Below are 57,671 nucleotides of genomic sequence, written 5' to 3'. Positions count from 1 at the left end.
ACCTCGACTCCCTCCCCGACGACGTCCGTACGACGGCCCGGCCGCCCGCGCTGCCGCCCATGGACCAGTGCTTCGGTCCCGAGGACGGCCCCGCCCCCGTCGACGGAAGCTCCGCCATCACCGGCCGGCTGATGCTGAAGCTGGACCCGTCGACCCTCGGCTGGGCGCTCGGCAAGCCCTCCGGCAAGGGGGAGATGCGGGCCTGGTTCGGTCTGGCCGACGGCCGCGACCCCGACCCGCTGGCGCTGCTGCTCGCGGTGGACGCGCTGCCGCCGACCGCCTTCGAGATGGGGCTGACCGGCTGGGTGCCCACGGTGGAGCTGACCGTCCACGTGCGCTGCCGCCCGGCCCCGGGTCCGCTCCGCGTCTCGATCACCACCCGCAACCTCGCGGGCGGCTTCCTGGAGGAGGACGCCGAGGTCTGGGACAGCGCCGACCGCCTCGTCGCGCAGTCCCGCCAGCTGGCACGGGTCCGGCTGAGCTGATCCGACGACGAAGGGCGGCGGAGGTGGTCCCCCACCCCGCCGCCCTTCGTCGTGCCGTCGTGCCGTCGTGCCGTCGTGCCGTCGTGCCGTTGGGTGTCGTGCGGGTCGGTCACCGGCCCCCGGCCGCGTCCGGCTCGTCGAGCCAGTGCCGCCGTCCGACGTGGATGAGCCGCAGCTGCCGCGCAGCGACCTGCGACACCCGCTCCCGTGCCGCCGGCGCCCTCACCGGTGCCTCCAGGAAGAGTGACGCGGTGATCAGCATCTGGTCCACGTAGAGCTGCGCCAGCATCAGCAGGTCCTCCTCGCCCCAGCCCGCCGACTCGGCGTCCCCGGCCAGCGCCTCCCCGACCTCCGCCGTGAACCGGGCGAGCTGCTGCTGTATCGCCTCGCGGACCGGGCGCACCCCGCCGTGCCGTTCCCGCGCGATGAACCGGACGTGGGCGGGGTACGCGTCCACATGACCGGCGATCAACTCGATGGCGCGTGCGATGCGTTCCGGTCCGTCGCCGGTCGGGGTCACCGTCGTCCGGATCATCGGGTGCAAGCTGCCCAGTGCCTGCTCGACCAGGGCCACGCCCAGATCCTCGATCGAGCGGAAGTGCCGGTAGAAGGCGGTCGGGGCGATGCCGACGGCACGCGTGACCTCACGCAGGCCCAGGCTGCTCAGGCTCTGTCCCTCCAGCAGCTCGAGCGCCGCGTCGAGGAGTGCCTGCCGGGTCTTCTGCTTCTGGGCCTGCCGGATGCCGGACGTGTGACTCATGCCATGCAGTTAACAACTGTTCTCCCAAATTGAAAAGTGATGAGGCGCGCTAGACTGGGAAGTCAGTGAACAAGTGTTTCTACAACCGTTCACCCAACTTGGGGGATCCGACTCATGCTGTTCCTCGTCGCCGCACTGCTGCTGCTCGGCCTCGTCCTGGGCGCCGTCGCGCACGCACCGCTGACCTTCTCCGTCGCCGTCGGCGCGGTCATCGCCGTCTGGCTCGGTGTCTTCGCCCTGCGCGAGCACCAGGGCCGCCACCGCGGCACCTCGGCGCGCTGACCCGCGCCCGCACCCCGGGCGTCCCGCCACGCCCCGCCACCCGCCCCTTTCGACCGAAGGAGCCGAACACCATGCAGCTCACCGCAGAGGCCGGCCGCCGCACCGGGATCCGGGACACCGACGGCATGGCCGTCGCGTCCTTCGTCCTCGGTCTGCTCGGCCTGCTCGTCCTCAACGTCTTCCTCGGCCCGAGCGCCATCGTGCTGGCCTCGGTGGCCCTGTGGCGCGGCACCGCCCGCCGAGGCCGTGCCCTGCTCGGCCTCGGACTCGGCGTCGCCGACCTCGTCGTCCTCGTCGCGTTCATGCAGGCCGACGGCACGATCTCCTGGAGCTTCTGACCAGGCATCCCGCCACGGCCGCCGCCGGCGCCGCACCCCGGCCCACCGTGATACGTGTGCGGTGCACCGGGCCCCGTAGAATCGGCCGCACCATGGCTTACCTCGACCACGCCGCGACCACCCCGATGCTTCCCGAGGCAGTCGAGGCGCTCACCGCGCACCTGGGCGTCACCGGCAACGCCTCCTCCCTGCACGCGGCCGGCCGCCGCGCCCGACGCACCGTCGAGGAGGCCCGCGAGACCCTCGCCGAAGCCCTCGGCGCCCGCCCCAGCGAGATCGTGTTCACCTCCGGCGGCACGGAGGCCGACAACCTCGCCGTGAAGGGTCTGTACTGGTCCCGCCGCGACGCGGACCCGGCCCGCACCCGGGTCCTCGCCAGCCCCGTCGAGCACCACGCCGTCCTGGACGCCGTCCACTGGCTCGGCGAGCACGAGGGCGCCACCGTCGAGTACCTCCCCGTCGACCCGCACGGCCGGGTCCACCCCGACGCCCTGCGCGAGGCCATCGCCCGCAACCCCGACGACGTCGCCCTCGCCACCGTCATGTGGGCCAACAACGAGATCGGGACCCTGCTGCCGGTCACCGAACTCGCCGCGGTCGCCGCCGAGTTCGGCGTCCCGCTGCACTCCGACGCGGTCCAGGCCTTCGGGCAGGTGCCGGTCGACTTCGGTGCGTCCGGGCTCGCCGCGATGACCGTCTCCGGCCACAAGATCGGAGGGCCGTACGGCATCGGTGCCCTGGTCCTCGGCCGCGAGCACACCCCCGTGCCCGTGCTGCACGGCGGCGGACAGGAACGCCACGTCCGCTCCGGCACCCTCGACGTGCCCGCCGTCGCCTCCTTCGCCGTCGCCGGGCGGCTCGCCGCCGAGCAGCGCGAGTGGTTCGCCCGCGAGATCGGACGGCTGCGCGACGACCTGGTCGCCGCGGTGCTGGAGGCCGTCCCCGACGCGATCCTGGGCGGTGACCCCGCCCCCGGCGGCCGACTCCCGGCCAACGCGCACTTCACCTTCCCCGGCTGCGAGGGCGACTCCCTGCTGCTGCTCCTGGACGCGCAGGGCATCGAGTGCTCCACCGGCTCGGCCTGCACCGCGGGCGTGGCCCAGCCCAGCCACGTCCTCCTCGCCACCGGCACCGACCCCGACCTGGCCCGCGGCACCCTGCGCTTCTCCCTCGGCCACACCTCGACGGACGCCGACGTGTCAGCCCTGGCCAAGGCCATCGGCCCCGCGGTGGCCCGCGCCCGGGCGGCGGGGCTCAGCTGAGGCGGCCGCCGGCGCGCCCGGTGACCTGGGGCCTGTCGTTCGGATCAGGCCGGGCTCGCGGGCCCTGGCACCGCGCCTCGCCGCGTTGTCGTCGGTTGTCAGGGCTCCGCCCTGCCGCCCTCCTCCGCCTTGCGATGCACGGCACCAGACCCCGCTCCCTGATCCGGCCTGGTCCGAACGAAAGACCCTAGCCGCCCGTGCCGTCGGCCGTGGTGGCCGTGCGGCCCTGGCCCGCCTGGGCGGTGCCGGCGCGGCGGACCAGTTTCAGGTAGCGGTCCCAGTCCCAGTGCGGGCCCGGGTCGGTGTGGTCGGTGCCGGGCACCTCGACGTGCCCGATGATGTGCTCGCGGTCGACCGGGATGTCGTACCGCGCGCATATCCGGGCCGTCAGGCGGGCCGAGGCCGCGTACATCGCGTCGGTGAAGTCCTCCGGGCGGTCCACGAAGCCCTCGTGCTCGATGCCGACGCTGCGTTCGTTGTAGTCGCGGTTGCCCGCGTGGTACGCCACGTCCAGCTCGCGGATCATCTGCGTGATCCGGCCGTCCTTGCCGACGATGTAGTGGGCCGCCGCCTTGTGCCCCGGGTTCTGGAACGCCTTCACCGCGCTGTCCAGGCTCCCCTGGGTGACATGCACGACCACCATGTCGACGCCGAAGTCGTCCGGCCGGTCCGCGCCGCGCCAGTTGGCGTCCGAGGCCGCGACCCAGCGGGCGCCCGCGAAGTCGACCGCGCCGGGGGTGCGCGGCTTGTCGACGCCGGGCAGCCGCCACCACAGCCGCCCCAGCTCGTCCCGCGCCAGCGCCGCCGTGCCCGCCGCGGCCGCCAGCCCGCCCACGATCAGTGCGCGCCGGCCTATGCGCCGGTCGCCGTCCTCGCCCGCTCCTTTGGCCCCCATGTGATCGTGAACGGATATCCGGCGACCGTGGTTCCCGCGCCCCCTTACCCTGGAGGGGCTATGACTGACACCCCGCAGCGCACCCGCCCCCTCCGCGTCCTGGCCGCCATGTCCGGAGGCGTCGACTCCGCCGTCGCCGCCGCCCGCGCCGCCGAAGCGGGCCACGACGTGACCGGCGTCCACCTCGCCCTCTCCGCGAACCCGCAGTCGTTCCGCACCGGCGCCCGGGGCTGCTGCACCATCGAGGACTCCCGTGACGCCCGCCGGGCCGCCGACGTCATCGGCATCCCGTTCTACGTGTGGGACCTCGCCGACCGCTTCCGCGAGGACGTCGTCGAGGACTTCGTCGCCGAGTACGAGGCCGGCCGCACCCCCAACCCGTGCCTGCGCTGCAACGAGAAGATCAAGTTCGCCGCGCTGCTCGACAAGGCGCTCGCGCTCGGTTTCGACGCCGTCTGCACCGGCCACTACGCCAAGGTGATCCTGCGTGAGGACGGCACCCGCGAACTGCACCGCGCGTCCGACATGGCCAAGGACCAGAGCTACGTCCTCGGCGTGCTCGACGACCGCCAGCTCGCCCACGCCCTGTTCCCGCTCGGCGACACGGTCACCACCAAGGAGGAGATCCGCGCCGAGGCCGAGCGCCGGGGCCTGGCCGTGGCCAAGAAGCCCGACTCGCACGACATCTGCTTCATCGCCGACGGCGACACCCAGGGCTTCCTCGCCAAGCGGCTCGGCAAGGCCGAGGGCGACATCGTCGACGAGTCCGGCAGCAGGATCGGCAGCCACGACGGCGCGTACGGCTTCACCATCGGCCAGCGCAAGGGCCTGCGGATCGGTACCCCCGCCCCCGACGGCAAGCCCCGCTACGTCCTGGACATCTCCCCGGTGGACAACACCGTCACCGTCGGCCCGGCGGCCTCCCTGGACGTCACCGCGCTCACCGCGATCCGCCCCCGCTGGTGCGGCAGCGCCCCGGCCGGCCCCGGCACCTACACCGCCCAGCTGCGCGCCCACGGCGGCGAGACCGGGGTGACGGCCGAACTCGTCGGCGAGGAGCTGCGCGTGCGCTTCACCGAGCCCGTGCGCGGCGTCGCCCCCGGCCAGGCGGTCGTGCTGTACGACGGCACGCGCGTGGTGGGTTCGGCGACCATCGCCTCGACGGAGCGGGCGACGGCGGACGTGGCCTGACACGGCCCGCCCACGCGGCGGTCACCGTGCGAGGGCCACGCGGCGGTCACCGTCCGCGAGACCGCGCCGCGCTTCACCGCGCGAAGAACTCCGCCAGCACCGGCGCCAGCACGTCCGGTTCGGCCATGTGGGTCTGGCCCCCCAGCGTGCGGTACGCGCCCCGGGGGACCGACTCGGCGATCGCCCGCGCCGCCTGACGCATCCACGCCGGGCTCGCGTCGCCCGCGATCGACAGCACCGGTACCGGGATCGACGCCAGCAGCTCCCGCGGCACGCCCCCGCCGCCCATCACGGCGTCGTCGTACGCGAGGCTCGGCGCCATCGACTCCATGCTCCTCCACATCGGCGACTGCCGCGCGCTCCCGATCACCCCGTCGCCCAGCCCGGTCAGCCGCAGGAAGAGCTCGACCGCGTCGCCCCGCCGCCCCTCCTCCAGCGCCGCCCTCAGCCGCTCGGTGTACCGGGCGCGCTCGGCGAGGTCGTCCTCCGACATGGCGTACGGCGTCTCGTACACCGCGACCTGGCGCACCGGCAGCCCGCTCGCCGCCGCCCGCAGCGCCAGCGCGCCCCCCGAGGAGACGCCGTACAGCGCCGCCTCGCCGCCCACCGCCTCGATCAGCGCCGCCAGGTCCTCCACCTCGCGCTCCACCGCGTAGGGAGGCGTGTCGCCGCTCGCGCCCCGGCCGCGGCGGTCGTAGACGACCACCCGGAACCGCTCGGAGAGCGGGGCGGCCAGCGGCGCCACCGTGGCGCCCGTCGACATGGCGCCGCTGACGAGGACGATCGTGGCGCCGCGTCCGGCGCTCTCGTACGCCAGGGAGGTGCCGTCGCGCGAGGAGATGTTCTTGTCCATGTCTCACCAGACTGCCGCACCGCGCGGTGTTCGTCGGTGAGGCGGGCGGCGCGTCAGCCGATCGCAACCCTCGCAGCGACCGGCCGGCTGCCGGCCGGTCAGTCCAGCTCCACCTCGTAGAAGCACAGGTGGTCCTTGATCGCGGCCACGCCCGGCTTCGGCTCGGGGTACGCCCACACCAGGTCCGCCGCGTCCGGCAGCGACCAGTACGACGCGGCCCCCTTGAACGGGCAGTGCGTGTGCGTCGCGGACGGCGTCAGCAGGTCCAGCCGCACGTCCTGCGGCGGGATGTAGTAGCGCGCGGGGCAGCCCGTCTCGTGCAGCACCAGCGCGCGGTCGCTCTCCGCCAGCACCTGCCCGTCGCGCACCACGCGCACGTGCCGGTCGCTGGGCTCGACGGTGATGCGATGGCCTGTGGTCACGGCGTCCTCCTCGATGGTCGGTCCGACGGGTACAGCGCGCCCCGGGGCAGCCTTCTTCCCGAGCGTAGGCTGCCTCCGTGAACATCTGCGTCTTCCTCTCCGCCGCCGACCTCGCCGACCGCTACACCACTCCCGCGCGCGAGTTCGCGCGCCTGATCGGCAAGGGCGGGCACACCCTGGTCTGGGGCGGCTCCGACGTCGGTCTGATGAAGGTCGTCGCCGACGGGGTGGAGGAGGCCGGCGGCCGGCTCCTCGGCGTCTCGGTGGAGTTCCTCTCCGCGACGGCCCGCCAGGGCGTCGACGAGATGGTCGTCGCCAAGGACCTCGCCGAGCGCAAGCGGCTGCTGCTGGAGAAGGCCGACGCGGTCGTGATCATGGTGGGCGGCACCGGCACCCTCGACGAGGCGACGGAGATCCTGGAGCTGAAGAAGCACGGGCACACCGACATGCCGGTGGTGCTGCTCAACACCGCCGGGTTCTACGACGGGCTCAAGGAGCAGTTCCACCGCATGGAGGCGGAGGGCTTCCTGCCCCGCCCGCTGAGCGAGCTGGTCTTCTTCGCCGAGGAGCCGGTGGGCGCGCTGGCCTACCTGGAGGAGAGCCGGGGCGTCGCCTGACCGGCGCGGGTGCGAGCATGGCGGTCATGGCTACACATGTGATCACCGGAGCCGGTTCCGGCATCGGCGGGGCCGTCGCCCGCCGTCTGCACGCGCGCGGGGACGACCTCGTGCTGCACGCGCGCGACGCGGGCCGCGCGAAGGAGCTGGCCGCCGAGTTCCCCGGTGCCCGCACCCTGGTCGGCGACCTCGCCGACCCCGACCGGCTCAGCTGGGCCTTCTCGCACCAGTCGCTGCCCGACCGGGTGGACTCGCTGCTGCACATCGCGGGTGTCGTCGATCTCGGCCCGGTCGGCGAGCTCACCCCCAAGAGCTGGCGCCACCAGCTGAACGTCAACCTGGTCGCCCCCGCCGAGCTGACCCGTCACTTCCTGCCCCAGCTCCGCGCGAGCCGGGGCCACGTGCTCTTCGTCAACTCCGGCGCCGGCCTGAACGCGCACGCGGACTGGTCCGCCTACGCCGCCTCCAAGCACGGCCTGAGGGCCCTCGCCGACTCCCTGCGCCACGAGGAGCACGCGAACGGCGTCCGCGTCACCTCGGTCTACCCCGGCCGCACCGCCAGCCCCATGCAGGCCAAGGTCCACCAGCAGGAGGGCAAGGAGTACGACCCCGAGAAGTGGATCGACCCCGAGTCGGTCGCCACGACGATCGTCATGGCCCTCGACCTCCCGAGGGACGCCGAGGTCAACGACCTGACGGTCCGCCCGGGACGCTGAACACTCCAGCCTGACCGGTACCCTCCAGCCCGTCCGGCGTTTGAAGACGAGGCCCGAAGGGCCGACGGGGGGTCCGGGGGCGAAGCCCTTGGGGACGACGGGGGTCCCCCCGCTCGAGCGGAGCCGGGAGTGGGCGAGGGAAGGGGCGGCGGGGGCGAAAACCCCCTGCCGCCCACTGCGTACGCTTCCCCTTGTGAACGACACCCTTCGCTTCGCCCCCGCCCTCGCCACCGGCGTCGGCTCCCTCCCCGGCGGCGACGCCGGAGAGGCTGCCAAGACCGCCACCGGCAGCTTCGAGGACTTCCCCCACCTCCCCGAGCTCCCCGCCCGCGGCCCCGGCGCCGACATGATCGGCCGCACCGCCGGCATGCTCGTCGAGCTCTACGCCCGCGTGGAGCCAAGCGGCTGGCGGATCGGCGACCGCCCCGGCCGGGACACCCGCCGCGCACGCTCCTGGCTCGGCCAGGACCTCGACGCGCTCGAGGAGTACACCCAGGGCTACGAAGGGCTGATGAAGGTCCAGGCCGTCGGCCCCTGGACCCTCGCCGCGTCCCTGGAGCTGAAGAACGGCGAGGCCGCCCTCTCCGACCCCGGCGCCGCCCGCGACCTCGCGGCCTCCCTCGCCGAGGGACTGCGGCTCCACCTCGACGAGGTGCGCCGCCGCGTCCCCGGCGCCACCCTCGTCCTCCAGCTCGACGAACCGTCCCTCACCGCCGTCCTGCGCGGCCAGGTCAGGACCGCCAGCGGCTACCGCACGCACCGCGCGGTGGACCGCCAGATCGTGGAGGGCACGCTGCGCGACGTCGTCGGCGTGCACGAGGGAGGGCCGGTCGTGGTCCACTCCTGCGCCCCGGACGTCCCGTTCGCCCTGCTGCGCCGGGCGGGCGTGGCGGGCATCTCGTTCGATTTCTCCCTCCTCACCGAGCGTGACGACGAGGCGATCGGCGAGGCGGTCGAGGGCGGCACCCGCCTGTTCGCCGGTGTCGTCCCCGGCACGGACGCTCCATTGTCAGACCCTGCCGGTAGCGTCATGGGTGTCAGGACGCTCTGGCGCAGGCTGGGGCTGCGGCCGGGACTTCTCCCGGAGGCGGTCACGCTCACTCCGGCGTGCGGACTCGCGGGGGCCTCTCCCGCGTACGCGCGCGCGGCCTACGCACACTGCGTCCGGGCGGCGAGATCCCTCGCGGACAACCCTGAGTAACGGGAGGACACACGGTGGCCGGCGACAAGCAAGCGGAGACGACGAGCGTGCCCGCACAAGCGCGGGAGCAGCACGCCACGCTCGCCGAGCAGATCGAGGAGCACCGTTTCCGTTACTACGTGAACGACGCACCCGTCGTGAGCGACGCGGAGTTCGACCGCCTCCTGCGTGAGCTGGAGACACTGGAGGAGCGGTATCCGGAGCTGCGCACGCCGGAGTCGCCGACCCAGAAGGTCGCCGGGGCCTACGAGACGGAGTTCACCTCCGTCCAGCACCGCTCCCGCATGCTGTCCCTGGACAACACGTTCAACGACGAGGACCTCGCCGCCTGGGCCGAGCGCATCCACAAGGAACTGGGTACGCAGACGTTCCACTTCCTGTGCGAGCTGAAGGTCGACGGCCTCGCGGTCAACCTCACCTACGAGCGCGGCCGGCTGGTCCGCGCGGCGACCCGCGGCGACGGCCGCACCGGTGAGGACATCACCCCCAACGTCCGCACCATCGCCGAGATCCCGGACCGCCTCAAGGGCGACCAGGTGCCCGACGTCGTGGAGATCCGCGGCGAGGTCTACTTCCCGATGGAGAAGTTCCAGGAGCTCAACGCCCGTCTGGTGGAGGCCGGTGACAAGCCCTTCGCCAACCCGCGCAACGCGGCGGCCGGTTCGCTGCGCCAGAAGGACCCGCGGGTCACCGCCACCCGGCCGCTGCACATGGTGGTGCACGGCATCGGCGTGCTCGAGGGCTACAAGGGCATGACCCGGCTCTCCCAGGGCTACGGCCTGCTGAAGGAGTGGGGCCTGCCGACCTCCCCGCACAACCGGGTCGTCGACGGCATGGAGGGTGTGCGGGAGTTCATCGCCTACTACGGCGAGAACCGCCACTCCGTGGCCCACGAGATCGACGGCGTCGTGGTCAAGCTCGACGAGATCCCGCTCCAGGGGCGCCTCGGCACCACCTCCCGCGCCCCGCGCTGGGCCATCGCCTACAAGTACGCGCCGGAGGAGGTCAACACCAAGCTGGTCAACATCCGGGTGGGCGTCGGCCGCACCGGCCGGGTCACGCCGTACGCGCAGGTCGAGCCGGTGACGGTGGCCGGCTCGGAGGTCGAGTTCGCCACCCTGCACAACCAGGACGTGGTCAAGGCCAAGGGCGTGCTCATCGGCGACACGGTGGTGCTGCGCAAGGCCGGTGACGTCATCCCCGAGATCCTCGGGCCGGTGGCCGACCTGCGGGACGGCAGCGAGCGCGAGTTCGTCATGCCTTCCGAATGCCCCGAGTGCGGTACGCCGCTGCGGCCGATGAAGGAGGGCGACGTCGACCTGCGCTGCCCCAACGCCCGTGCCTGCCCGGCCCAGTTGCGCGAGCGGCTGTTCTATCTCGCCGGACGCAAGGCGCTGGACATCGAGCACTTCGGCTATGTCGCCGCCGCGGCCCTCACCAGCCCGCTGGAGCCGCAGGAGCCGCCCCTGAAGGACGAGGGCGACCTGTTCGACCTCACGGTCGAGCAGCTGCTGCCCATCAAGGCGTACGTCCTCGACCAGGACAGCGGGCTGCCCAAGCGGGACCCGAAGACCGGCGAGGAGAAGATCGCCACGGTCTTCGCCAACCAGGAGGGCGAGCCGAAGAAGAACGCGATCGCGATGCTCGCCAACATCGCGGCGGCCAAGGAGCGCCCGCTGGCCCGTGTGCTCACCAGCCTGTCGATCCGTCACGTCGGCCCGGTGGCCGCGGAGGCGCTGGCCCGCGAGTTCCGGTCGATCGAGCGCATCGAACAGGCCACCGAGGAGGAGCTGGCCGGCACCGAGGGCGTGGGCCCGACCATCGCCGCCTCGCTCAAGGAATGGTTCGCCACCGACTGGCACCGCGAGATCATCCGCAAGTGGAAGGCGGCCGGCGTCCGCATGGAGGACGAGCGGTCCGGCGAGGACGAGGGCCCGCGCCCTCTCGAAGGACTCACCGTCGTCGTGACCGGAACGCTGGAGAATTTCACCCGCGATGGCGCGAAAGAGGCCCTGCAGAACCAGGGCGCCAAGGTGACCGGATCCGTGTCCAAGAAGACGTCGTTCGTCGTCGTGGGTGACAATCCCGGGTCGAAATATGACAAAGCGATGCAGCTGAAGGTGCCGGTTCTGAACGAGGACGGTTTCAACGTCCTTCTGGAGCAGGGCCCCGAGGCCGCGGCCGGCGCCGCCCTTTCGGCCGAGGAGTAGCGGTTGAAGGCCACCCGATCGGCGCATACCAGATGCATACGGGTGGCTGGGGCGCATTCGGGCAACCGTCGGCGACCGGTGCCCGTGGAAGCCTTCTGCGGCCTACTGTTGAGATGTGCGCCTGCCGTGCTCAGTCGCGGTCGGGGCAACCCCCGTACCCGTGAGGGGTCCGGGGAAGGGCTTTCCACCGCGGAGCCGCTGAGGGTTGTCGGGCATCGGGCCGCGTGGCGTGGGCACCGCCGGCTGTGAGAGGGACGGGAATGGAACCGACCGAGAGCGCCGCCCCGGGCTCACGGCTGCGCCTGCGCCGCATGGCGGTCGTCTGGCGGCGCGGCCGCGAGGACGCTCGGCCCGCGGGGCGTCCGGACGCGCGGGGGCGCACCGGTGCGGGCACCGCGGACGCGCGCGACGCCGGGCGCCCGGCCGGCGGGACCGGCGTCGGGCCGGACGGGACGGAGACCGAACGCCACCCGTCCTGGCCCGCGTTGCCCACGGCCGTCGTCGCCGCGGCCGCCTTCGTCCTCGGCGCCGGCTTCCTGCGCGCCTTCACCGGAGGGCACGCCCTCTTCCCGTCCGGCACCGTCGGCTGGTCGCTCGCGGTGCTCACCGGGATCGTCGTCGGCCACCTGGTGATGCTGGGCCGCTCCCGCTGGTGGGGCGGCACCGGCTCCGGCGCCGCCCTCACCCTCGCCGTGCTGCTGCTCTACGGCTGGGTCCCGGCCGGCATGGTCAGCCTCACCGTCGTCGTGCTGGTCGGCATAGCCCGGCGGGGCCGCTGGCGGCAGGGCGTGCTGCACGGCGCGGCCGACCTGCTCGGCATCGGCGCCGGAGCGTTGGTCCTGGCCGCGTTCGGCACCGTCCCGTCCGTCGAGTCGCCGTCCACCCCCGACACCTGGACCCTCTACACCGGCCCCGGGGTGGTGCTGGTCGCCGCCGCCTATCTCGCGGTCACCCGCAGCCTGGTGTGGTATCTGCACACCCCCCGCTCGGGCCTGCCCACGGTCGCCCGCACCGCCCTGGTCCGCCAGGGGCTCGTCGCGGTCGCCCTGCTCGGCATAGCGCCGCTGATCTGCGTGGTCGCCGACGCCAAGCCCGTCCTGCTGCCGCTGTTCTCCATCCCGCTGATCGCCCTCGACTCCACCCTGTGGATAGCCAGGGCGCGGGCCGAGGAGCAACTGCGCGACCCGCTCACCGGGCTGCCCAACCGGCAGTGGCTGCAGGAGCGCATCTGGACCGCGCTGGACGACGCGGAGCGGGTCGGCTCCCGGGCCGCGCTCATGCTCATCGACCTCGACCGCTTCCGGTCGGTCAACGACACCCTGGGCCATCTCGCCGGCGACCGGCTGCTGCTGCAGATCGCCGACCGGCTGAGACTGGCCCTGCCGCGCGGGGCGGAGGCCGCGCGGCTCGGCGGTGACGAGTTCGCCGTGTTACTGCCCGTGGCCGACTCCACGACGTCCGCGACCCGCGCCGCCCGCGGCCTGGTCGCCGCCCTCAGCTCCCCGCTCGACCTCGACGGGCTCACCCTCGTCCTGGAGGCGAGTGCGGGAGTCGCCGTGTTCCCGGACCACGCGGCCGACGCCGAGGGGCTGCTGCGGCGGGCGGACGTGGCGATGTACCAGGCCAAGCGGGACCGTACGGGCGTTGAGGCGTACGAGTCCAAGCGGGACTCCAACACCCCTGACCGGCTGGGCCTGCTGGGCGATCTGCGCCGCGCCCTCGACGCGCACGAGGTGGAGTTGCACTACCAGCCGAAGGTCCGCTTCGACGGCCAGGTCTCCGGCCTCGAGGCGCTGGTGCGGTGGGTGCACCCGGAGCGCGGGCGGGTCCCCCCGGACGAGTTCATAGCGATAGCCGAGTCGTCCGGGCTGATGCCGCAGCTCACCGAGTACGTGCTGGAGACCGCGCTCGGGCAGGTCGCCCGGTGGCGCGCGCAGGGCCTGTTCGTGCCGGTGGCCGTCAACGTCTCGCCGCGCGACGTCCACAGCCCCGGCTTCGCGGGCTCCGTCGCGGCCCGGCTGGCCCGGCACGGGGTGCCCGCGGGAGCGCTCCAGCTGGAGATCACCGAGCATGTGCTGCTGGAGGACCCGACGCGTGCCGCCGACACCCTCAACGCGCTGACCGGGCACGGCGTGAAGATGTCGCTCGACGACTTCGGCACCGGCTACTCCTCGCTGGTGCACCTGCGGCGGCTGCCGGTGAGCGAGCTGAAGATCGACCGGTCGTTCGTGGCCCGGCTGGCGATCGACACGGAGGACGCGGAGATCGTCCGTTGCACGATCGACCTGGCCCACTCGCTGGGCCTGCTGGTGGTCGCGGAGGGCGTCGAGGACGACGAGACCTGGGAGCGGCTGCGGGATCTGCGGTGCGACGCGGTGCAGGGGTGGCTGGTCGCGGCGGCGATGCCGCCGGACGAGACGACGGCCTGGCTGCTCGCCCGGGGGTCGCGGGGGTGGCAGCGGCCGGCGGCGGCGCTGCCGGCGGCGACGGGGCCGGTGGAGGACTAGCCCTCCGCCGGAGCCGCGTCCCGGAGCCCGCGCTGCGCCGCCCCGCGAGGACCTGGCCGCCCCCGCGGAGAGGCCGTGGTGCGACCGTGGGTCTGATGTGGCTGGTCGCGCAGTTCCCCGCGCCCCTTTCGGTGCCCTTCGGGGGGCGCCCCGCGACGACGTGGCCGCTCCGTGGGGTGGCCGTGCTGCGGCCGCGGGTCTGATGTGGCTGGTCGCGCAGTTCCCCGCGCCCCTTTCGGTGCCCTTCGGGGGGCGCCGGGTGGAGGGTTTCACGGGCATGGGTGCCCGCCCCATAGGATTGGTCCCAAACCACACACACTCACCCCAGAGGATCGCTGCATGCCTGGCATCACGCGCGAGGAGGTCGCCCACCTCGCCCGGCTGGCGCGTCTGGAGCTGAAGCCCGAAGAGCTCGACCACTTCGCAGGCCAGCTCGACGACATCATCGGCGCGGTCGCCCGCGTCAGCGAGGTCGCCGACCAAGACGTCCCGCCGACCTCGCACCCGCTCCCGCTGACGAACGTCATGCGGGCCGACGAGGTCCGTCCCTCGCTCACCCCCGAGCAGGCGCTCTCCGGCGCCCCGGCCCAGGAGCAGCAGCGTTTCAAGGTGCCGCAGATCCTGGGGGAGGAGTAAACCGCCATGAGCGATCACATCATCAAGCTCACCGCGGCCGAGACCGCCGCGAAGATCGCCTCCGGCGAGCTCACCGCGGTCGAGGTCACCGAGGCCCACCTGGCCCGGATCGAAGCCGTGGACGAGAAGGTGCACGCCTTCCTGCACGTCGACCGGGAGGGCGCCCTCGCCCAGGCCCGCGCCGTCGACGCCAAGCGCGAGCGCGGCGAGAAGCTCGGCCCGCTGGCCGGCGTGCCTCTCGCGCTGAAGGACATCTTCACCACCGAGGGCATCCCGACCACGGTCGGCTCCAAGATCCTCGAGGGCTGGATCCCGCCGTACGACGCGACGCTCACCAGGCGCCTCAGGGACGCCGACGTCGTCATCCTCGGCAAGACCAACATGGACGAGTTCGCCATGGGGTCCTCCACCGAGAACAGCGCCTACGGCCCCACCGGCAACCCCTGGGACCTCACCCGGATCCCCGGCGGATCCGGCGGCGGTTCCTCCGCCGCGCTGGCCGCGCACATGGCCCCGCTCGCCATCGGCACCGACACCGGCGGCTCCATCCGCCAGCCGGCCGCCGTCACCGGCACGGTCGGCGTGAAGCCGACGTACGGCGCGGTGTCCCGTTACGGCATGGTGGCGTTCTCCTCCTCCCTCGACCAGGGCGGCCCCTGCGCCCGCACGGTCCTGGACGCGGCCCTGCTGCACGAGGTGATCGCCGGGCACGACCCGATGGACTCGACCTCCATCGACGAGCCGGTCCCGCCGGTCGTCGAGGCCGCGCGCAACGGCTCGGTGGCCGGCATGCGCGTCGGTGTCGTCAAGCAGTTCCGCGGCGAGGGCTACCAGGCCGGCGTCGTGCAGCGGTTCGACGAGTCGGTGCAGATGCTCAAGGAGCTCGGCGCCGAGATCGTCGAGCTGGACTGCCCGTCCTTCGACCTGGCGCTGTCCGCGTACTACCTGATCGCGCCGTCCGAGTGCTCCTCCAACCTCGCCCGCTTCGACGGCCTGCGCTACGGCGCGCGCGTCGGCGACGACGGCTCGCACTCCGCCGAGGAGGTCACCTCGCTGACCCGCGAGGCCGGCTTCGGCGACGAGGTCAAGCGCCGCATCATGCTCGGCACGTACGCGCTCAGCTCCGGCTACTACGACGCGTACTACGGCAGCGCCCAGAAGGTCCGCACGCTGATCAAGCAGGACTTCGACAAGGCCTTCGAGCAGGTCGACGTGATCGTCTCCCCGACGACCCCGACCACCGCCTTCCCGATCGGCGAGCGCGCCGACGACCCGATGGCGATGTACCTCGCGGACCTGTGCACCATCCCGACCAACCTGGCGGGCAACGCCGCCATGTCGCTGCCCTGCGGCCTCGCGCCGGAGGACAACCTGCCGGTCGGCCTGCAGATCATCGCCCCGGTCATGAAGGACGACCGCCTCTACAAGGTGGGTGCCGCCGTCGAGGCCGCCTTCGTGGAAAAGTGGGGCCACCCGCTGCTCGAGGAGGCTCCGTCGCTGTGAGTGCACTGACCAAGGCCAAGGGATTCAAGAAGTCCCGGTCCGGTACGTACCTGTCCATGGCCGCCACCGCGTTCGGCGCGTTCGGCGTCGCCAAGCGGCTGAAGTCGGCGCGCGCCGAGAAGGACACCCTGGTCCTGATCGACGCGACCGTGTCCGCCGCCGCCATCGTCACCGGCCTCGCCATCCTCTACCGCGAGCTGAAGCGGCTGGGCGACGACGACGTCCTGCTGGGCTGAGAGGGAAGTTTTCACCGTGACCACCACGACCGACCTGGTGTCGTACGAGGACGCACTCGCGTCGTACGACCCCGTCATGGGCCTCGAGGTCCATGTCGAACTCGGCACCGCCACCAAGATGTTCTGCGGCTGCTCCACCGCGCTCGGTGCCGACCCCAACACCCAGACCTGCCCGGTCTGCCTCGGCCTGCCCGGCGCGCTCCCGGCCGTCAACGCGACCGGCGTCGAGTCCGCCGTCAAGATCGGACTCGCGCTCAACTGCGAGATCGCCGAGTGGTGCCGCTTCGCCCGGAAGAACTACTTCTATCCGGACATGCCGAAGAACTTCCAGACCTCCCAGTACGACGAGCCGATCGCCTTCAACGGCTACCTCGACGTGCAGCTGGAGGACGGCGAGACCTTCCGTGTGGAGATCGAGCGCGCCCACATGGAGGAGGACACCGGCAAGTCGCTGCACGTCGGCGGCGCCACCGGCCGTATCCACGGCGCCTCGCACTCCCTCCTCGACTACAACCGCGCCGGCATCCCGCTCATCGAGATCGTCACCAAGCCGATCGAGGGAGCGGGCGAGCGCGCCCCCGAGGTGGCCCGGGCCTACGTCCGTGAGCTGCGCGAACTCATCCGGGCGCTCGGCGTGTCCGAGGCCCGCATGGAGATGGGCCAGATGCGCTGCGACGTGAACCTGTCGCTGCGCCCGCACGGCACCGAGAAGTTCGGTACGCGCTCGGAGACGAAGAACGTCAACTCGCTGCGTTCCGTCGAGCGCGCCGCCCGCTTCGAGATCCAGCGGCACGCGGCGGTGCTGTCCTCCGGCGGGACGATCGTCCAGGAGACCCGGCACTTCCACGAGGACACGGGGTCCACGACCTCGGGCCGCGTGAAGGAGGAGGCCGAGGACTACCGGTACTTCCCGGAGCCGGACCTGGTGCCCGTGGCGCCGTCCCGGGAGTGGGTCGAGGAGATCCGCGCCCAGCTGCCCGAGCTGCCGCTGGTGCGGCGCAACCGGCTTCGCGAGGAGTGGGGCGTCTCCGGCACCGACATGCAGGCCATCCTGAACGCCGGTGCGCTGGACCTGATCGTCGCGACGATCGACGCCGGTGCCGACGCGGCCTCCGCCCGCAAGTGGTGGATGGGCGAGCTGGCCCGCAGTGCCAACGAGTCGCAGAAGCCGCTGGACGAGCTGGCGATCACCCCGGCGCAGGTGGCCCGGGTCACCGAGCTGGTGACCAAGGGCGAGCTGAACGACAAGCTGGCCCGCCAGGTCATCGAGGGTGTCCTCGCCGGTGAGGGCACGCCGGACGAGGTCGTGGAGAAGCGCGGCCTGAAGGTCGTCTCCGACGAGGGCGCGCTCACCGCCGCCGTCGACGAGGCGATCGCCGGCAACCCGGGCGTCGCGGACAAGATCCGCGGCGGCAAGGTCGCGGCGGCCGGCGCGCTGGTCGGCGCGGTCATGAAGGCCACGCGCGGCCAGGCGGACGCGGCCCGGGTGAAGGAACTGATCCTGCAGAAGCTGGGCGTCGAGGGCTGAGACCCGTACGACGTGAGGAAGGGGACGCACCCGCCGGGTGCGTCCCCTTCGCGTGTCACGGGCGTCCGTGGGTCAGCGGCGGCGGCCCACCACGCGGGTGAAGCCCAGCGTGCGGCCCTGGTCGGCGCGCACCAGCCGCGCGTTCTCCCGGCCCATCCGCCGGTGGAACTCGTCCGTGTGGTGTTCGGCGACCACGTCGGACCAGAGCAGCCACTCCCGCCAGCCGTCCTCCAGCCAGTCGGCCGTCTCGACCTCCACGGCCCCGCCGCGGGTCCAGTGGCGACGCCACCAGGCGGGGCTGTGGAAGCACCAGAACGCGGGCTCCCAGAAGGGCTTCAGGTGGTCCGGCGGCTCGGTGCCGTCGATCTCCTCGGTGAGCGACGGCACGACCACCCCGATGCGTCCGCCCGGCTTCAGCAGCCGGCTCAGCGTCGGCAGGTAGAGGTCGTCGGTGCCGAAGTACTGGTACGCGTCGACCGAGACGATCGCGTCGAAGCTCTCCTCCCCGAAGGGCAGGTCGTGCGCCTCCGCGTGGACGGGCAGGACGCGGTCGGCGACGCCCGCCTCGGCGATCCGGCCGGCGTTCTCGTCCGGCCTGATCCACAGGTCGGCGGCGGTGACCTGGACGTCGTACTCCCGGGCCAGGAAGACCGAGGTCATGGCGCGTCCGCAGCCCAGGTCGAGCACCCGGGCGCCAGGAGGCAGGGTGTCCAGGCCGAGGGCGGGCGCGAGCCACTCCAGCAGCCACAGCGCGTGGGGGCCCATCTGGTTGTCGACGGTCCACTGCGGGTCGTAGGCGCTGCTGCGCGGGTAGCGGGGCAGGCTCAGGCGGTTAGCGAGGTCGTCGTGCGGGGTGTTCGGTGTGCGGTCCGACATCGGTGAACGGGCTCCTTGAGGCCGTGAGGAGGGGAAGGGTCGCGTCGGAGAGCGGACGGACAAGCATCAAAGCACCTGCTTCGGCCGGCGGCGGACTGCCGCGGGGGAGTCGGACCGACGGACGCTAACAGCCGCACGGGTGCCCCCGCATCCAGGTTTCCGGGGCCGGGCCGCTACGCTCCGGCGCCATGAGTGGACGCCCTGATTCCGACATACCCCCGGACACTCGGACCGGCGAAAAGGACGGGAAAGCCGGAGAAGCACAATCGGCGGACAACACCGACGCCAGGCATTCCGGAATATCCGAAATAAGCGGAAAGTCCGCAGTGGCGGAGAACGGCGAGGATGCCGAGCGTACCGGGTCGCCTGAATCCGCCGAGGCCTTCGAAGAGGCGGACGGCGGCGGTCTCCTCGTCGATCGGGCGCGGCGGGCCCGGTGGGCCGTGGCCGGCGCCGGGATCGTGCTCGCTCTCGCGGGTGTCGCCGCCGCCCTGCTGCGGGCCGCCGACGCGGCGCCGGCCCTTGTCGCGACGGCCTACGCCGGTGGAGCGGCGGTCTGCGCCCTGGCGGCTGTCCTGGGCGCGCGCGGACGGACCCGCAGGGCGCTGTGGACGACGATCGCGGGCGTCATGATCATGGCGCTGGGGGACCAGTTCGACTGATTTCGTGAGCCTGACGGGAAATGTGAGTTAGTCCACGAAAGGGACAAACGATCATTTCCACCTGCAACAGTGGCAGGGCATTGCTCATGCGTTCTTTGCGGGCTGTTCGATCGTTCGTCGGCTGTACCCGGTCAAAGATCCACCCCGAGCCATACCGGGAGCACGCCTGTGGCAGCCCTAGCACGTTGGTGCGTTCAACGCCGTTTGTTCACCGTTCTGCTGTGGCTCCTCGCCCTGGTCGGAATCGCGGCGGGCGCCTTCGTCGCCGGCTCCGCCTACTCGAACGACTACAAGGTGCCCGGCACCGAGTCGGGGCGCGCCACCGAGCTGCTGAAGGAAGGCTTCCCGGGCCTCGGGGGCGACAGCGACAGCGTGGTCTGGCACACCTCGTCCGGCACGGTCCGGGACAGCGACGTCGAGCAGACCATGACCCGCACCCTCGACCGCATCGCGGACCTGCCCGGCATCGCCTCCGTCAGCACCCCGTACGCCGACGGGGGCGCCGGACAGATCAGCCAGGACGGCCGCACCGCCTACGCCACGGTGGCCTTCGAGCAGCAGACCAAGGACATGTCCCCAGGTCAGGCCGGTGCCGTGGTCAAGGAGGCCAAGGCCGCCGAGACCGACGGCCTGAGCGTCGATCTGGGCGGCAGCGCCGTCGAGCTGAGCGAGCCGTCCGGCGGGCACATGGCCGAGATCGTCGGCGTGGCCGTCGCGGCCGTGGTGCTCTTCCTCGCCTTCGGCTCGCTCGCCGCCTCGCTGCTGCCGATCGCCACCGCGCTGGTCAGCGTCGGCACCGCCTACGCGGGCATCGTCCTGCTCGGCCACCTGATGACCGTCGCGGACTTCGCACCCATGCTCGGGCTGCTGATCGGGCTCGGCGTGGGCATCGACTACGCGCTGTTCATCGTCACCCGGCACCGGCGCGGACTGAAGCGCGGCCTGAGCGTCACCGAGGCCGCCACCAACGCCGTCGCCACCACCGGCCGGGCCGTGGTGTTCGCGGGTGCGACCGTGTGCATCGCCCTGCTGGGCATGCTGATCCTGCGCCTGAACTTCCTCAACGGCGTGGCCGTGGCCGCCTCGCTCACCGTGGTGCTCACCGTCGGCGCCTCCGTCACCCTGCTGCCCGCCCTGCTGTCGCTGATCGGCACCCGGGCGCTCAGCCGCCGCGAGCGGCGCCGGCTGGCCGAGCACGGCCCCGAGCCGGAGATACCCACCGGGTTCGCCGCCCGCTGGTCGGCGTTCGTGGAGCGCCACCCCAAGCTGCTCGGCGCGATCGCCGTCGTCGCGATGGCCGTCCTCGCGCTGCCCACCTTCTCGCTGCACCTGGGCACCTCCGACCAGGGCAACGACCCCAAGACCTCCACCACCCGCCAGGCCTACGACCTGCTCGCCGACGGCTTCGGCCCGGGCGTGAACGGACCGCTCACCCTGGTCACCAAGGTCGACGGCGCCCCCGACCGGCTCGCCCTGGACAACCTCGACGCCACCCTGCGCACCACCGAGGGGGTCGCCTCGGCGTCACCGGTGACGTACAACCAGGGCGGCGACACCGCCTTCCTCACCGTCGTACCCGAGTCGTCCCCGCAGTCCAAGCAGACCAGCGACCTGGTCGACCGGCTGCGGGAGGACGTGCTGCCCCGGGCCGAGTCGGGCACCTCGCTCGACCTGCAGGTCGGGGGCGTGACGGCCGGCTACGACGACTTCGCCTCCGTCATCGTCGGCAAGCTGCCGCTGTTCGTCGGCGTCGTGATCAGCCTGGGCTGTCTGCTCCTGCTGCTCGCCTTCCGGTCCATCGGCATACCGCTCAAGGCCGCCGCGATGAACGTGGCCGCCGTCGCCGGCGCCTTCGGCGTGGTCGTGATGATCTTCCAATGGGGCTGGGGGAGCGAACTGCTCGGCCTCGGCCGCGCGGGCCCCATCGAACCCTTCCTGCCCGTGATCATGGTGTCCGTGCTCTTCGGGCTGTCCATGGACTACCAGGTGTTCCTGGTGAGCCGGATGTACGAGGAGTGGCTGGAGACCGGCGACAACCGCCGTGCCGTCCGCGTCGGCCTCGCCGAGACCAGCCGCGTGATCAACTCCGCCGCCGTCATCATGATCTCGGTGTTCCTCGCCTTCGTGCTGAGCGGTGACCGCGTGATCGCCATGTTCGGCATCGCCCTCGCCGCGGCCGTCGCCCTGGACGCCTTCATCCTGCGCACCCTGCTCGTGCCCGCCCTGATGCATCTCCTCGGCGGCGCCAACTGGTGGCTGCCCAAGTGGCTGGACCGGTTCCTGCCCCGGATCAGCATCGAGCCGCCCGAGTGCCGCGCCGCCCATGAGAGGCTGGCCGCCGTCACGGACGCCGGGGTGGCGGACGTGCTGGCGGAGGAGGAGCGGCAGCGGGATGTACGCGATACGACTGGGTGACGACGGCGCCGAACTGCGCCCGCTGGAGCCGTGGCACGCCGAGGAGTTCCTCGCCCACCTGGAGCGGGGCCGGGACTTCGTCAACCGGTACATCCCCTTCGGCTCCCGGGCCACGGACGTCACCACGGCCCGTGAGGCGCTCCAGCGGTACGCCGACATGCGCGCCGCCGACACCGCCTCGGTGCACGGGCTGTGGCTGGACGGCACGCTGGTCGGCGGGGTGCTCACGCTGAACTTCGACGCCGCGAACGGCACCTGCGAGGTCGGCTGCTGGCTGGAGCCCGCCGCCACCGGACGGGGACTGGTCACCCGCGCGATGCGCGTGCTCATCGACTGGGCCGTCGAGCAGCGTGGGATCCACCGGGTCGAATGGGTCGCCGCGTCCGGCAACACGGCCAGCATCGCCGTCGCCCGCCGGCTCGGCATGACCCGGGACGGCGTCCGCCGCTCGGCCCACCTGCACCACGGCGTACGGCACGACCTGGAGGTCTGGTCCGTCCTCGCCCCCGAGTGGCGCGCCCGTGAGGAGCACCCGGACCCGCGTTAAGCGGAATCTCAGACGCCGTCCGTACGGTGCGGGACATGGGAACGAAAACAGAGGACGAGACCGAAACCGGAATCACGACCGCGACCACGGCCGGGCCTGACGGGCAGGTGACGGAACAGCCCGGGGAACCCGCCGCCGAGGACCGCGTCGAACCGGCCGAGGGCCCGTCCGGGGTCGGACAGGGCGCCGCCGCGGTCGTCTCCGCGGCGCTCGGCGTCGTCTCGCTCACCGGCAGCTGGCTGGGCACGGTGGCCGCCGCACGCGAGACCCTGACCGGCCAGCTGCGGACCGCCGCCGACGCGGGCGTCGCCACCCAGGTCAAGGAGATCTACGGCGACGCCTGGCACACCAGCGCCCTGTGGGGCGGCCTCTTCGCCCTCACCGCGCTGATCGTGGGCGCGGTGGTGCTCGTGCGGCCCGCGTTCGGCACGCCCGGCCGCACCGCGCAGGCACCCTGGATCAAGTCGGTCGCCTGGGCCGGCGTCGCCCTCGGTGTCGTAGGACTGCTGCTGGCGGTCCTCAAGTACACCGACGTCCTTCTGGGGCTCCCCGCGACCGGCTGAGGAGGTGCCTAAGGCCCCCGGCCCGCCTGAGGCACACCATCTAAGGCATCGCGCCCGCCCCAAGATATGGAACTCTCCCGATGTGGCGGACCCGCCTCGGGGACGAAGGTGGAGGCATCGCAGAAAGCGACGTCGACACCGACTCCCAGGGGGAACACCATGTGGGAACACGAGCTGTACCGGCTCCGCCACGACGACCTCGTCCGCAGGGCCGCGACCGAGCGCCGCGCCCGTGAGGCCGTGCGGGGCCGCCGCGCCGCCCGCCGCGGAAGCGCGGCACGCGGCGCCGAGCCCGAGAGCCATACCCGGCGACGGTCCTGGTTCGCCCGGGCCGCGTGACACACGTACCGGGGCGGCGGCCGCGCCGAATGCGGCCGCCGCCCCTTTCGGCCGCCGTGACCACATGGTTTCGAGGAGGCGATGTCGTGCCGGTGCGCCGGGACGGGAAAACCGCTGCGCCGACGCCGGACGCGCGTGCGATGCTCAGGGGCGTGGAGACCAAGTCCGTCAGTCCCGTGTTCGTCGGCCGCTCCGTCGAACTCGCCACTCTGTACGACGTGTTCACCCGCGCCGGCGCCGGCGAACCGCAGGCGCTCCTGATCGGCGGCGAGGCCGGGGTGGGCAAGACCCGCCTCGTGGAGGAGTTCGCCGCCGCGGCCCGTGACCGGGGCGCGGTCGTCGCCGTCGGCGGCTGCGTGGAGATCGGCGCCGACGGGCTGCCCTTCGCCCCGTTCTCCACCGCCCTGCGCCAGCTGCGCCGGGAGCTCCCCGAGCAGCTCGCGGCCGCCGCCTCGGGCCAGGAGGAGGAACTGGCCCGCCTGCTGCCCGAACTCGGCACCGCCGCCGCCCGCCAGGCCCGCCGCGACGAACAGGGTATGGCCCGCCTCTTCGAGCTCACCGCCCGCCTGCTGGAACGGGTCGCCGCCGAGCACACCGTCGTCCTCGTCCTGGAGGACCTGCACTGGGCCGACGCCTCCACCCGCCACCTGCTCGCCTACCTGTTCCGCACCCTGCGCACCGGCCGCCTCGTCGTCCTCGCCACCTACCGCTCCGACGACATCCACCGCCGCCACCCGCTGCGCCCCCTGCTCGCCGAGCTCGACCGGCTGCGCACCGTGCTCCGCGTCGAACTGCGCCGCTTCAACCGCGCGGAGGTGCACCGGCAGATCGCCGGCATCCTCGCCCGCGAACCCGAGCCGCACCACGTCGACGACATCTTCGAACGCTCCGACGGCAACGCCTTCTTCGTCGAGGAACTCGCCGTCGCCGCCCACGAGGGCTGCCGCACCGGCCTCACCGACTCCCTGCGCGACCTGCTCCTGGTCCGGGTCGAGACACTCCCGGAGAACGCCCAGCGGGTGGCCCGGATCGTCGCCGAGGGCGGCTCCGCCGTCGAGGACCGGCTGCTCGCCGCCGTCGCCGGACTCGACGAGGACGAGCTCATCGAGGCCCTGCGCGCGGGCGTCAACGCCAGCATCCTCACCCCCGCCCCCGAGCGCGACGGCTACCGCTTCCGGCACTCCCTGGTCCGTGAGGCCGTCAGCGACGACCTGCTGCCCGGCGAGCGCTCCCGCCTCAACCGCCGCTTCGCCGAGGCCCTGGAGGCCGACCCCGCCCTCGTCCCCGCCGACGAGCGGGCGACCCGGCTGGCCAGCTACTGGTACCACGCCCACGACGCCGCCAAGGCCCTGCCCGCCGTCCTCGACGCCTCCGTCGAGGCTCGCAGACGGCACGCCTACGCCGAACAACTGCGGCTGCTGGAGCGGGCGATGGAGCTGTGGGACGGCGTCCCCGACGCCGTGCGCGCCGCACTGCGCCCGCTCGACCACGCCGAGACCTACCCCTGCCCGGTGCCGGCAGGACACGACGGGGCGTCCGACGGCCACGACGCCGGGGGCAGGCCGCTGCGCTATCTCGACCTCATGGCGGAGGCCGCCGTCGCCGGCCGCCTGTGCGGGGAACGCGAACGCGCCCTGAAGATCACCAAGCGGGCGCTGCGTCTCCTCGACGAGGACCCCGACCCGCTGCGCGCCGCGTGGTTCTGGGTGCAGCGCTCCCGGCTCACCCAGGCGCTCTCCCGCGGCGACGGCTGGGACGAGCTCGGCACCGCGCGGGAACTGGTGCGCGGACTGCCGCCCTCCGAGGTGCACGCCGAGGTGCTGGCCTCCGCGGCCGGCTGGTCGATGCTGCACGAACCCGGCGCGGACGCCATGACCGCCGCGGAACGCGCCGTCGAGTACGCCCGCATGGTCGGCGCCCACGACATCGAGCTCAACGCCCGGCTGACCCTCGGCGGCCTCATGGTCGACGCCGGTGACATCGACGCCGGACTGGCCGAGCTGTACGAGGTCAAGGAACGGGCCACCGAACTCGGCGTCGACACGGTGGTGGCGCGCGCCTTCGTCAACCTGCCCTCCGTGCTCGAGGGCGTCGGCCGGTCCGAGGAGGCCGTGCGGCTGCTCGAGGAGGGCGTCCGGGTCACCCGGCGGCTCGGACTGGTGGACCCCGAGGGCTGGATGTACGGCAACCTCGCCGAGTCCCTCATCTCCGTGGGCCGCTGGGACGAGGCCGAGCAGGCCGCGACCCACGCGCAGCGACCCGGGCAGGGCGCCAAGCCACGCGCCGGCGGTTCGATCCGCCTGGCGCACCTGGCCCACGTCCGGGGGGACACCGCCGGGGCGGTCCGCCGCCTCGCCGAGGCCCGCGCCCGGTTCGGCACCCACGACCCGATGCCGCAGTACGCCCTGCCGATGACATGGGTGGCCCTCCGCATCGCCGCCGCCGAAGGCCGCGTCGACGAGGCCCGCGCCCAGCTGTTCGACGCCCTGAGCACCGGCTTCCCGCCCGGCACCCAGCGCTACGGCTGGCCCCTGCTGCTCGCCGCCGCCACCGCCGAGGCCGACCGGTACGGCGACCCGGAGACCGAGGCCGGCCGCGCGCAGGTCCTCGACCGCATCCGCGGCGCGGCGAAACGCCTGGCCACCGGAGTCCCCCTGTGGACGGCCCACGACCTGTGGCTGCGCGCCGAACTGCTGCGCGCCGACGGCAGGACCGAGCCCGACGCGTGGTCCGAGGCGGTGGCCGCGACGGAACCGCTGGGGCGGCCCTACGACCTCGCCTGTGTCCGCCTGCGTCTCGCCGAGGCGCTGCTGGCCGCCGGCGCGGGCGAGGACGAGCGGGCCCGCGCCACCGAACTGCTGCGGCTGGTGGACGCCGTCGCCGGTCACCTCGGCGCGGCGCCGCTGGCACGCGAGGCCGCGCTGCTGGCCCGGCGCGGGCGCCTGACGCTGACGCCCGCCCCGCGCGAGGAGACGCCCCCGGCTCCGGCCGACCCGGCCGAGGCGCTCGGGCTGACCAGCCGGGAGCGGGACGTCCTGCGCCTGGTGGCCGCCGGACACACCAACCGCCGTATCGCCGAGGAACTCTTCATCTCGCCGAAGACGGCCAGCGTCCACGTCTCGAACATCCTCGCCAAGCTGGGCGTCTCCGGCCGCGGCGAGGCGGCGGCGGTGGCCCACCGGGTAGGCCTGGTACCGGCCGGAGCCGGACAGCGGGAGACCGCGCGACAATCGGTGTAGGACGCGAGCGGCCCGGCACCCGTGGCCCTGGGAAGGGGAGCGATGTTCAACGCCTTCGAGGAGCTGTTCGCCCCCGGACGCAAGCACGGCGACGACGAACGCAAGCGCCTGGAGCTGAGCCGGGAGGACGTCGGTGACGCCGACCCCGGACGCGGGCCGGTGGACCTCGCGTCCGGGAAGGTCACCGTCCGCCGGCCGGCGCCCTCGGCGGAGGACGCCGAGGACGCCGAGGACGCCTCCGAGGAGGAGCGACCCGGAAGCTAGCTCACCCGGAGCTCCAGGATGCGGTCGTCGTCGTCCTTCGGGTCGCCCCGGCCGTCCGTGTTGCTGGTCACCAGCCACAGCCGGTCGCCGCCCGCGGCGACCACGGTCCGCAGCCGGCCGTACTCGTCCTCCAGGAAGGCCTGCGGGTCCGCGGAGGCCTCCGTCCCCTTGAGCGGTACGCGCCACAGCCGGTCTCCGCCCAGGCCCGCCATCCAGACGGAGCCCTCGGCGTACGCGATGCCGCTGGGGGACGCCTCGTCGGTGCTCCACTGGGCGATCGGGTTGTGGAAACCGCCCTCGTCGGAGTGGCCCTCCGCCTCCGGCCAGCCGTAGTTGTCGCCCGGCGCGACGGCGTTCAGCTCGTCCCAGGTCTCCTGGCCGAACTCCGAGGCGAACAGCCGCTGTTCACGGTCCCAGGCCAGGCCCTGCACATTGCGGTGGCCGTAGGAGTACACGGGGGAGTCGGGGAACGGGTTGCCCGGGGCCGGTTCGCCGTCCGGGGTCATCCGCAGGATCTTGCCGCCCAGGGACTCCTTGTCCTGGGACAGGCCCGTGTCGCCGCTCTCGCCCGTGCCCGCGTAGAGCATGCGGTCCGGGCCGAAGGCGATCCGTCCGCCGTTGTGCACGAATCCCTTGGGGATGCCCCGGAAGACCGTGTCGGGAGCCCCCAGCTGCTCGCCGGCCGGCTTCCGCTCGGTGTACAGCATGCGCACGACGCGGTTGTCGGAGGCGGAGGTGAAGTAGGCGTAGATCATGTGGTCCGAGGCGAACTCGGGCGACAGGGCGATGCCCAGCAGACCGCCCTCGCCCTCGGGCGAGACCCCGGGCACCTCGCCCAGCTCGGTCTTCCTCCCGGTCTTCCCGTCGACCCGGGTGATCGTGGCGTCGTCCCGGGAGGACACCAGGAGGTCGCCGTCCGGCAGCGGTGCCAGGCCCCAGGGCGTGCTCAGTCCCGTCGCCACCGTGCGGACGACGGTCACCGAGCCCTTCGCGGGCGGAGTCTCCTCGGCCTTCCCGGAAGGCGAGGAGGGGGCCGCCGCGGCGGTGGAGGCGGTGCCGTCCCGGTCCGGCGGTGCTCCCTCCTCGGAGGAGCAGCCGGCCGTCAGCAGGAGCGCGGCGGCGGCCAGCACGGCCGTCACGGCTCGTCGTTGCACGATCTCGTCCCTTCGACGCGGCGGGTTCTGTCTGTCATACACCGCTCGCGCCTCTCAGGTTCCCGCTTCGCCCGGGCCGAACCCCGGGCCGGCACCCGGGGCGCCCCGCCGGGCATCCGGCCCCGCCCGCCACCTGGCCACCGTCGGCCACCGGTCACGACGGTTCGCCCCCCGGCCGGTGACGCGTGCCCGCTCAGTCCCAGGACCCAAGCGCCGCCGGAAGGGCCGCGATCTCCGCGAGGTCCCGTTCCGTCAGGCGCAGGTCCGCCGCGGCCGCGTTCTCCGTGACCCACCGCTCCCGCTTCGTACCCGGCACCGGGATCACCTGGCGGCCCCGGCTCAGCACCCAGGCCAGCGCCACCTGCGCCGGGGTGACGTGCTCCCCGTGCCGGCGCGCGATCCGGCGCAGACCCACCACGATCGGCTGGTTCGCGGCCATCATCTCGGCCGTGAAGCGGGGGTGCCGGGCGCGCAGGTCGTCCGCCTCGAACCCCACGCCGGGGGTCAGCGTGCCGGTCAGGAAGCCGTTGCCCAGCGGCATCGCCGCCAGGAAGCCGACGCCCCGCGACGCGCACCACGGCAACAGGTGCTCCAGCGCCTCCGGCGACCAGACCGAGAGCTCCGCCTCCACCGCGCTGACCGGGAAGACCTGCTGCACCCGCTCCAGCTGCCGGATCGTCGCGTCGTGCAGCCGCGCCCCCGGCCGCCGCGACGAACGCGCCCCGACCGCGCACAGCCCCAGCGCCCGTACCTTCCCCGCCCGCACCAGCTCCGCCATCGCGCCCCAGGTCTCCTCGACCGGCACCTCCGGGTCGGCGCGGTGCAGCTGGTAGAGGTCGATCACGTCGGTCTGCAGCCGGCGCAGCGACGCGTCGCAGGCCCGTCGGACGTACCCCGGGCGGCCGTTGGCCACGATGTGCTGGTCGCCCACCAGCAGTCCGACCTTGGTCGACACGAAGGCGTCGGCGCGCCGCTCCCTCAGCACCCGCCCGAGCAGCAGCTCGTTGGTGAACGGCCCGTACATGTCGGCGGTGTCGAGGAGGGACGAGCCCGCGTCCAGCGCCCGGTGCACCGCTTTCAGCGACTCCTCGCCGCGCTGCCTGGACGTGCTGTAGGCCCAGCTCATCGGCATGCACCCGAGTCCTACGGCACCCACCGCGAGCGCCGCCGCGCCGATCGTCCTGCGCTCCACCTGCTCGTGACCCTCCCTCTCCGGCCCCCCAACCTAACCTCTGCGTCCGCGAACGCCTGAACTAGCCTCCGGAGCATGACTGCTGACGTGTGGCTCCCCATCCCGCCGGACGAGATCGAAGGGCTCCCCGAGGGGCCGCGGTACCGCTTCTGGGACGGCGGTGACGCGTTCCCGGCCGACCCGGCGGACTGCGCCTTCTACGTCGTGCCGTACATGAGGTCCGCCGAGGTGTGCCTGCGTCCGCTGCCGCGGATGCGTTCCGTGCGTGCGGTGCAGACCCTGTCGGCCGGCATCGACCACGTGCGGCCGGGACTGAAGGACCTGCCGGCGGGTGTGCCGCTCTGCAACGCCCGCGGGGTGCACGAGGCCAGCACCGCGGAGCTCGCGCTCACCCTGATCCTCGCCTCCCTGCGCGGCATCCCCGACTTCGTGCGGGCCCAGGACCGGGGGGAGTGGCGGGGCGGCTTCCGCCCGGCGCTCGCCGACCGGAACGTGCTGATCGTCGGGTACGGCTCGATCGGCGCGGCCATCGAGGACCGGCTCGTTCCGTTCGAACTCGCGCGGGTGGCGCGCGTCGCGCGCTCCGCGCGCACCACGGAGCGCGGGCCGGTGCATCCACTCACCGAACTGCCCTCCTTGCTGCCGGACGCGGATGTCGTCGTCCTCTCCACCCCGCTGACCGACAGCACCCGGCACCTCGTCGACGCCGGATTCCTGGCCCGGATGAAGGACGGCGCCCTGCTCGTCAACGTCGCCCGCGGACCCGTCGTCGACACCAAGGCCCTGCTCACCGAGCTGGAGAGCGGCCGTCTCACCGCGGCCCTCGACGTCACCGACCCCGAACCGCTGCCCGCCGACCACCCGTTGTGGCGGGCCCCCGGCGTTCTCGTCAGCCCGCACGTCGGCGGACCCACGTCCGCCTTCCTCCCCCGCGCGAAGCGTCTGCTCCGCGACCAGTTGCGCCGATACGTGAACCACGAGGAGCTCGGCAACGTGATCCTGGTGACGGGAAGGGAAGACGTGTAGTCCGCTTCGAGTACCGTCCGCGACTCCCCGAGAGCGGTGGGTACTCGACGGTCCGTTGATCGTCACGGAGCGTAGAGGACCTATGTCCCTGAGTGACGATACTGGTGTATCGTCCCGACAGGGGCTGCGCCGTCGACCAACGGCGCGGGGGAGCGACACGAAGACTGTGAGGGGGGCGACGGGCGATGCACGGCCACTGGACGAGCGATCCGACGCGGCGGACGCGTCGGCGGCGACACCGGCGCACGGACACGCACAGGCGCGGCCACCACATCCGGCGCGGCGACCGGACCGACGGCACCCGGCCTCACCACGACCCCGGCGACGACCGGTGGACCGGCCGGCGGTCCAGGCCCCGGACGCACCGGGGACCGTGGGGCGCGGCCATGGCGCGGACCGGGAGGGACCGGTGAGCGCGCCGCCCTCGTCCTCCACCCTGGACGGAGCGCTGCGTCCCGCGTCCGCCCCGCGGGCGCTGCTGCCCGGTGTGTCCGCCGCCGGCCGCCGGCCCGGTCCGGCGGCGCAACTGGTCCTGGCCCTGGTCTGCGCCGCCTACGCCGTCGGAGCCGCGTGCGGCTGGGGCTCCGAGCGACTCGCCCTGATCATGGGCGACTTCGGGCTCAGTGCCGCCGCCGCTGCCGCCGCCGTCTCCTGCGTCGTCTACGCCCGCAGCCGCCGCACCCGCTACCGGCCCGCCTGGCTGCTGTTCGGCCTCTCCTCGGCCATGGCCTCCCTGGGCAACCTGGTCTGGGGCTGGTACGAGGTCGTGCTGAACCGCGAGGTGCCGAACCCCAGTTACGCCGACCTGTTCTTCCTCTGCTTCGCGCCGCCCGCCATCGTCGGCCTGCTGGTGCTCGCCAAACGGCCCGTGACCAAGGCCGGATGGGTCTGCCTCGGCCTCGACGCCTGGCTGATCGGCGGCTCGCTGCTGACCCTGGCGTGGAGCCTCGCCCTCGCCCAGGCCGCCCAGGCCGAGGGTCCGGGCGTCGCGCACACGGCGCTGTCGCTCGCGTACCCGCTGCTCGACATCGCCCTCGTCAGCATGGTGCTGGCACTGCACTTCCGGCGCTCGGCGATCAACCGCTCCGCGGTGAACACCGCGATCGGGGCGCTCGCGCTCACCGTGATGTGCGACGCCCTGTTCACCTCCCCGCTGCTGCACGCCGACTACCGCTCCGGGCAGCTGCTCGACGCGGGCTGGTTCGCCGGCTCGCTGCTTCTGGCCTACGCCCCCTGGACGGCCCCCCGCCGCGGTGGACCGGAGCGCGAGGGGCACACGCGCGTGGTCCGCGAGCACCTGCCCGGGCGGCGCGGCGCCCCTGACCACCAGCACGCCCCGCCACCAGGCCAGGACCCCGGCCGGTACCAGCTCTCGCGGCCCATCGCGGGATCCCTCGCCGCACTCACGCCGTACCTGGCGGCGGCCGTGTGCACCCTCGGGATCCTCTACAACGTCCTCAACGGGCGCAGCGTCGACCGCGTCGTGCTGCTCACCGGCGGCACCGTCGCGCTGGCGCTCGTCGCGCGCCAGGGCATCATGCTCCTCGACAACATCACCCTCACCCAGGAACTGGCGCAGAAGGAGAACCACTTCCGCTCCCTGGTGCAGGGGTCGAGCGACGTCATCATGATCGCGGCGCCCAGCGGCATCCTGCGGTACGTCTCCCCGGCCGCCGCCGGTGTGTACGGCCGCCCGGCGGAGGACCTGGTCGGCACCGAACTGGCCGCGCTCATCCATCCCGAGGACCTGGGCCGCGTGGTGCACGAGGTGCGCCGGTTCCTCGCCGCCGACCCGGTCGAGGAGCCCACCACGCGCATCGAGTGCCGCTTCCGCTCGGGCGGCGGGGCAGGCTGGCTGAACGTGGAGTCGACGGTCAACCGGCACCACGGCGGCCTCATCTTCAACAGCCGTGACGTCACCGAGCGGGTGCGCCTCCAGGCGCAGCTCCAGCACAACGCCGAGCACGACCCGCTGACCGACCTGCCCAACCGCGCCCTGTTCACCCGCCGCGTCCAGCAGGCCCTCTCCGGCCGCCGCGCCTCGGACCGCGGAGCCGCCCTGCGCGGCACGGCGGTGCTGTTCATCGACCTCGACGGCTTCAAGGGCGTCAACGACACCATCGGACACCAGGCGGGCGACGAACTGCTCGTCCAGGCCGCCCGCAGACTCCAGGACGCCGTCCGCAAGGGTGACACCGCGTCCCGGCTGGGCGGCGACGAGTTCGCGGCCCTCATCGTCGGCGACGGCGTCCGTGACCGGGACGCCCGCGAGCGGCACATCCTCGAACTCGCCGACCGGCTCAGAGTCACCCTCTCCCAGCCCTACCTCATCGACGGCAACGATGTCCGCGTCAACGCCTCCATCGGTGTCGCCTTCGCCGAGCCGGGACTCGGCGCGGGCGAGCTGCTGCGCAACGCCGACCTCGCGATGTACCGGGCGAAGGCGGCCGGCAAGGGCCGGGTGGAGCTGTACGAGCCGCACATGCAGCAGGACGTCGTACGCAAGGCGGAGCTGGCCACGCGGCTGCGCGCGGCGCTGCACCACGGCGAGTTCGCCCTGCTGCACCAGCCGGTGGTGTGCCTGGCGGACGGCAGGATCACCTCGGTGTGCGCCCAGGCGCGCTGGCGTTCCTCGCAGGGCGTGCTGTTCACCCCCGCGGAGTTCCTGCGCGTGGCCGAGGACAGCGAGAAGACCGCCGAGCTGGGCCGCTGGCTGCTGGACGAGGCCGTGGAGCAGGCCGCCGAACGGCACGCCACCGGGCTGCCCGTACCGGTGGCCGTCCGGCTGAGTGCCCGCCGGCTGCTGGACCGGTCGCTGCCCCTCGGCTCGATCGAGGCCCTGCTCACCCGGCACGGACTCCCGTCCGGCTCGCTGATCGTGGAGCTGGCCGACATCGACCCCCGGGTCTCCCTCGACGAGCTGGAGCGCCGGCTGACCGTGCTCAAGCGGCTCGGCGTGCGGATCGCCCTGGACGGCTTCGGCAGCGGACCCGCGGCGATCACGGCCCTGCGGCGGCTGCCCGTCGACATGCTGAAGCTGGACCGCAGCCTGGTCGACGGAGTGGCGGAGTCCGCGCGGCTGTACAAGATCACTCACGGGCTGCTGCGGATCGCCTCCGACCTCGGGCTGCAGTCCGTGGCCGACGGCGTGGACCTGCCCGAACAGGCCGAGGCCCTGCGGGCGATGGGCTGCACCCACGGGCAGGGTCTGGCCTTCTCCGGGCCGCTGGACGAGTACCGGCTGCGCCGGGCGCTGGCAGCCGGCCACTACCCGGTGCCGCACGGTGCGGCCGAACCGGTGCTCGCCGGCGGGGGTTCCGCGGTCTACTCCTCCGGGGTGACCGCGGTGCTCAAGAGCGGTACGGCACTCCGTTCACATAATGAGACTCCCGTCCCACCTACTTGACAGTGGGTGTGCGCCGGGGGGAGGGTCAGTGCCATGCGCACCCGAATTCTCGTACTTGGACAGCGCGTCGGCTGACGCTGAGCGACGAACGCTCAGCGATCCACCACCCGGCGCGCTCCCCTCGCTTGCCTTACGGCACGAGGGGTTTTTTGTTGCACAGGCACCTGTCGAGCAGCACGCGTAACCCGCACGAACTTCGCAAAAACCCTCAGCATCGAGAAGAGAATGCCGATGACCGAGCAGGCCACCGGGGCCCATCACCCGCAGCCGCGGCCCCGTTCCGGAGGACAGCAGTCCGCCCCCGTCGAGCACGTCACGGGCGCGCAGTCCCTCATCCGCTCCCTCGAGGAGGTCGGCGCCGACACGGTATTCGGTATCCCCGGCGGCACGATCCTGCCCGCCTACGACCCGCTGATGGACTCGACCCGGGTGCGCCACGTCCTGGTCCGCCATGAGCAGGGTGCCGGTCACGCGGCCACGGGTTACGCGCAGGCCACCGGCAAGGTGGGCGTCTGCATGGCGACCTCGGGCCCGGGCGCCACCAACCTGGTCACGCCCATCGCCGACGCGCACATGGACTCCGTCCCGCTGGTGGCCATCACCGGTCAGGTCGTCTCCAAGGCGATCGGCACCGACGCCTTCCAGGAGGCGGACATCGTCGGCATCACCATGCCGATCACCAAGCACAGCTTCCTGGTCACCAAGGCGGAGGACATCCCCCAGGCGATCGCGCAGGCCTTCCACATCGCCTCCACCGGCCGCCCCGGCCCGGTGCTGGTGGACATCCCCAAGGACATCCTCCAGGCGAAGACCACCTTCTCCTGGCCGCCCGTCATGGATCTGCCCGGCTACCGGCCCGTCACCAAGCCGCACGCCAAGCAGATCCGCGAGGCCGCCAAGCTGATCACGGCCGCCAGGCGGCCCGTCCTCTACGTCGGCGGCGGCGTCATCAAGGCAGGCGCCACCGCCGAGCTGAAGATGCTCGCGGAGCTCACCGGAGCGCCCGTCACCACCACCCTGATGGCGCTCGGCGCATTCCCCGACGGCCACCCGCTGCACGTGGGAATGCCGGGCATGCACGGTTCGGTCACCGCCGTCACCGCGCTGCAGAAGGCCGACCTGATCGTCGCCCTCGGAGCCCGCTTCGACGACCGCGTCACCGGCAAGCTGGACAGCTTCGCCCCGCACGCCAAGATCGTCCACGCCGACATCGACCCGGCCGAGATCGGCAAGAACCGCGCCGCCGACGTGCCGATCGTCGGTGACGCCCGCGAGGTCCTCGCCGACCTCATCCAGGCCGTCCAGAAGGAGCACGCCGAGGGCCACCGCGGCGACTACTCGGCCTGGTGGAACGACCTGAACCGCTGGCGCGACACCTACCCGCTGGGCTACGACCAGCCCGCGGACGGCTCCCTCTCCCCGCAGCAGGTCATCGAGCGCATCGGACAGCTGGCCCCCGAGGGCACCGTCTTCGCGGCGGGTGTCGGCCAGCACCAGATGTGGGCCGCCCACTTCATCCAGTACGACAAGCCCGCCACCTGGCTGAACTCCGGCGGCGCCGGAACCATGGGCTACGCGGTCCCCGCCGCCATGGGCGCCAAGGCGGGCGTGCCCGACCGCACGGTGTGGGCGATCGACGGCGACGGCTGCTTCCAGATGACCAATCAGGAGCTCACCACCTGCGCCCTGAACAACATCCCGATCAAGGTCGCCGTCATCAACAACGGCGCCCTCGGGATGGTCCGCCAGTGGCAGACCCTCTTCTACAACCAGCGGTACTCCAACACGGTTCTGCACTCCGGCCCCGACGACGTCAACCCGGAGGCGAGGGGCACCCGCGTCCCCGACTTCGTGAAGCTGGCCGAGGCCATGGGCTGCTACGCCATCCGCTGCGAGGACCCCGCCGACCTCGACAAGGTCATCGAGGAGGCCAACTCGATCAACGACCGCCCGGTCCTGGTGGACTTCATCGTCCACGAGGACGCGATGGTCTGGCCGATGGTCGCCGCCGGCACCTCCAACGACGAGATCATGGCCGCCCGGGACGTGCGCCCCGACTTCGGCGACAACGAAGACGACTGAGCGAGAGAGACCGAAGAGATCATGTCCAAGCACACGCTCTCCGTCCTGGTGGAGAACACCCCCGGCATCCTGGCCCGGATCGCCGCCCTGTTCTCCCGTCGCGGCTTCAACATCGACTCGCTCGCCGTGGGTGTCACCGAGCACCCCGACATCTCCCGCATCACCATCGTGGTGAGCGTCGACGAGTTCCCGCTGGAGCAGGTCACCAAGCAGCTCAACAAGCTCGTCAACGTGCTGAAGATCGTCGAGCTCGAACCCGGGCACGCCGTCCAGCGCGAACTCGTTCTGGTGAAGGTGCGCGCCGACAACGAGACGCGCTCCCAGATCGTCGAGATCGTCCAGCTCTTCCGCGCCAAGACGGTGGACGTCTCCCCGGAGGCCGTGACCATCGAGGCCACCGGCAGCAGCGACAAGCTGTCCGCCATGCTCAAGATGCTGGAGCCGTTCGGCATCAAGGAGCTGGTCCAGTCCGGCACGATCGCGATCGGACGCGGTGCCCGTTCGATCACGGACCGGTCGCTGCGCGCTCTGGACCGGTCGGCGTAGGACCAGTGACGGGCGGCCGGGACACGGCCGGCCGCCCGCATCGCGAGACCCCCAACCTTCCCCCTCCCTCACCGTCATACGGTGGGACGCAACACCCGCACACAAGGAGAGAACCCAGTGGCCGAGCTGTTCTACGACGCCGACGCCGACCTGTCCATCATCCAGGGCCGCAAGGTCGCGGTCATCGGGTACGGCAGCCAGGGCCACGCCCACGCCCTGTCGCTGCGCGACTCCGGCGTCGACGTGCGCGTCGGTCTGCACGAGGGCTCCAAGTCCAAGGCCAAGGCCGAGGAGCAGGGCCTGCGCGTGGTGACCCCGTCCGAGGCCGCCGCCGAGGCCGACGTCATCATGATCCTCGTCCCGGACCCGATCCAGGGCCAGGTCTACGAGGAGTCCATCGCCCCGAACCTGAAGGACGGCGACGCGCTGTTCTTCGGCCACGGCTTCAACATCCGCTTCGGCTTCATCAAGCCCCCGGCCGGCGTCGACGTCTGCATGGTCGCCCCCAAGGGCCCGGGCCACCTGGTGCGCCGCCAGTACGAGGAAGGCCGCGGCGTCCCCTGCATCGCGGCCGTCGAGCAGGACGCCACGGGCAACGGCTTCGCGCTGGCCCTGTCGTACGCCAAGGGCATCGGCGGCACCCGCGCGGGCGTCATCAAGACGACCTTCACCGAGGAGACCGAGACCGACCTGTTCGGTGAGCAGGCCGTCCTCTGCGGTGGCACCGCCGCGCTGGTGAAGGCGGGCTTCGAGACCCTGACCGAGGCCGGCTACCAGCCGGAGATCGCCTACTTCGAGTGCCTGCACGAGCTGAAGCTGATCGTGGACCTCATGTACGAGGGCGGCCTGGAGAAGATGCGCTGGTCGATCTCCGAGACCGCCGAGTGGGGCGACTACGTCACCGGCCCGCGGATCATCACCGACGCCACCAAGGCCGAGATGAAGAAGGTCCTCGCCGAGATCCAGGACGGCACCTTCGCCCAGACCTGGATGGACGAGTACCACGGCGGCCTGAAGAAGTACGACGAGTACAAGAAGCAGGACTCCGAGCACCTCCTGGAGACCACCGGCAAGCAGCTGCGCAAGCTGATGAGCTGGGTCGACGAGGAGGCCTGAGCCGATCCGTCGGAAGGGCCGGAGCGGCACGCTCCGGCCCTTCGGGCGAACCAGGGGTAACGTCGGTGGTACCGCGTTGTCCGTCCCGTCCCACCACGGACGGGTGATCCTTCCGAAGCGGCGTAAGACGACGCCCTCGGCGCCACTACACTGCTGCACTACATACGCGTCAGGCCCACAGCGTCGTGCGTCTTCCACGCGGCTAGCACTTCTTCACCGCCTGCGGCCGTCGGGACGGCCGTCCGCAATGGGACTTGTGAGGACTCACGTGAGCTCGAAACCCGTCGTACTCATCGCTGAAGAGCTGTCGCCCGCCACAGTCGACGCACTCGGCCCGGACTTCGAGATCCGGCACTGCAACGGCGCGGACCGAGCCGAACTGCTCCCCGCCATCGCCGACGTCGACGCCATCCTGATCCGCTCCGCCACCAAGGTGGACGCCGAGGCGATCGCCGCGGCGAACAAGCTGAAGGTCGTCGCGCGAGCCGGCGTCGGCCTCGACAACGTCGACGTCTCCGCCGCCACCAAGGCCGGCGTGATGGTCGTCAACGCCCCCACCTCCAACATCGTCACCGCCGCCGAGCTCGCCTGCGGTCTGATCGTCGCCACCGCGCGCAACATCCCGCAGGCCAACGCCGCGCTGAAGAACGGCGAGTGGAAGCGCAGCAAGTACACGGGCGTCGAGCTCGCTGAGAAGACCCTCGGTGTCGTGGGTCTGGGCCGCATCGGCGCCCTCGTCGCGCAGCGCATGTCGGCCTTCGGCATGAAGGTCGTCGCCTACGACCCCTACGTCCAGCCGGCGCGCGCCGCGCAGATGGGCGTGAAGGTGCTGTCCCTCGACGAGCTGCTCGAGGTCTCCGACTTCATCACCGTGCACCTGCCGAAGACCCCCGAGACCCTCGGGCTGATCGGCGACGAGGCGCTGCGCAAGGTCAAGCCGAGCGTGCGCGTCATCAACGCCGCGCGCGGCGGCATCGTCGACGAGGAGGCGCTGTACTCGGCGCTCAAGGAGGGCCGCGTCGCCGGCGCCGGCCTCGACGTGTACGCCAAGGAGCCCTGCACCGACTCCCCGCTCTTCGAGTTCGACCAGGTCGTCTGCACCCCGCACCTCGGCGCCTCCACCGACGAGGCCCAGGAGAAGGCCGGTATCGCGGTCGCCCGTTCGGTGCGCCTGGCGCTCGCCGGTGAGCTGGTCCCCGACGCGGTGAACGTGCAGGGCGGTGTCATCGCCGAGGACGTCAAGCCCGGCCTGCCGCTGGCCGAGCGCCTCGGCCGGATCTTCACAGCGCTGGCGGGCGAGGTCGCGGTCCGCCTCGACGTCGAGGTGTACGGCGAGATCACCCAGCACGACGTGAAGGTGCTCGAACTCTCCGCGCTCAAGGGTGTCTTCGAGGACGTCGTCGACGAGACCGTGTCCTACGTCAACGCCCCGCTGTTCGCCCAGGAGCGCGGCGTCGAGGTCCGGCTGACCACCAGCTCGGAGTCGGCCGAGCACCGCAACGTGGTCACCGTGCGCGGCACCCTCGCGGACGGCGAGGAGATCTCGGTCTCCGGCACGCTGGCCGGTCCCAAGCACGTCCAGAAGATCGTCGCGGTCGGCGAGTACGACGTCGAGCTCGCGCTCGCCGACCACATGGTCGTCCTGCGCTACGAGGACCGCCCGGGTGTCGTCGGCACCGTGGGCCGCATCCTCGGCGAGGCGGGCATCAACATCGCCGGCATGCAGGTCGCCCGGGCGACGGTCGGCGGCGAGGCGCTCGCCGTGCTGACGGTCGACGACACCGTGACGACCACGGTGCTGGGTGAGCTGGCCGCGGAGATCGGGGCGACCTCGGCCCGTTCCGTGAACCTGGTCTGACCGCACCCTTCGTCAGGGCTCACACGCCGGACGGGCTGAGTTCCTCGGCCTGTCCGGCGTTTTCCGTGTCCGGACGTACCCGGATGTGCCGCAGGCCCGCCACCGCGATCCCCGCCGCGATCAGGAGCAGCAGCGCCCCGGCGATCGCCGCGCCCCGCATTCCCTCGGTGAACGCCTCTCGTGCCGCCGTGGCCAGAGCGTCCCCCGCGCGCCCCGGCATCTCGGCGGCGACGGCGAGCGCCCCGCCGAGGGTCTCCCGCGCCGGCTCGGGCGCGGCGTCCGGCATCGCGTGCCGGTAGACGGCCGCGCCGATCGACCCGAGGGCGGCCATGCCCAGGGCGCCGCCGAACTCGGTGCCGGTCTCCAGCAGGGAGGACGCGGCGCCCGCCCGGTCCACGGGGGCGGAGCTCAGCGCCAGGTCGGTGAGCAGGGACATCACGACGACGATGCCGGCGGCCATCACCCCGCACGCCGCCAGCACCAGCCACAGGGAGTCCGTCCCGGCCAGGGCGAGCAGTCCGTAGCCGCAGGCGGAGATCACGAACCCGGCGGTGACGACGTGCGCGCGCTCCGCCCCGCGCTGCACCAGCGTCGCCGCGACCGGGGCGGCGACGCCGATGAGCACCGACGGCAGCAGACTCCACAGCGCGGCCTCCAGCGCGCTCTTGTCGAGCACCGACTGCAGGTACTGGGTGGTGAAGATCGCGGAGCCCATCATCCCGAGCGCCGACAGGGTGTTGAGGACGAGCGCGGGACTGAAGCCGTGCCCGCGGAACAGCGCGGGCGGGATCATCGGTGACTTCGCGGTGCGCTGCCGGTGCACGAACAGCGCGCCGAACAGCAGGCCGACGGTGATCGAGACGACGTACCGGACGTTCCAGCCCTCGGAGGGCAGCTCCTTCAGGCCGTAGACGAAGGACAGCACCGCGGCCATCGACAGCGGGACGCTCAGCAGGTCGAAGCGGCCGGGGGAGGGGTTGCGCGACTCGGGGAGCAGCACCGGACCGAGCACCAGCAGCAGGACCATCGCGGGCAGGTTGACCAGGAAGACCGAGCCCCACCAGAAGTGCCCGACCAGCAGCCCGCTCATCACCGAGCCGAGCGCGATGCCGCCCGTCATCACCCCGGACCACAGCCCGATGGCCTTCGCCCGCTGGCCGGAGTCGGTGAACATCGTGCGGACCAGCGCCATCGTCGACGGCATCAGGGTGGCGCCGCCGATGCCGAGGATCGCGCGCGCCACGATCAGGGTCTCCGCGCTGTGCGCGTAGGCGGCGAGCAGGGAGGCGGCGCCGAAGGCGGCCGCGCCGACGAGCAGCAGCCTGCGGCGGCCGATGCGGTCGCCGAGCGCGCCCATGGTCATCAGCAGTCCGGCCAGTACGAAGCCGTAGATGTCGAAGATCCACAGCTGCTGGGTGCCGGTCGGCTCCAGATCGGCGCTGATCTGCGGGATCGCGAAGTAGAGGACGGAGACGTCCATCGAGACCAGCAGCAGCGGCAGCATCAGCACGCAGAGCGCGGTCCACTCACGGCGGCCGGCCCGGGGCGGGTGGGTGTCAGGTGTCATGCCGGTGACTGTACGCACGTCTTATACGCGCGTCTAGGACGTCTGTGTAAGACGTGCGTATGGACCGCGGGGTAGGCTGCCGTCATGGGACACCGTGAGGATCTGCTCGAGGGCGCCAAGCGCTGCCTGCTGGCCAAGGGGTTCGTGCGCACGACGGCGCGCGACATCGTCAAGGAGTCGGGCACCAACCTCGCGTCCATCGGCTACCACTACGGCTCCAAGGACGCGCTGCTCGCCCAGGCCTACGTCTCCCTCGTGGAGGGCATGGGCGACGCCTTCGACGGCGACGGCACGGTGGACGAGGCCGTGCCCGGATCGCTGGAGCGGTTCGAGCGGGTGTGGGCGAACATCATCGCCACCATGAAGGACCCCGGCTCGATGTGGCGGCTCAGCATGGAGGTGCTCGCCATGGGCGACCGGATGCCCGAGGTGCGCGCGCACCTCGCGGCGGCCCAGCGCGAGGCGGGGCGCGGACTGGTGCCCCTTCTCATGGGCGGCCGGGAGGAGGACGTGTCCGACGCGACCGCCGACACCGTGGGCTCCTTCTACGTGACGCTGATGACGGGCCTCATCGCCCAGTGGACCTTCGACCCGGACAGCGCGCCCGACGCCGAGCGGCTCACCGACGGCCTGCGCCAGGTGGTGGAGGCGGCCACGAGCGGAATGTCTACAGACGGTGCGCCTTGAGCGCCATGTGCAGCAGCAGGCGGTCCTCGCCGTCGTCCAGGTCCAGGCCCGTGAGCTGCTCGATCCGCGACAGCCGGTAGTACAGCGTCTGACGGTGGATGCCCAGCTCCGCCGCCGTGCGCCCGGCCTGGCCCGCGCAGTCGAGGTACGCCTCGGCGGTGCGGGCCAGCTCCGTGTGCGCGGGGGAGAGCAGCGGGCTGACCGCCGGGTCGTGGGCGGCGCCCGGGGACAGCGCGGTCAGCAGACGGTACGGGCCGATCGACGCCCAGCGGGCCACCGGTCCGAGGCGGGGTTCGGCCAGCGCCGCCCGCGCCGACGCGGACGCCTCGTCCCAGGCGGTTCCCAGATCGGCCAGGCCGGTGCGGGGCGCGGCGATGCCGGCGGCCACCGGAGGAGGCCCGGGCCGGCCCGCCGGACGGCTGGCGCGGGCCCGTTCCAGCAGCCGGCCGGCCGCCGTCGTCGCCGGTGACAGCACGTCGGTCGAGCGCAGCCGCAGCAGCAGTGCCAGCGACACCGAGGTGGCGCCCCACGGCAGGGTGCACAGCGCCGTCGCCCCCGGCACCGTACGGACCGAGGGCGCGTCGTCGGGATCGGCGGACGGCCAGGGGGCGACGCACACCACCGTGTGCAGGCCCTCGGCGCGGGGGCCGAGGGCGGTGCGCAGCTCGGCGACCGCCATGTCCCGCTGCCAGTCCCGCTCCGCGGTCAGTACCGCGCGCAGCTCACGTGTGAGGTCCGCGCCGTGCTGGGCCTCGTCCGCGAGCAGCGCGCCGATCCGCGCCGTCACCCGCATGGCCGCGTCCAGCTGCTCCGGTGTCGGCCCCGGGTCGTCCTCCAGGAGCCAGACGTATCCGAGGGCGACCCCGCGATGGCGCACCGGCAGGCAGACTCGCCCCCGGTGCACGCCCGCCTCCGGGGTGCGCGGGATGTGGACCGGGCCGGTCGCGCGGGTGATGCCGAAGCCCTCGAACCAGGCGCGGACCGCCGCCGTGGAACGCCGGGTCAGGATCGAGCGGGCGCGCACCGGATCCAGGGCGGACGGGTCGAGGTCGCCCTCGCTGTCGTACGCGCCGAAGGCGATCAGCTCGAAGTCGCGGTTCTCCAGGGTCGCCGGAGCGCCGAGGAGCTCCGAGATCTCGTCCACCAGCTCCTGGTAGTCGTCCCTGTATTCCGACGTCACCCGGGCATTCTGCCGCAAAAACCGGCGCCCTTCATACATCTGTCTGAGATCTGGTTCAGGGATGCGTGACGTCTGTCGATGGCCCAGGATCGGGACCATCCTTAGGTTTCACGGTGGTTCTCCGTGCCGTCCCCGAAACGTCGGGTGGCGGCCTCATGCAGCTTGTGGAGGTGCCCCGTGCTGGGTCCCGTGATTCTCGCCGCGTCGCGCAGCGACCGGATGCGACGCCTGATCTCGGCGGCCCCGGTGACCAAGCAGGTCGTCGACCGCTTCATCCCCGGTGAGACCGTCGACGAGATCCTGCCCATCGTCCAGGAGCTCACCGGCAACGGGCTCGAGCTGACCATGGACGTCGTCGGCGAGGACATCACCACGCCCGCGCAGGCCGCCGCCGCCCGTGACGCGTACCTGGAGCTGATCGGCCGGCTGAAGTCGCTGGAGCTCGGCCCGCGCGCCGAGATGTCGGTGAAGCTGTCGATGTTCGGCCAGGCGCTGTCCGACGGCCACGAACTGGCCCTCGCCAACGTCCGCCCGGTCGTCGAGGCCGCCGCCGAGATCGGCACCACGGTCACCCTCGACGCCGAGGACCACACCACCCTCGACTCGATGTTCGCCATCCACGAGGAGCTGCGGAAGGACTTCCCGCAGACCGGCTGCGTCATCCAGGCCTACCTCTTCCGCACCGAGGAGGACGCGCGCCGCCTTGCCGCGGCCGGCAGTCGCGTACGGTTGGTGAAGGGCGCCTACAAGGAGCCCGCCGAGGTCGCCTACCAGCAGAAGCACGAGATCGACAAGGCGTACGTGCGCATCCTGCGGACGCTGATGGAGGGCGAGGGCTACCCGATGATCGGGTCGCACGACCCGCGCCTGATCTCCATCGCGCAGGAACTGGCCCGCACCGCCGGACGCAAGCTCGACGAGTACGAGTTCCAGATGCTCTACGGCATCCGCGGGGACGAGCACCTGCGGCTCGCCGCCGAGGGCCACCGCATGCGCGTCTACACCGCCTACGGCACCGACTGGTACGGCTACTTCATGCGGCGTCTGGCGGAGAAGCCGGCCAACCTCCGGTTCTTCGCCCGCAGCATGATCACCAAGGGCTGACACCACACCGCTCACACAAGGAGTTACGGAACCCATGGACGCTGTGACCCAGGTCCCCACCCCCGTCAACGAGCCGGTGCACGGCTACGCCCCCGGCACCCCCGAGCGGGCCCGGCTGGAGGCCAAGCTCAAGGAGCTGGCCGACAATCCGGTCGACCTGCCCTGCACCATCGGCGGTGAGAAGCGGATGGGCGGCGGCGAGCGCTTCGACGTCGTGCAGCCGCACAACCACAAGGCCCGCCTCGGCACCTACGCCAACGCCACCCGGCAGGACGCCCAGGACGCCATCGACGCGGCCCTCGCCGCCGCCCCCGCCTGGCGCGCGATGTCCTTCGACGACCGCGCGGCCATCATCCTGCGCGCCGCCGAGCTGCTGGCCGGCCCCTGGCGCGAGACCATCGCCGCCTCCACCATGCTGGGCCAGTCCAAGACCGCCCAGCAGGCCGAGATCGACAGCCCCTGCGAGCTGGTCGACTTCTGGCGCTTCAACGTCCACTACGCGCGCGGCATCCTCGCCGAGCAGCCCCCGGCCAACTCCCCGGGCGTGTGGAACCGTCTCGACCACCGGCCGCTGGAGGGCTTCGTCTACGCGATCACGCCCTTCAACTTCAGCGCCATCGCGGCCAACCTGCCCACCGCGCCCGCGCTGATGGGCAACGTCGTGGTGTGGAAGCCGTCCCCGACGCAGACCCACGCCGCCGTGCTGCTGATGCGGCTGCTGGAGGAGGCCGGACTGCCCAAGGGCGTCATCAACCTCGTCACCGGCGACGGCCTCGCCGTGTCCGAGGTGGCCCTCGCCCACCGCGACCTGGCGGGCATCCACTTCACCGGCTCGACCAAGACCTTCCAGCACCTGTGGAAGACGGTCGGCCAGAACATCGAGAAGTACCGCACCTACCCGCGTCTGGTCGGCGAGACCGGCGGCAAGGACTTCGTCGTCGCCCACCCGAGCGCCGACCCCGCGATCCTCAAGACCGCGCTGACCCGCGGCGCCTTCGAGTACCAGGGCCAGAAGTGCTCGGCCACCTCGCGCGCCTACATCCCGGCCTCGATCTGGAACTCCGGCTTCAAGGAGGAGTTCGCGGCCGAGGTGGACGGCATCGCGATGGGTGACGTCACCGACCTGTCCAACTTCGTCGGCGCCGTCATCGACGAGCGGTCCTTCGCCAAGAACAAGGCCGCCATCGACCGCGCCCAGGAGGACCCGGCCTGCACGATCGTCGCGGGCGGCTCCTACGACGACTCGGTGGGGTACTTCGTGCGCCCGACCGTCATCGAGTGCACCGACCCGGAGAACGAGGTGTTCCGCACCGAGTACTTCGGCCCGATCCTCGCCGTCCACGTCTACGAGGACGACAAGTACGACGAGATGCTGACCCAGATGGAGTCGGTGTCGGACTACGCCCTCACCGGCTCGGTCGTCGCGAACGACCGCGCGGCGGCGGCGTACACGATGGAGAAGCTGCGCTACGCGGCCGGCAACTTCTACATCAACGACAAGTCGACCGGTGCCGTGGTCGGCCAGCAGCCCTTCGGCGGCGGCCGGGCCTCCGGCACCAACGACAAGGCCGGCGCCCCGCAGAACCTGATGCGCTGGACGCTGACCCGCGCCATCAAGGAGACGCTGGTCCCGCCGACCGACTACACGTACCCGCACATGGGCTGACGCCCACCCCGATCGCGAACGGGCCAGGTCACCCCCCGACCTGGCCCGTTCGTCTGTCCGCATCCGGGAAAGCCCCAGGTCAGGACGGTGTGACCCACTCCACCGTCTCAGATAGTAGGAAGCCCAAGTAATTGTGCAGACAGATGCTTCCGGCGCCCTTACTTTTGTAGGAGCCGAACGCATCGCTCGATCCAGCGAACGGCGGTCGTGAGCCGGCCCCACGCAGGCGACCCCTGTGGCCGTGGCTCCCCGCCCCTTCCGGCGTCTCGTCACCCTCCGCGCACCCGCATCTCTCCGCGCGCTTCCGAAGGAGTCGATCAGCCATGCCCGAGACGACCGCCCGCCGCCGCGTCCGCCGTTCCGTCCGCAGCGCCGAGAACGACCGCAAGAACGCCGCCGCCGCCCTGCAGCGTGCCCTCGACCGCCGGGACAACGGCGGCTCGACGGGTCACTGACCGGCGGCTCGACCGGCCGCCGGCCTGCCCGGCACGGCGCTGACACGCCCGAGTGTCCGTATGCCGGACGCGGCATGTCATCCCGTGGGACGAGGAGTAGGGTTCCCGCATGTCTCGCAGCATCGATCTCGCAGTGATCCCCGGTGACGGCATCGGCCAGGAGGTCGTGGCCGAAGGCCTGAAGGTCCTCTCCGCCGTCCTTCCGCAGGATGTGAAGCTGGAGACCAAGGAGTTCGACTTCGGCGCCCGGCGCTACCACGCCACCGGTGAGACCCTCACCGACGCCGACCTCGACGCGCTCAAGCGGCACGACGCGATCCTGCTCGGCGCCATCGGCGACCCGAGCGTCCCCTCCGGGGTTCTCGAGCGGGGCTTCCTGCTCAAGCTCCGCTTCGCCTTCGACCACCACGTCAACCTGCGGCCGTCGAAGCTCCTCCCGGGCGTCGCCACGCCGCTCGCCGGACAGCCCGAGATCGACTTCGTGGTCGTCCGTGAGGGCACCGAGGGTCCCTACACGGGCAACGGCGGCACCATCCGCAAGGGCACCGCGCACGAGGTCGCCACCGAGGTCTCCGTCAACACGGCCTTCGGTGTCGAGCGCGTGGTCCGCGACGCCTTCGCCCGCGCCCAGGCCCGCCCGCGCAAGAAGCTGACGCTGGTCCACAAGAACAACGTGCTGACCTTCGCCGGCCACCTGTGGACGAACGTCTTCAACAAGGTGGCCGAGGAGTACCCGGACGTCACCACCGACTACATCCACGTCGACGCCGCCACCATCTACCTGGTCACCGACCCGGCCCGGTTCGACGTCATCGTCACCGACAACCTCTTCGGCGACATCATCACCGACCTCGCCGCGGCCGTCTCCGGCGGCATCGGCGTCGCGGCCTCCGGCAACATCAACCCGAGCCGCGAGTTCCCGTCCATGTTCGAGCCCGTGCACGGCTCGGCCCCGGACATCGCGGGGCAGGGCAAGGCGGACCCCACCGCCACGGTCCTGTCCGTCGCGCTCCTGCTGCGTCACCTCGGCCACGACGCCGAGGCCGCCCGCATCGAGGACGCCGTCTCCGCCGACCTCGCGGAGCGCGGTGGCCTGCCCGCCCGCAGCACCTCTCAGATCGGCGACGCGCTCGCCGCACGAGTAGCCGGCTGACCCGGCGCCACCTCGACACCACTCGAAGCCGCCGGGTCGCATCCGCACCCGGCGGTTTCGTCTGTTCACCGCCGGGTGACGTAGACGACCACCGGGCCGCAATCACCCTGTTTCTTCCGCCACCTCCGCCGGGCGATAATCGAACGCGGAGCCGCGGACTGAGGGAATGCTCGGACGTCCTGGTACTGGCCACAGGCCGTACGGGCGTGTGCGCGGCCCGTCACTACAATCGGTGAAGGACAAGCACTCATGACGACGCCCACGATCGAGCTCAAGCCCTCGGCCCACCCGCTCTCCGACGCGGAGCGCGAGGCGATCCTGGCCAACCCCGGCTTCGGCCGCCACTTCACCGACCACATGGTGACGATCAAGTGGACCGAGGGCCGCGGCTGGCACGACGGCCAGCTCGTCCCGTACGCGCCGATCTCCCTCGACCCGGCGACCACCGTGCTGCACTACGCGCAGGAGATCTTCGAGGGCCTCAAGGCCTACCGGCAGCCCGACGGCTCCGTCGCCACCTTCCGCCCCGAGAAGAACGCCGAGCGCTTCCAGCGCTCCGCCGCGCGCCTGGCCATGCCGGAGCTGCCGGTCGAGACCTTCATCGAGGCGTGCGACGCGCTGGTCGCCCAGGACCAGGCGTGGGTCCCGGCGCACGGCGGCGAGGAGTCGCTGTACCTGCGGCCCTTCATGATCGCCACCGAGGTCGGGCTGGGCGTGAAGCCCGCCAACGAGTACCTGTTCCTGGTGATCGCCTCCCCGGCCGGCGCCTACTTCCCGGGCGGGGTGAAGCCGGTGTCCATCTGGGTCTCCGAGGACCGCGTCCGCGCCGTCCCCGGCGGCATGGGTGACGCCAAGACCGGCGGCAACTACGCGGCCTCCCTGCTGGCGCAGGCCGAGGCGGCGGCCAAGGGCTGCGACCAGGTCTGCTACCTCGACGCGGTCGAGCACCAGTGGGTCGAGGAACTGGGCGGCATGAACCTGTACTTCGTGTACGGGAACAAGATCGTCACGCCGGCCCTCACCGGGTCGATCCTGGAGGGCGTCACCCGTGACTCCCTGCTGGGCGTCGCCCGCGACCTCGGCTACGAGGCAGTCGAGGGTCGCGTCTCCGTCGAGCAGTGGCAGCGCGACTCCGAGAACGGCAGCCTCACCGAGGTGTTCGCCTGCGGTACGGCCGCCGTCATCACGCCGGTCGGCACGGTGAAGCGCGCGAGCGGGGAGTGGCAGCAGGGCGGCGGCGAGCCCGGCGAGGTCACCGTCCGCCTCCGCCAGGCCCTCCTCGACATCCAGCGCGGCACGGTGGAGGACAAGCACGGCTGGATGCACAAGCTGGCGTGACGGGTGAGGGGTCCGGGGCTGCGGCTCCGGACCCCTCCTGCCCGTACGGCGCTGCCAGACCCGCTCGTCCGCCGGCGCGCGTACGGGCGTCGCGGGCGCCGTGGGGTTCGGAGTGCGGCGCGTCGCCGGCACGTACGCCGCTCCGCCCACCGCGCCCGACAACAGGAAGCTCGTGTCCACTCCGCCCGTCAGGGGGACCAGGCTGGTCCCGGACTCCGTACGGGTGGAGGCCGCTCCGTGACCGCCGCCCGTCGTTCGTACGCCCGCGCCGCCGCGTGAGGACGTGCTCGCCGCCGCCATGGCGATGATCGCCGAGCGCGGTCCGGAACGGCTCACCATGGCGGCGCTCGGCCGCGAGGCCGGGATGAGCAGCGGGCACCTGCTCCACTGCTTCGGCTCCAGGGGGAGAGCTGCTGCTGCGCACCCTGGAGTGGAGCGAGGGACGCCTGGGCGCCGAACGGGCCCGGCTGCTCGCCCGCACCGGCACCGCCCGCCTGGACGCGTACGTGGAACTGTACGTGCCCGACGGACACCGCGACCCGCACCGGACGCTGTGGCTGGAGGTGTGGAACCGCTCCCAGAACGCGCAGGCCGAGGCGCGCGACCGGCAGGCCGCGATCGAGGGCGCCCGGCACCGGGACCTGGTGGCGCTGCTCGCCGAGGGCGTCTCCCGGGGCGAGTTCCGCGCGGTCGACGCCGACCGCCACGCCGCCCGGCTGCGCGCGCTGCTCGACGGTCTGTCCATCCACGTGGCGATCGGTCCGCGCGGCACCGACCGGCCCCAGGTCCTGGAGCACGTACGGGAGTTCTCCGACGAGACGCTGCTCGCGCAGAGCTGAGGACGGGCGGCGCACCCGGTTCGGCGTCTCACCGCAGCGGGTGCTCCGCCCGCATCCTGAGACGGACGGTGAACGGGCGGGCGGTGTGTGCCAAAATCCCCCCGTGCTCTCGTTCGCCACGATTATTGGCAGCAGGCGCGCCGGTCCGCAGTGACCGCACGTACGACACCGTACGGGCGGACACCGTCGTCCTCGACCCGCGCGCAGACCTCTCGCACCCGCGAGAGGTTTTTCTGTTTCCTGGCCCACCCACAGCCGGGAACCGGGCGCGAGGGACCATGGGGGAACGGTGGAACCGGTCATTCCGGTAGACCGAGATCCAATACAGGAGCCTTCAGACCATGACCGCACCCAGCGAGCTCGACGACTCGTTCCACGTCTTCGACACCACCCTGCGCGACGGCGCCCAGCGTGAGGGCATCAACCTCACGGTCGCCGACAAGCTGGCCATCGCACGGCACCTGGACGAGTTCGGCGTGGGCTTCATCGAGGGCGGCTGGCCCGGCGCCAACCCCCGCGACACCGAGTTCTTCGCCCGCGCCCGGCAGGAGATCGAGTTCCGCCACGCCCAGCTGGTCGCCTTCGGCGCCACCCGCCGCGCCGGCACCACCGCCGACCAGGACCCGCAGGTGAAGGCGCTGCTCGACTCCGGCGCGCCGGTGATCACGCTCGTCGCGAAGTCCCACGACCGCCATGTCGAGCTCGCGCTGCGGACCACCCTCGACGAGAACCTCGCGATGGTCCGCGACACGGTCTCCCACCTCAAGGCGCGGGGCCGCCGCGTCTTCGTCGACTGCGAGCACTTCTTCGACGGCTACCGCGCCAACCCCGAGTACGCCAAGGCCGTCGTCCGCGCCGCTGCCGAGGCCGGGGCCGACGTCGTCGTCCTGTGCGACACCAACGGCGGCATGCTCCCGGCGCAGATCCAGGCCGTCGTCGCCACCGTCCTCGCCGACACCGGCGCCCGGCTCGGCATCCACGCCCAGGACGACACCGGCTGCGCGGTCGCCAACACCCTCGCCGCCGTCGACGCGGGCGCCACGCACGTGCAGTGCACCGCCAACGGATACGGCGAGCGGGTCGGCAACGCCAACCTGTTCCCGGTCGTCGCGGCCCTGGAGCTGAAGTACGGCAAGAAGGTCCTCCCCGACGGCCGGCTGCGCGAGATGACCCGCATCTCCCACGCCATCGCCGAGGTCGTCAACCTCACCCCCTCCACCCACCAGCCCTACGTCGGCGTCTCGGCCTTCGCCCACAAGGCCGGACTGCACGCCTCCGCGATCAAGGTCGACCCCGACCTGTACCAGCACATCGACCCCGAGCAGGTCGGCAACACCATGAGGATGCTGGTCTCCGACATGGCCGGCCGCGCCTCCATCGAGCTCAAGGGCAAGGAACTCGGCATCGACCTCGGGGGCGACCGCGAACTCGTCGGCCGGGTCGTGGAGCGGGTCAAGGAGCGCGAGCTCAAGGGCTACACCTACGAGGCCGCCGACGCCTCCTTCGAACTGCTGCTGCGCGCCGAGGCCGAGGGCAGGCCGCTGAGGTACTTCGAGGTCGAGTCGTGGCGGGCGATCGTCGAGGACCGTCCCGACGGCACCCACGCCAACGAGGCCACCGTGAAACTGTGGGCGAAGAGCGAGCGCATCGTCGCCACCGCCGAGGGCAACGGCCCGGTCAACGCCCTCGACCGCGCCCTGCGCGTCGCCCTGGAGAAGATCTACCCCCAGCTCGCCAAGCTGGAGCTGGTCGACTACAAGGTGCGCATCCTGGAGGGCAAGCACGGCACCCAGTCCACGACCCGGGTGCTGATCTCCACCTCCGACGGGGAGGGCGAGTGGTCGACGGTGGGCGTCGCGGAGAACGTCATCGCCGCCTCCTGGCAGGCCCTGGAGGACGCCTACACCTACGGACTGCTGCGCGCCCGGGTCGAACCCGCCTGATCCGGCCCGGCGCGGCCGACGTCTTCCGCACGAGAGAGGCCACCGAGCCGCGTCCCGACCACACCGGACCGGCGGGCGGTTCGAATGCCCACCGGTCCGGATGTCCGTTTCCAGGCGTATTCAGGTAGCTTCGAAGGTATGAAGGCCGCATCGACGCGCACCCTCCTCCGCCTGCTGATCCTGCCGGTGGCCGCCGCCCTGGCGGTCCTGATGGCCGGCGCGCCGGGGGCGCAGGCGGCCACGGATCTCTCCGTCGTCGCCGAGAAGCTCCGCGACAGTCCCGTCTACGTCGACCCCGCCGCCCGCGACATCCTGTCGGCGTCCGACGCCGAGGCCCTCGCCGACAAGATCGAGGACGCCGACAAGCCGATCTTCATCGCGGTCCTCCCGGCGGACTTCCCCACCCAGAACCTCTTCCGCGAGCTGCGCACCGAGACCGGCGTCACCGGGTTGTACGGCGTGCGGCTCGGCGACCGGTTCGACGCCCGGGCCGACGGCAGCGTGCTGAGCCGGCAGGGCGTGTCCAACCTGGTCGGGTCGGTGCAGAGCGCCGGCGACGCCAAGGCCCAGCTGAACGACTTCGTCGACAGCGCCGTACGCAACATCGGCGGCGGCGCGCCCAACTCCTGGAACGACGGATCCGGCGAGGTCCCGGTCGGCGGTCTGATCACCGTCGGCGCGCTGGTGGCGGCCGGCGGAGCGGGAGCGTACGCGCTGTCCCGCCGCCGCAGGCTCCGCCACGAGGAGGAGCAGCGGGCCGCGCTGGAGAAGCTGCGGGTCGTCGTGGACGAGGACATCACCGCGTTCGGCGAGGAACTCGACCGTCTCGACTTCCACCCGGGCGAACCCGGCGCGGACGACGCGATGCGCGCGGACTACGAGCGCGCGCTGGACGCCTACGAGCAGTCCAAGTCGCACATGGCGGCCGCCGGCAAACCGGAGGACGTCCGGGCGGTGACCCAGGCCGTCGAGGACGGCCGGTTCGCGCTCGCCTCGCTGGCCGCCCGCCGTGAGGGCAGGCCGGTGCCGGAGCGCCGCCCGCCCTGCTTCTTCGACCCGCGCCACGGACCCTCCGTCGCCGACGCCCGGTGGACGCCGCCCGGCGGGACCGAGCGCGAGGTGCCGGTGTGCGCGGCCGACCGGGCACGCCTGGCCGACGGCCGGGACCCCGCCGTCCGCGAGGTCGACACCGAGTACGGCCGCCGTCCCTACTGGGAGGCCGGGCCCGCGTACGGCCCCTGGGCCGGCGGCTACTTCGGCGGCGGCCTGCTGCCCGGCCTGCTCGTCGGCACCCTGCTCGGCGGCGTGATGGCCGGCCCGGGCTACGCGGCCGACTACGGCTCCGGCTACGGGGACTTCGGCGGCGGCTACGGCGGCGGCGACGTCTCGGGCGCCGACTTCGACCCCGGTGACTTCGGGGGCGGGTTCGGCGGAGGCGGAGACTTCGGCGGCGGCGGCTTCGGTGGCGGCGGCGACTTCGGCGGCGGAGGGTTCTGACCGCTCACCGGTGCCGCCGGTGGTGTGCCCCCCACACAGCCCGCCGGTGGTGCCCGCACACGGCCCGCAGGTGGTGCCCGCACACGGCCCGCCGGTGGTGTCCGCACACGGCCCGCCGGTGGTGTCCGCACACGGCCCGCAGGTGGTGCCCGCACACGGCCCGCCCGTGGTGCCCGCACATAGCACGCCCGTGGTGCCCACACACAGCCCGCCGGTGGTGCCCGGACACGCGAGCGCCCGCCCTCCCGCACAGGGTGCCGGGGAGCGGGCGCGCTCGGGCGCGGGGTGCTGTCGACCGCCGCGAGGGGGCGTCACGCCTTGCGGATCGCCGAGATGTCGAAGTTCAGCTTGATCTTGTCCGACACCAGCACGCCGCCCGTCTCCAGGCCGGCGTTCCAGGTCAGGCCCCACTCGGAGCGCAGGATCTCGGTCCTGCCCTCGAAGCCGACGCGCTCGTTGCCGAACGGGTCCTTCGCGGCGCCGTTGAACTCCAGGTCGATGGTGATCGGCCGGGTGGTGCCGAGGATGCTCAGATCACCGGTGATCCGGTAGTCGTCGCCGCCCAGGGCCTCGGCCTTGGTGGAGCGGAACGTCATCGTCGGGAACTCGTCCGTCTTGAAGAAGTCCGCGCTCTTCAGGTGACCGTCACGGTCGGCGTTGCCCGTGTCGATGCTGTCCATCACCACGTCGAGCGTGGCGGTGGAGCGGCTCGGGTCCGAGCCGTCGAGCTGCAGGGTGCCGGTGAAGTCCTTGAAGCTGCCCTTCACGTTGGTGACCATCGCGTGGCGCGCCACGAAACCGATCGTGGTGTGCGCCGGGTCGATCGTGTACTCGCCGGTCAGCGCGGCGAGGTCAGGGCTCACCGCGGAGTCGGTGGCGCGGTTGTCGTTGTCCTTGCGGCCGAAGAGACCCATGGTGTTCCTCCTGAGGAGATCACGTTGAATGTTCAACTAACTCAACACGGCCCACCGTAGACCCATTCCCTTCAAAGTTCAACATCTTTTGGGGAAGGTGTCGTGATCCCTCGCTCGAACGAGTGATAGTGATCGGCCGGGCCCGCCTAGTCCGGCGTTCGGCGGGACGGAGCGCCCTGCGTCGCGCCCCGTGTGTGGACGTAGAGCTTGCGCCGGTCGCCCACGTCCAGCCGCTGGGGGAGCGGCAGTTCGTGACGCACCGGACGCGCGTGGTCGGCGAGCTGCCGGCGCGGGTTGTACACCTGGTTGAACTTCCACAGCATGCGGGCGAAGTTCGTCTGCCCGTGCGCCAGGTTGCGGGTCAGCACGCGCGCCGCCCCGAACGCCGTGCGCAGCCCCAGGTGCTTGCGGTTGATGACCGCCTGGGTGCGCACCAGCTCCTCGTAGAAGCGGTCCAGCGGCAGCGTGGTCGGCACCACCGCGTGCTGGATGTCGAACAGCCGGTAGTCGCGGGTGGTGAGGCGGCGCGACTCGGTGTGCCAGATCTCCGTCCCCGGGTACGGCGTCATCACCGTGAAGTGCACGATCTCGGGCACGGCCAGCGCGAACTCCCGCACCACCCGGAACCGCTCCTCGTCCCACGCCGGGTCCACGATCAGGTTGATGGCGACCCGGATGCCCATCCGGCGGGCCACCTCCAGCGCCTTCAGGTTCTCGTCGGGGCTGATTCGCTTGCGGTACAGGTCCAGCCCTTCGGCGTCGATCGCCTCCATGCCGAGGAACATGTACCGCAGCCCCAGCCGCGCCCAGCGCTCGAACACCTCGGGGTGACGCAGCAGCACGTCGGCGCGGGTCTCCAGGTAGTACTGCTTGCGGATGCCGCGCCGCTCCACCTCGGCCGCGATCGCGTTGCCGTGCTCGGGCCGGATGAACGCCACGTCGTCGACGATGAACACGTTCGGCTCGCGGATCCGCGCCAGGTCCTCCGCCGCCGCCTCGGGGGACGCCTTGCGGTAGCTGCGGCCGTAGAAGGTCCACGCCGAGCAGAACGAGCAGTCCCAGGGACAGCCGCGGGTGAACTCGATCGAGGCGCACGGGTCCAGCTCCCCGATGAAGTAGCGGCGCCTGCCGCGCATCAGGTCACGGGCCGGGAGCGGGGTGTCGATGCCGTGCAGCATCAGCGGGGCCGGGCCGCGCCCCGACGCCGTGACGACGCCCGGCACCCCGTCCACCCCGCCGTCCCGCACCGCCTCCAGCAGCGGTGCCACGACCGGCTCGCCCTCCCCGCGCACCACGGCGTCGACGGCTCCCCCCGCCTGCTCGACGACCTCCTCGGCGACGAAGGAGACGCTGTGGCCGCCGAGGAACACGAAGCAGCCCGGCACCTCCTCCTTCACCCGCTCCGCCAGCCGGATCGCCTCCGGGATGTTCGCCAGGTAGTTCAGCGAGATGCCGAGCGCCTCCGGACGGAACGCGCGCACCTCGTCGCGCAGCCGCCGCACGCTCAGCACCTGCAGATCGACCACCCGGACCTCGTGACCCGCCTCGCGCGCGGCACCGGCCACCCGCTCCAGACCCAGGGGTTCGAGCCGGAGGAAGATCTCGGAGTACATCAGGGCGCTGGGGTGGACGAGCAGCAGACGCATCAGAGGGACCTCGCCACGGAGCCTGGATCGGAGCTGGACGTCCCTTTCGTAACCCGGCACGGCGCGGCGCGTACTGCCCGTACGCCCGCATGGCCGCACCCGGCGGCCCGCAGGAGTGGTCCTGGGGCGTGGCGCACGGGACCGGCGACCGCCCGCGTCCCGCCCGGCTCACGGGCGGCCGCTCGCACCGGCGGGGCGCCGCCGCGGCTGCCGCGAACGGGCCGCTGCGCTGGCAGGCGCACCGGACCGGGGGTGTCCTGGATGGCGAGGCCCGCAGCGACAGCGCATGGGAGACCGACTCGTGACCACCACCGGCTCCGATTCCACCTACGACCCCCCGGCGGATCCCGCCGCCTCCGCCGTCCCCACCGGGGCGGCGGCCCCCGGACAGGGCCCGCCCCCCACGGACCGGCGGGTCGCCCTTGTCACCGGCGCGTCCTCGGGCATCGGCGCGGCCACCGCCCGGCGCTTCGCCGCAGGCGGCTGGCATCTGCTGCTCAGCGGGCGCGACCGGAGACGGCTGGAAGAGACGGCCTCGGGCACGTCCGCCGTCCTCCTGCCCGCCGACCTCGCCGCCCCGGACGGGGCGAAGATGCTGGCCGAGGCCGCCCTGCGGGAGGCGGGACGCGTCGACCTGCTGATCGCCGGGGCGGGCATCGGCTGGGCGGGGCCCTTCCTGACCATGCCGCACACCGACATCGACCGGGTGCTCTTCCTCGACCTCAACGCCACCCTCCACCTGGTCCGCGAGGTGCTGCCCGCCATGGTCGCCTCGGGTGGCGGCCGGGTGGTGCTGGTCGGGTCGGTGGCCGGCACGGTGGGCGTGCGCGAGGAGGCGGTGTACTCCGCCGCCAAGGCCGGACTGGCCGCCTTCGCCGAGGCGCTCCGGCAGGAACTGCGCGGCACAGGCGTGGGGGTCACGCTGATCGTGCCCGGGCCCGTCGAGACCGGCTTCTTCGCCCGCCGGGGCCGGCCGTACCACCGCTCCCGGCCACGCCCCACCTCGCCCGGCCGGGTCGCGGCCGCCGTGTGGGACGCGGTCGGCGAGGCCCGCGACGACACCTACATCCCGTCCTGGCTCACCCTCCCCGCCCGGGTCCGCGCCCTCACCCCCGGCCTCTACCGCAAACTGCTCAACCGCTTCGGCTGACCCCGCCCACGGCCCGGCCCGGTGCCCGCGGGCGTGTCCCCGGCTGCCCGGCCGGGCAGGGGCCCCGCGTCCCGGCGCGGAGTGCGGCGACGTGACACGGGGACGGCGGCCGGGACCCGGCCGGGACGACCCGTACGACACGCTGCGGCGGCGCCGGACGGATCTCACGCTCGGCACCGGCTACGACCCGGCCGCCGATCCGTACGCTTCCCGGCCCGCCGCCACCGGGGCACACGCCCGCGCCCTCCGGGCGGCCACGGACCCAGCCCCCGGGTCCCTCCGGCCCGGCTGCCCCTTCGACCCGCCTTCCGGCATCACCGGCACCTGCGCGCGCCTGCGGACCACGACCCTCGCCTGCGTGCGGCACGGCACCGGCGACCCCGCGACGACGGAGGACGTTGACGTCCCGCGCGGCCCCGACCACCTGACGGCCACCGCCTCCCACCCGGGCAGCACGCCCCACGGCAACTGGTGGGAGTGGCGGATCGGCACCCCTCGGCTGCTCACCGACATCCTCGCCGCCGCTCAGCGCCCGCGGGCCCGACGTGGCCGACCTGGCCGGGCTGCGCGCGATCGCCGCCTGGCCCGCGTCCGCCGCGCCCGCGCCCGTGGGGCACCGCCCTGTTCGCCGCGATGGACCGGGGCCGTACACCGCCGGCCCCGGTTCACCGCGTGCATCGCCAAGGCGAGCGACCGCATCGCCCACCACGAGTGCGGCAACGGCGAGAACCCGCGCGGCCGGCACACCGGCGCCGGAATGCTGACCTGGTGGGCGGCGGGCCGCGGCGACCAGTACACGGACTGGTTCTGGCCCACGGTCGACCCGTACCGCCTGCCCGGCACCACCGCCTCCCGCCCGGCCGGTGTGCTCCTGCGCCGTCAAGGGCGTACTGTCACCCTCGGCGTGAGCGAGCCGACCCGAACGGGCGAACCGGTGGAGGTCGATTGGGATCACCCGGTGAGGGAGGTGCGCAAGGCTCCCTAGTCCGTGGAAATCCTGGCCACCGGACCTCGGTTGCGGCACCCGCGTCACTCCGAGGGAGGCATGTGCGACGCCCACATGTGAGGCGGCTCTCAGCTGACGGCTTTGTACGACCCCCACAAGCGCGAGGGCCTCTGAGCAGTCGGAACGCCTGCACGACCCGAAGGTTCTGTTCAGTGCTACCAGGAAAACGACCCGGAGACTGTGAGGAGTCGACGGCTCGCAAAGAGCGGTGTGCTTCGTAAGGTCACTACATGACCGTTTTGGATGAGGCGCCGGGTGAGCCGACCGACGCGCGCGGACGCGTGGCCGAACTGCACGAGATCCGTGCCCAGGCACTGGCCGGCCCGAGCGAGAAGGCGACCCGGGCGCAGCATGCCAAGGGCAAGCTGACCGCGCGGGAGCGCATCGAACTGCTGCTGGACGCGGGTTCGTTCCGTGAGGTGGAGCAGTTGCGGCGGCACCGGGCGACCGGTTTCGGTCTGGAGGAGAAGAAGCCGTACACCGATGGTGTGATCACCGGCTGGGGGACGGTGGAGGGGCGGACGGTCTTCGTCTACGCGCATGACTTCCGGATCTTCGGCGGTGCGCTGGGGGAGGCGCACGCCACGAAGATCCACAAG

49 protein-coding genes and 2 pseudogenes (1 of these 51 running past the window's edge) are annotated in these 57,671 nt (G+C 72.4%); 40 read left to right on the top strand and 11 right to left on the bottom strand.

What is annotated here, in order from left to right; genetic code table 11:
* Nucleotides 1-485, top strand: partial view of a thioesterase family protein gene (locus B100_RS0129905; protein WP_024888056.1) — the 3' portion only. It extends 376 nt beyond the left edge of the window; 485 of the gene's 861 nt are visible here — the last part of the coding sequence; its start codon lies beyond the left edge, outside the window; it ends in the stop codon at nt 483-485.
* 109 nt (nt 486-594) lie between these two features.
* Here the strand turns inward: B100_RS0129905 and B100_RS0129900 are convergent, their stop codons facing one another.
* Complete coding sequence (locus tag B100_RS0129900) at nt 595-1,245, bottom strand: TetR family transcriptional regulator (protein WP_024888055.1); 651 nt, start codon at nt 1,243-1,245, stop codon at nt 595-597.
* A 114-nt stretch (nt 1,246-1,359) separates the two neighbouring features.
* On the opposite strand from B100_RS0129900, the gene B100_RS36710 reads away from it, so the two are divergent.
* From B100_RS36710 to B100_RS0129885, 3 genes are all read left to right on the top strand, one after another.
* Nucleotides 1,360-1,527, top strand: coding sequence for a hypothetical protein (locus B100_RS36710; RefSeq protein WP_024888054.1), 168 nt, complete (start codon nt 1,360-1,362; stop codon nt 1,525-1,527).
* Between the two features lie 71 nt (nt 1,528-1,598).
* Nucleotides 1,599-1,865 (top strand): hypothetical protein, encoded by a 267-nt coding sequence (locus B100_RS0129890; RefSeq protein ID WP_024888053.1) that lies wholly within the window; start codon nt 1,599-1,601, stop codon nt 1,863-1,865.
* Nucleotides 1,866-1,957: 92 nt separating this feature from the next.
* Nucleotides 1,958-3,127: a cysteine desulfurase family protein gene (locus B100_RS0129885; protein WP_024888052.1), complete on the top strand. Its 1,170-nt coding sequence runs from the start codon at nt 1,958-1,960 to the stop codon at nt 3,125-3,127.
* Between the two features lie 187 nt (nt 3,128-3,314).
* Here the strand turns inward: B100_RS0129885 and B100_RS0129880 are convergent, their stop codons facing one another.
* Nucleotides 3,315-4,022 (bottom strand): peptidoglycan recognition protein family protein, encoded by a 708-nt coding sequence (locus B100_RS0129880; protein WP_024888051.1) that lies wholly within the window; start codon nt 4,020-4,022, stop codon nt 3,315-3,317.
* 60 nt (nt 4,023-4,082) lie between these two features.
* Here B100_RS0129880 and mnmA point away from each other — a divergent pair, with 60 nt between their 5' ends.
* On the top strand, nt 4,083-5,213 hold the full coding sequence (gene mnmA, locus B100_RS0129875) for a tRNA 2-thiouridine(34) synthase MnmA (RefSeq protein WP_024888050.1): 1,131 nt from the start codon (nt 4,083-4,085) through the stop codon (nt 5,211-5,213).
* Between the two features lie 73 nt (nt 5,214-5,286).
* On the opposite strand, the gene B100_RS0129870 is transcribed toward mnmA, so the two are convergent.
* Both B100_RS0129870 and B100_RS0129865 read right to left on the bottom strand, forming a co-directional pair.
* The gene (locus tag B100_RS0129870) at nt 5,287-6,066 is read right to left on the bottom strand and encodes an alpha/beta fold hydrolase (protein WP_024888049.1); all 780 of its coding nucleotides are present in this window, start codon (nt 6,064-6,066) and stop codon (nt 5,287-5,289) included.
* Nucleotides 6,067-6,164: 98 nt separating this feature from the next.
* Nucleotides 6,165-6,488, bottom strand: a complete 324-nt coding sequence (locus B100_RS0129865; protein WP_024888048.1) for a DUF427 domain-containing protein — start codon at nt 6,486-6,488, stop codon at nt 6,165-6,167.
* A 77-nt stretch (nt 6,489-6,565) separates the two neighbouring features.
* On the opposite strand from B100_RS0129865, the gene B100_RS0129860 reads away from it, so the two are divergent.
* The 9 genes from B100_RS0129860 to gatB all read left to right on the top strand — a co-directional run bounded on the left by B100_RS0129860 (nt 6,566) and on the right by gatB (nt 17,642).
* On the top strand, nt 6,566-7,105 hold the full coding sequence (locus B100_RS0129860) for an LOG family protein (protein WP_024888047.1): 540 nt from the start codon (nt 6,566-6,568) through the stop codon (nt 7,103-7,105).
* Nucleotides 7,106-7,131: 26 nt separating this feature from the next.
* Nucleotides 7,132-7,821, top strand: a complete 690-nt coding sequence (locus B100_RS0129855) for an SDR family oxidoreductase (RefSeq protein WP_199785302.1) — start codon at nt 7,132-7,134, stop codon at nt 7,819-7,821.
* A 193-nt stretch (nt 7,822-8,014) separates the two neighbouring features.
* Nucleotides 8,015-9,022, top strand: a complete 1,008-nt coding sequence (locus tag B100_RS0129850; protein WP_024888045.1) for a methionine synthase — start codon at nt 8,015-8,017, stop codon at nt 9,020-9,022.
* 14 nt (nt 9,023-9,036) lie between these two features.
* Nucleotides 9,037-11,232 (top strand): NAD-dependent DNA ligase LigA, encoded by a 2,196-nt coding sequence (ligA, locus tag B100_RS0129845; protein WP_024888044.1) that lies wholly within the window; start codon nt 9,037-9,039, stop codon nt 11,230-11,232.
* Nucleotides 11,233-11,492: 260 nt separating this feature from the next.
* Entirely contained in the window at nt 11,493-13,739 is a 2,247-nt protein-coding gene (locus tag B100_RS0129840; protein ID WP_024888043.1) for a bifunctional diguanylate cyclase/phosphodiesterase, read from the top strand.
* Between the two features lie 339 nt (nt 13,740-14,078).
* Nucleotides 14,079-14,375 carry an Asp-tRNA(Asn)/Glu-tRNA(Gln) amidotransferase subunit GatC gene (gene gatC, locus B100_RS0129835; protein ID WP_006130840.1) on the top strand — a complete coding sequence of 99 codons (297 nt, stop codon included), beginning with the start codon at nt 14,079-14,081 and terminating at the stop codon, nt 14,373-14,375.
* Nucleotides 14,376-14,381: 6 nt separating this feature from the next.
* Entirely contained in the window at nt 14,382-15,878 is a 1,497-nt protein-coding gene (gene gatA / locus B100_RS0129830) for an Asp-tRNA(Asn)/Glu-tRNA(Gln) amidotransferase subunit GatA (protein WP_024888042.1), read from the top strand.
* A complete protein-coding gene (locus B100_RS0129825; protein ID WP_024888041.1) occupies nt 15,875-16,114 on the top strand; it encodes a hypothetical protein in 240 nt (79 codons plus the stop codon). Before gatA ends, B100_RS0129825 begins: the two co-directional genes overlap by 4 nt.
* Before the next feature lie 16 nt (nt 16,115-16,130).
* Nucleotides 16,131-17,642 carry an Asp-tRNA(Asn)/Glu-tRNA(Gln) amidotransferase subunit GatB gene (gatB, locus tag B100_RS0129820; RefSeq protein WP_024888040.1) on the top strand — a complete coding sequence of 504 codons (1,512 nt, stop codon included), beginning with the start codon at nt 16,131-16,133 and terminating at the stop codon, nt 17,640-17,642.
* Nucleotides 17,643-17,714: 72 nt separating this feature from the next.
* Here gatB and B100_RS0129815 read toward each other — a convergent pair whose 3' ends face one another.
* On the bottom strand, nt 17,715-18,518 hold the full coding sequence (locus B100_RS0129815) for a methyltransferase domain-containing protein (protein WP_024888039.1): 804 nt from the start codon (nt 18,516-18,518) through the stop codon (nt 17,715-17,717).
* Nucleotides 18,519-18,844: 326 nt separating this feature from the next.
* On the opposite strand from B100_RS0129815, the gene B100_RS34455 reads away from it, so the two are divergent.
* The 7 genes from B100_RS34455 (at nt 18,845) to B100_RS0129780 (ending at nt 26,547) form a co-directional block, all read left to right on the top strand.
* Entirely contained in the window at nt 18,845-19,180 is a 336-nt protein-coding gene (locus tag B100_RS34455) for a hypothetical protein (RefSeq protein WP_037723788.1), read from the top strand.
* A 168-nt stretch (nt 19,181-19,348) separates the two neighbouring features.
* The gene (locus tag B100_RS0129805) at nt 19,349-21,595 is read left to right on the top strand and encodes an MMPL family transporter (protein WP_024888037.1); all 2,247 of its coding nucleotides are present in this window, start codon (nt 19,349-19,351) and stop codon (nt 21,593-21,595) included.
* On the top strand, nt 21,573-22,142 hold the full coding sequence (locus B100_RS0129800) for a GNAT family N-acetyltransferase (RefSeq protein ID WP_024888036.1): 570 nt from the start codon (nt 21,573-21,575) through the stop codon (nt 22,140-22,142). The genes B100_RS0129805 and B100_RS0129800 overlap by 23 nt, the downstream gene beginning before the upstream one ends.
* Before the next feature lie 35 nt (nt 22,143-22,177).
* Nucleotides 22,178-22,705, top strand: a complete 528-nt coding sequence (locus B100_RS0129795; RefSeq protein WP_024888035.1) for a hypothetical protein — start codon at nt 22,178-22,180, stop codon at nt 22,703-22,705.
* 159 nt (nt 22,706-22,864) lie between these two features.
* Complete coding sequence (locus tag B100_RS0129790; RefSeq protein ID WP_024888034.1) at nt 22,865-23,044, top strand: hypothetical protein; 180 nt, start codon at nt 22,865-22,867, stop codon at nt 23,042-23,044.
* A gap of 140 nt (nt 23,045-23,184) precedes the next feature.
* On the top strand, nt 23,185-26,283 hold the full coding sequence (locus B100_RS0129785; RefSeq protein ID WP_024888033.1) for a helix-turn-helix transcriptional regulator: 3,099 nt from the start codon (nt 23,185-23,187) through the stop codon (nt 26,281-26,283).
* A 42-nt stretch (nt 26,284-26,325) separates the two neighbouring features.
* Nucleotides 26,326-26,547, top strand: a complete 222-nt coding sequence (locus B100_RS0129780) for a DUF6191 domain-containing protein (protein WP_024888032.1) — start codon at nt 26,326-26,328, stop codon at nt 26,545-26,547.
* On the opposite strand, the gene B100_RS34450 is transcribed toward B100_RS0129780, so the two are convergent.
* The gene (locus B100_RS34450; protein WP_037723786.1) at nt 26,544-27,686 is read right to left on the bottom strand and encodes a PQQ-dependent sugar dehydrogenase; all 1,143 of its coding nucleotides are present in this window, start codon (nt 27,684-27,686) and stop codon (nt 26,544-26,546) included. The two genes, B100_RS0129780 and B100_RS34450, sit on opposite strands and share 4 nt — an antisense overlap.
* Before the next feature lie 208 nt (nt 27,687-27,894).
* A complete protein-coding gene (locus B100_RS0129770) occupies nt 27,895-28,893 on the bottom strand; it encodes an aldo/keto reductase (RefSeq protein ID WP_024888031.1) in 999 nt (332 codons plus the stop codon).
* Nucleotides 28,894-28,968: 75 nt separating this feature from the next.
* Here B100_RS0129770 and B100_RS0129765 point away from each other — a divergent pair, with 75 nt between their 5' ends.
* The 6 genes from B100_RS0129765 (at nt 28,969) to serA (ending at nt 38,927) form a co-directional block, all read left to right on the top strand.
* Entirely contained in the window at nt 28,969-29,919 is a 951-nt protein-coding gene (locus tag B100_RS0129765) for a 2-hydroxyacid dehydrogenase (RefSeq protein WP_106967125.1), read from the top strand.
* A 409-nt stretch (nt 29,920-30,328) separates the two neighbouring features.
* Nucleotides 30,329-33,325, top strand: a complete 2,997-nt coding sequence (locus B100_RS0129760) for an EAL domain-containing protein (protein ID WP_024888029.1) — start codon at nt 30,329-30,331, stop codon at nt 33,323-33,325.
* A gap of 231 nt (nt 33,326-33,556) precedes the next feature.
* The gene (locus B100_RS0129755) at nt 33,557-35,407 is read left to right on the top strand and encodes an acetolactate synthase large subunit (protein WP_024888028.1); all 1,851 of its coding nucleotides are present in this window, start codon (nt 33,557-33,559) and stop codon (nt 35,405-35,407) included.
* 21 nt (nt 35,408-35,428) lie between these two features.
* Nucleotides 35,429-35,953 (top strand): acetolactate synthase small subunit, encoded by a 525-nt coding sequence (gene ilvN / locus B100_RS0129750; protein WP_024888027.1) that lies wholly within the window; start codon nt 35,429-35,431, stop codon nt 35,951-35,953.
* A 117-nt stretch (nt 35,954-36,070) separates the two neighbouring features.
* Nucleotides 36,071-37,069 (top strand): ketol-acid reductoisomerase, encoded by a 999-nt coding sequence (ilvC, locus tag B100_RS0129745; protein WP_024888026.1) that lies wholly within the window; start codon nt 36,071-36,073, stop codon nt 37,067-37,069.
* A 268-nt stretch (nt 37,070-37,337) separates the two neighbouring features.
* Complete coding sequence (gene serA, locus B100_RS0129740; RefSeq protein ID WP_024888025.1) at nt 37,338-38,927, top strand: phosphoglycerate dehydrogenase; 1,590 nt, start codon at nt 37,338-37,340, stop codon at nt 38,925-38,927.
* Between the two features lie 19 nt (nt 38,928-38,946).
* On the opposite strand, the gene B100_RS0129735 is transcribed toward serA, so the two are convergent.
* Nucleotides 38,947-40,494, bottom strand: coding sequence for an MFS transporter (locus tag B100_RS0129735; protein ID WP_024888024.1), 1,548 nt, complete (start codon nt 40,492-40,494; stop codon nt 38,947-38,949).
* 84 nt (nt 40,495-40,578) lie between these two features.
* On the opposite strand from B100_RS0129735, the gene B100_RS0129730 reads away from it, so the two are divergent.
* Nucleotides 40,579-41,181: a TetR/AcrR family transcriptional regulator gene (locus B100_RS0129730; RefSeq protein WP_024888023.1), complete on the top strand. Its 603-nt coding sequence runs from the start codon at nt 40,579-40,581 to the stop codon at nt 41,179-41,181.
* Here the strand turns inward: B100_RS0129730 and B100_RS0129725 are convergent.
* Complete coding sequence (locus B100_RS0129725; protein ID WP_199785301.1) at nt 41,162-42,400, bottom strand: helix-turn-helix domain-containing protein; 1,239 nt, start codon at nt 42,398-42,400, stop codon at nt 41,162-41,164. The two genes, B100_RS0129730 and B100_RS0129725, sit on opposite strands and share 20 nt — an antisense overlap.
* 138 nt (nt 42,401-42,538) lie before the next feature.
* On the opposite strand from B100_RS0129725, the gene B100_RS0129720 reads away from it, so the two are divergent.
* The 8 genes and pseudogenes from B100_RS0129720 (at nt 42,539) to B100_RS0129685 (ending at nt 52,356) form a co-directional block, all read left to right on the top strand.
* A complete protein-coding gene (locus tag B100_RS0129720) occupies nt 42,539-43,465 on the top strand; it encodes a proline dehydrogenase family protein (protein ID WP_024888021.1) in 927 nt (308 codons plus the stop codon).
* 34 nt (nt 43,466-43,499) lie between these two features.
* On the top strand, nt 43,500-45,131 hold the full coding sequence (pruA, locus tag B100_RS0129715; protein WP_024888020.1) for an L-glutamate gamma-semialdehyde dehydrogenase: 1,632 nt from the start codon (nt 43,500-43,502) through the stop codon (nt 45,129-45,131).
* A gap of 323 nt (nt 45,132-45,454) precedes the next feature.
* The gene (locus B100_RS37800; RefSeq protein WP_106967124.1) at nt 45,455-45,586 is read left to right on the top strand and encodes a hypothetical protein; all 132 of its coding nucleotides are present in this window, start codon (nt 45,455-45,457) and stop codon (nt 45,584-45,586) included.
* Nucleotides 45,587-45,695: 109 nt separating this feature from the next.
* On the top strand, nt 45,696-46,739 hold the full coding sequence (locus tag B100_RS0129705; RefSeq protein WP_024888019.1) for a 3-isopropylmalate dehydrogenase: 1,044 nt from the start codon (nt 45,696-45,698) through the stop codon (nt 46,737-46,739).
* Nucleotides 46,740-46,988: 249 nt separating this feature from the next.
* A complete protein-coding gene (locus B100_RS0129700; RefSeq protein WP_024888018.1) occupies nt 46,989-48,077 on the top strand; it encodes a branched-chain amino acid aminotransferase in 1,089 nt (362 codons plus the stop codon).
* Nucleotides 48,078-48,375: 298 nt separating this feature from the next.
* Nucleotides 48,376-48,916: pseudogene (locus B100_RS34445) on the top strand (TetR/AcrR family transcriptional regulator).
* Between the two features lie 341 nt (nt 48,917-49,257).
* Nucleotides 49,258-50,859, top strand: a complete 1,602-nt coding sequence (gene cimA, locus B100_RS0129690; protein WP_024888017.1) for a citramalate synthase — start codon at nt 49,258-49,260, stop codon at nt 50,857-50,859.
* 138 nt (nt 50,860-50,997) lie between these two features.
* The gene (locus B100_RS0129685; protein ID WP_024888016.1) at nt 50,998-52,356 is read left to right on the top strand and encodes a hypothetical protein; all 1,359 of its coding nucleotides are present in this window, start codon (nt 50,998-51,000) and stop codon (nt 52,354-52,356) included.
* 311 nt (nt 52,357-52,667) lie between these two features.
* Here B100_RS0129685 and B100_RS0129680 read toward each other — a convergent pair whose 3' ends face one another.
* The gene (locus tag B100_RS0129680) at nt 52,668-53,270 is read right to left on the bottom strand and encodes a YceI family protein (RefSeq protein WP_024888015.1); all 603 of its coding nucleotides are present in this window, start codon (nt 53,268-53,270) and stop codon (nt 52,668-52,670) included.
* Nucleotides 53,271-53,416: 146 nt separating this feature from the next.
* Entirely contained in the window at nt 53,417-54,916 is a 1,500-nt protein-coding gene (gene hpnR / locus B100_RS0129675) for a hopanoid C-3 methylase HpnR (RefSeq protein ID WP_024888014.1), read from the bottom strand.
* Nucleotides 54,917-55,005: 89 nt separating this feature from the next.
* On the opposite strand from hpnR, the gene B100_RS0129670 reads away from it, so the two are divergent.
* From B100_RS0129670 to B100_RS34440, 4 genes and pseudogenes are all read left to right on the top strand, one after another.
* The gene (locus B100_RS0129670; RefSeq protein WP_024888013.1) at nt 55,006-55,221 is read left to right on the top strand and encodes a hypothetical protein; all 216 of its coding nucleotides are present in this window, start codon (nt 55,006-55,008) and stop codon (nt 55,219-55,221) included.
* The gene (locus B100_RS0129665; RefSeq protein WP_024888012.1) at nt 55,218-56,066 is read left to right on the top strand and encodes an SDR family NAD(P)-dependent oxidoreductase; all 849 of its coding nucleotides are present in this window, start codon (nt 55,218-55,220) and stop codon (nt 56,064-56,066) included. The genes B100_RS0129670 and B100_RS0129665 overlap by 4 nt, the downstream gene beginning before the upstream one ends.
* Before the next feature lie 91 nt (nt 56,067-56,157).
* Nucleotides 56,158-56,919 (top strand): annotated as a pseudogene (locus B100_RS0129660) (polysaccharide lyase family 8 super-sandwich domain-containing protein); the annotation flags it as partial.
* 383 nt (nt 56,920-57,302) lie between these two features.
* Nucleotides 57,303-57,671 (top strand): carboxyl transferase domain-containing protein (locus B100_RS34440; protein ID WP_037723774.1); only part of this gene is annotated, 369 nt, incomplete at its 3' end.

The organism is Streptomyces sp. CNH189 (assembly GCF_000527195.1).
The sequence above is the reverse complement of the archived record's forward strand: the minus strand, read 5'-3'. Positions and strand labels throughout refer to the sequence as shown.

Excerpts from the sequence above, each read along its gene's own strand:
- B100_RS0129880 (WP_024888051.1), bottom strand. The coding sequence starts at position 4,022 with ATGGGGGCCAAAGGAGCGGGCGAGGACGGCGACCGGCGCATAGGCCGG.
- B100_RS0129685 (WP_024888016.1), top strand. The coding sequence starts at position 50,998 with ATGAAGGCCGCATCGACGCGCACCCTCCTCCGCCTGCTGATCCTGCCG.
- B100_RS0129890 (WP_024888053.1), top strand. The coding sequence starts at position 1,599 with ATGCAGCTCACCGCAGAGGCCGGCCGCCGCACCGGGATCCGGGACACC.
- B100_RS37800 (WP_106967124.1), top strand. The coding sequence starts at position 45,455 with ATGCCCGAGACGACCGCCCGCCGCCGCGTCCGCCGTTCCGTCCGCAGC.
- B100_RS0129790 (WP_024888034.1), top strand. The coding sequence starts at position 22,865 with ATGTGGGAACACGAGCTGTACCGGCTCCGCCACGACGACCTCGTCCGC.
- cimA (WP_024888017.1), top strand. The coding sequence starts at position 49,258 with ATGACCGCACCCAGCGAGCTCGACGACTCGTTCCACGTCTTCGACACC.
- B100_RS0129870 (WP_024888049.1), bottom strand. The coding sequence starts at position 6,066 with ATGGACAAGAACATCTCCTCGCGCGACGGCACCTCCCTGGCGTACGAG.
- gatA (WP_024888042.1), top strand. The coding sequence starts at position 14,382 with ATGAGCGATCACATCATCAAGCTCACCGCGGCCGAGACCGCCGCGAAG.
- B100_RS0129795 (WP_024888035.1), top strand. The coding sequence starts at position 22,178 with ATGGGAACGAAAACAGAGGACGAGACCGAAACCGGAATCACGACCGCG.
- B100_RS0129670 (WP_024888013.1), top strand. The coding sequence starts at position 55,006 with ATGGCCGCACCCGGCGGCCCGCAGGAGTGGTCCTGGGGCGTGGCGCAC.
- B100_RS0129730 (WP_024888023.1), top strand. The coding sequence starts at position 40,579 with ATGGGACACCGTGAGGATCTGCTCGAGGGCGCCAAGCGCTGCCTGCTG.
- B100_RS0129840 (WP_024888043.1), top strand. The coding sequence starts at position 11,493 with ATGGAACCGACCGAGAGCGCCGCCCCGGGCTCACGGCTGCGCCTGCGC.
- B100_RS0129680 (WP_024888015.1), bottom strand. The coding sequence starts at position 53,270 with ATGGGTCTCTTCGGCCGCAAGGACAACGACAACCGCGCCACCGACTCC.
- B100_RS0129700 (WP_024888018.1), top strand. The coding sequence starts at position 46,989 with ATGACGACGCCCACGATCGAGCTCAAGCCCTCGGCCCACCCGCTCTCC.
- B100_RS0129885 (WP_024888052.1), top strand. The coding sequence starts at position 1,958 with ATGGCTTACCTCGACCACGCCGCGACCACCCCGATGCTTCCCGAGGCA.
- B100_RS0129815 (WP_024888039.1), bottom strand. The coding sequence starts at position 18,518 with ATGTCGGACCGCACACCGAACACCCCGCACGACGACCTCGCTAACCGC.
- B100_RS0129765 (WP_106967125.1), top strand. The coding sequence starts at position 28,969 with ATGACTGCTGACGTGTGGCTCCCCATCCCGCCGGACGAGATCGAAGGG.
- B100_RS36710 (WP_024888054.1), top strand. The coding sequence starts at position 1,360 with ATGCTGTTCCTCGTCGCCGCACTGCTGCTGCTCGGCCTCGTCCTGGGC.
- B100_RS0129725 (WP_199785301.1), bottom strand. The coding sequence starts at position 42,400 with ATGTATGAAGGGCGCCGGTTTTTGCGGCAGAATGCCCGGGTGACGTCG.
- gatC (WP_006130840.1), top strand. The coding sequence starts at position 14,079 with ATGCCTGGCATCACGCGCGAGGAGGTCGCCCACCTCGCCCGGCTGGCG.
- B100_RS0129780 (WP_024888032.1), top strand. The coding sequence starts at position 26,326 with ATGTTCAACGCCTTCGAGGAGCTGTTCGCCCCCGGACGCAAGCACGGC.
- B100_RS0129900 (WP_024888055.1), bottom strand. The coding sequence starts at position 1,245 with ATGAGTCACACGTCCGGCATCCGGCAGGCCCAGAAGCAGAAGACCCGG.
- B100_RS0129855 (WP_199785302.1), top strand. The coding sequence starts at position 7,132 with ATGGCTACACATGTGATCACCGGAGCCGGTTCCGGCATCGGCGGGGCC.
- mnmA (WP_024888050.1), top strand. The coding sequence starts at position 4,083 with ATGACTGACACCCCGCAGCGCACCCGCCCCCTCCGCGTCCTGGCCGCC.
- B100_RS0129755 (WP_024888028.1), top strand. The coding sequence starts at position 33,557 with ATGACCGAGCAGGCCACCGGGGCCCATCACCCGCAGCCGCGGCCCCGT.
- pruA (WP_024888020.1), top strand. The coding sequence starts at position 43,500 with ATGGACGCTGTGACCCAGGTCCCCACCCCCGTCAACGAGCCGGTGCAC.
- B100_RS0129785 (WP_024888033.1), top strand. The coding sequence starts at position 23,185 with ATGCTCAGGGGCGTGGAGACCAAGTCCGTCAGTCCCGTGTTCGTCGGC.
- ilvN (WP_024888027.1), top strand. The coding sequence starts at position 35,429 with ATGTCCAAGCACACGCTCTCCGTCCTGGTGGAGAACACCCCCGGCATC.
- B100_RS0129800 (WP_024888036.1), top strand. The coding sequence starts at position 21,573 with ATGTACGCGATACGACTGGGTGACGACGGCGCCGAACTGCGCCCGCTG.
- hpnR (WP_024888014.1), bottom strand. The coding sequence starts at position 54,916 with ATGCGTCTGCTGCTCGTCCACCCCAGCGCCCTGATGTACTCCGAGATC.
- B100_RS0129705 (WP_024888019.1), top strand. The coding sequence starts at position 45,696 with ATGTCTCGCAGCATCGATCTCGCAGTGATCCCCGGTGACGGCATCGGC.
- B100_RS0129735 (WP_024888024.1), bottom strand. The coding sequence starts at position 40,494 with ATGACACCTGACACCCACCCGCCCCGGGCCGGCCGCCGTGAGTGGACC.